Annotated in this window: 55 protein-coding genes and 1 pseudogene (1 of these 56 only partly in view); 29 read left to right on the top strand and 27 right to left on the bottom strand. The window is 72.5% G+C overall.

The features are described 5' to 3' along the window. The 3 genes in view from ABD067_RS26065 to petA are tightly spaced (at most 36 nt apart) and all read right to left on the bottom strand, a layout consistent with a single transcriptional unit that may run on beyond the window. Window positions 1-577: the 5' portion of a cytochrome c1 gene (locus tag ABD067_RS26065; RefSeq protein ID WP_343898357.1), read on the bottom strand. 203 nt of this gene lie to the left of the window's left edge; only the first 577 of its 780 coding nucleotides appear in the window; the start codon lies at window positions 575-577; its stop codon lies beyond the left edge, outside the window. Continuing rightward, window positions 577-1854, bottom strand: a complete 1278-nt coding sequence (locus tag ABD067_RS26060) for a cytochrome b (protein WP_343898355.1) — start codon at window positions 1852-1854, stop codon at window positions 577-579. The genes ABD067_RS26065 and ABD067_RS26060 overlap by 1 nt, the downstream gene beginning before the upstream one ends. A gap of 36 nt (window positions 1855-1890) precedes the next feature. Beyond that, a complete protein-coding gene (gene petA / locus ABD067_RS26055) occupies window positions 1891-2478 on the bottom strand; it encodes a ubiquinol-cytochrome c reductase iron-sulfur subunit (protein WP_343898354.1) in 588 nt (195 codons plus the stop codon). A gap of 214 nt (window positions 2479-2692) precedes the next feature. On the opposite strand from petA, the gene hemF reads away from it, so the two are divergent. The 3 genes from hemF (at window position 2693) to ABD067_RS26040 (ending at window position 6072) form a co-directional block, all read left to right on the top strand. Beyond that, window positions 2693-3592: an oxygen-dependent coproporphyrinogen oxidase gene (hemF, locus tag ABD067_RS26050; protein WP_343898389.1), complete on the top strand. Its 900-nt coding sequence runs from the start codon at window positions 2693-2695 to the stop codon at window positions 3590-3592. 16 nt (window positions 3593-3608) lie between these two features. Continuing rightward, the gene (locus ABD067_RS26045; protein WP_343898353.1) at window positions 3609-4589 is read left to right on the top strand and encodes an NADPH:quinone reductase; all 981 of its coding nucleotides are present in this window, start codon (window positions 3609-3611) and stop codon (window positions 4587-4589) included. Window positions 4590-4671: 82 nt separating this feature from the next. Next, window positions 4672-6072: a DUF4214 domain-containing protein gene (locus tag ABD067_RS26040; protein ID WP_343898352.1), complete on the top strand. Its 1401-nt coding sequence runs from the start codon at window positions 4672-4674 to the stop codon at window positions 6070-6072. An 82-nt stretch (window positions 6073-6154) separates the two neighbouring features. On the opposite strand, the gene ABD067_RS26035 is transcribed toward ABD067_RS26040, so the two are convergent. Continuing rightward, window positions 6155-6283, bottom strand: coding sequence for a hypothetical protein (locus ABD067_RS26035; protein ID WP_343898351.1), 129 nt, complete (start codon window positions 6281-6283; stop codon window positions 6155-6157). A gap of 334 nt (window positions 6284-6617) precedes the next feature. Between ABD067_RS26035 and ABD067_RS26030 the strand changes: the two genes are divergently transcribed. From ABD067_RS26030 to ABD067_RS26020, 3 genes are all read left to right on the top strand, one after another. Then, complete coding sequence (locus tag ABD067_RS26030; protein ID WP_343898350.1) at window positions 6618-7355, top strand: Crp/Fnr family transcriptional regulator; 738 nt, start codon at window positions 6618-6620, stop codon at window positions 7353-7355. Between the two features lie 314 nt (window positions 7356-7669). Next, window positions 7670-8140 carry a response regulator gene (locus tag ABD067_RS26025; RefSeq protein ID WP_343898349.1) on the top strand — a complete coding sequence of 157 codons (471 nt, stop codon included), beginning with the start codon at window positions 7670-7672 and terminating at the stop codon, window positions 8138-8140. A 154-nt stretch (window positions 8141-8294) separates the two neighbouring features. Further along, window positions 8295-9287, top strand: a complete 993-nt coding sequence (locus tag ABD067_RS26020; RefSeq protein ID WP_343898348.1) for a Bug family tripartite tricarboxylate transporter substrate binding protein — start codon at window positions 8295-8297, stop codon at window positions 9285-9287. 231 nt (window positions 9288-9518) lie between these two features. Here ABD067_RS26020 and ABD067_RS26015 read toward each other — a convergent pair whose 3' ends face one another. The 4 genes from ABD067_RS26015 to ABD067_RS26000 form a co-directional block, all read right to left on the bottom strand. After that, window positions 9519-9938 (bottom strand): hypothetical protein, encoded by a 420-nt coding sequence (locus tag ABD067_RS26015; protein ID WP_343898347.1) that lies wholly within the window; start codon window positions 9936-9938, stop codon window positions 9519-9521. Window positions 9939-9990: 52 nt separating this feature from the next. Then, window positions 9991-10383 (bottom strand): PRC-barrel domain-containing protein, encoded by a 393-nt coding sequence (locus ABD067_RS26010; RefSeq protein WP_343898346.1) that lies wholly within the window; start codon window positions 10381-10383, stop codon window positions 9991-9993. Window positions 10384-10593: 210 nt separating this feature from the next. Continuing rightward, a complete protein-coding gene (locus ABD067_RS26005; RefSeq protein ID WP_343898345.1) occupies window positions 10594-10809 on the bottom strand; it encodes a hypothetical protein in 216 nt (71 codons plus the stop codon). 2 nt (window positions 10810-10811) lie between these two features. Then, entirely contained in the window at window positions 10812-11012 is a 201-nt protein-coding gene (locus tag ABD067_RS26000) for a hypothetical protein (protein WP_343898344.1), read from the bottom strand. A 95-nt stretch (window positions 11013-11107) separates the two neighbouring features. Between ABD067_RS26000 and ABD067_RS25995 the strand changes: the two genes are divergently transcribed. The 4 genes from ABD067_RS25995 to ABD067_RS25980 all read left to right on the top strand — a co-directional run bounded on the left by ABD067_RS25995 (window position 11108) and on the right by ABD067_RS25980 (window position 16639). Further along, window positions 11108-11794 carry a tyrosine-protein phosphatase gene (locus ABD067_RS25995; protein WP_343898388.1) on the top strand — a complete coding sequence of 229 codons (687 nt, stop codon included), beginning with the start codon at window positions 11108-11110 and terminating at the stop codon, window positions 11792-11794. Window positions 11795-11890: 96 nt separating this feature from the next. Next, window positions 11891-14248 (top strand): fused MFS/spermidine synthase, encoded by a 2358-nt coding sequence (locus ABD067_RS25990; RefSeq protein ID WP_343898343.1) that lies wholly within the window; start codon window positions 11891-11893, stop codon window positions 14246-14248. Window positions 14249-14856: 608 nt separating this feature from the next. Next, on the top strand, window positions 14857-15492 hold the full coding sequence (locus tag ABD067_RS25985) for a ribonuclease HII (protein WP_343898342.1): 636 nt from the start codon (window positions 14857-14859) through the stop codon (window positions 15490-15492). 118 nt (window positions 15493-15610) lie between these two features. Continuing rightward, window positions 15611-16639 carry a site-specific DNA-methyltransferase gene (locus ABD067_RS25980; protein ID WP_343898386.1) on the top strand — a complete coding sequence of 343 codons (1029 nt, stop codon included), beginning with the start codon at window positions 15611-15613 and terminating at the stop codon, window positions 16637-16639. An 89-nt stretch (window positions 16640-16728) separates the two neighbouring features. Here ABD067_RS25980 and ABD067_RS25975 read toward each other — a convergent pair whose 3' ends face one another. Together ABD067_RS25975 and ABD067_RS25970 are read right to left on the bottom strand one after the other, a co-directional pair. Beyond that, window positions 16729-17001: a hypothetical protein gene (locus tag ABD067_RS25975; RefSeq protein ID WP_343898341.1), complete on the bottom strand. Its 273-nt coding sequence runs from the start codon at window positions 16999-17001 to the stop codon at window positions 16729-16731. Window positions 17002-17247: 246 nt separating this feature from the next. Beyond that, entirely contained in the window at window positions 17248-17892 is a 645-nt protein-coding gene (locus tag ABD067_RS25970; protein ID WP_343898340.1) for an FMN-binding negative transcriptional regulator, read from the bottom strand. A gap of 107 nt (window positions 17893-17999) precedes the next feature. Here ABD067_RS25970 and ABD067_RS25965 point away from each other — a divergent pair, with 107 nt between their 5' ends. After that, complete coding sequence (locus tag ABD067_RS25965) at window positions 18000-18806, top strand: hypothetical protein (protein WP_343898339.1); 807 nt, start codon at window positions 18000-18002, stop codon at window positions 18804-18806. Between the two features lie 94 nt (window positions 18807-18900). On the opposite strand, the gene ABD067_RS25960 is transcribed toward ABD067_RS25965, so the two are convergent. Next, complete coding sequence (locus ABD067_RS25960) at window positions 18901-20364, bottom strand: ATP-binding protein (RefSeq protein WP_343898338.1); 1464 nt, start codon at window positions 20362-20364, stop codon at window positions 18901-18903. Between the two features lie 176 nt (window positions 20365-20540). Continuing rightward, window positions 20541-21878, bottom strand: coding sequence for a tetratricopeptide repeat protein (locus tag ABD067_RS25955; protein WP_343898337.1), 1338 nt, complete (start codon window positions 21876-21878; stop codon window positions 20541-20543). Between the two features lie 197 nt (window positions 21879-22075). On the opposite strand from ABD067_RS25955, the gene ABD067_RS25950 reads away from it, so the two are divergent. Continuing rightward, complete coding sequence (locus ABD067_RS25950) at window positions 22076-22705, top strand: TetR/AcrR family transcriptional regulator (RefSeq protein ID WP_343898336.1); 630 nt, start codon at window positions 22076-22078, stop codon at window positions 22703-22705. Between the two features lie 50 nt (window positions 22706-22755). Here the strand turns inward: ABD067_RS25950 and ABD067_RS25945 are convergent, their stop codons facing one another. Together ABD067_RS25945 and acnA are read right to left on the bottom strand one after the other, a co-directional pair. After that, entirely contained in the window at window positions 22756-23019 is a 264-nt protein-coding gene (locus tag ABD067_RS25945; protein WP_343898335.1) for a hypothetical protein, read from the bottom strand. Between the two features lie 150 nt (window positions 23020-23169). Next, window positions 23170-25866: an aconitate hydratase AcnA gene (gene acnA, locus ABD067_RS25940; RefSeq protein WP_343898334.1), complete on the bottom strand. Its 2697-nt coding sequence runs from the start codon at window positions 25864-25866 to the stop codon at window positions 23170-23172. A 113-nt stretch (window positions 25867-25979) separates the two neighbouring features. Here acnA and ccmA point away from each other — a divergent pair, with 113 nt between their 5' ends. The 3 genes from ccmA to ABD067_RS25925 are packed head-to-tail and all read left to right on the top strand — an operon-like array spanning window position 25980 to window position 27932. Further along, window positions 25980-26576 carry a heme ABC exporter ATP-binding protein CcmA gene (ccmA, locus tag ABD067_RS25935; RefSeq protein ID WP_343898333.1) on the top strand — a complete coding sequence of 199 codons (597 nt, stop codon included), beginning with the start codon at window positions 25980-25982 and terminating at the stop codon, window positions 26574-26576. Continuing rightward, on the top strand, window positions 26573-27241 hold the full coding sequence (gene ccmB, locus ABD067_RS25930) for a heme exporter protein CcmB (protein WP_343898332.1): 669 nt from the start codon (window positions 26573-26575) through the stop codon (window positions 27239-27241). Before ccmA ends, ccmB begins: the two co-directional genes overlap by 4 nt. A 34-nt stretch (window positions 27242-27275) precedes the next feature. Further along, entirely contained in the window at window positions 27276-27932 is a 657-nt protein-coding gene (locus ABD067_RS25925; protein ID WP_343898330.1) for a Uma2 family endonuclease, read from the top strand. Here the strand turns inward: ABD067_RS25925 and ABD067_RS25920 are convergent. The 4 genes from ABD067_RS25920 to ABD067_RS25905 form a co-directional block, all read right to left on the bottom strand. Then, the gene (locus ABD067_RS25920) at window positions 27929-28969 is read right to left on the bottom strand and encodes an alpha/beta fold hydrolase (RefSeq protein WP_343898329.1); all 1041 of its coding nucleotides are present in this window, start codon (window positions 28967-28969) and stop codon (window positions 27929-27931) included. The two genes, ABD067_RS25925 and ABD067_RS25920, sit on opposite strands and share 4 nt — an antisense overlap. A gap of 314 nt (window positions 28970-29283) precedes the next feature. After that, entirely contained in the window at window positions 29284-29859 is a 576-nt protein-coding gene (locus tag ABD067_RS25915; RefSeq protein WP_343898328.1) for a precorrin-2 dehydrogenase/sirohydrochlorin ferrochelatase family protein, read from the bottom strand. A 51-nt stretch (window positions 29860-29910) separates the two neighbouring features. Further along, on the bottom strand, window positions 29911-30897 hold the full coding sequence (locus ABD067_RS25910; protein ID WP_343898327.1) for a Bug family tripartite tricarboxylate transporter substrate binding protein: 987 nt from the start codon (window positions 30895-30897) through the stop codon (window positions 29911-29913). Between the two features lie 18 nt (window positions 30898-30915). Further along, window positions 30916-32637, bottom strand: coding sequence for an NADPH-dependent assimilatory sulfite reductase hemoprotein subunit (locus ABD067_RS25905; protein WP_343898326.1), 1722 nt, complete (start codon window positions 32635-32637; stop codon window positions 30916-30918). A gap of 96 nt (window positions 32638-32733) precedes the next feature. On the opposite strand from ABD067_RS25905, the gene cobA reads away from it, so the two are divergent. Together cobA and ABD067_RS25895 are read left to right on the top strand one after the other, a co-directional pair. Continuing rightward, entirely contained in the window at window positions 32734-33567 is an 834-nt protein-coding gene (gene cobA / locus ABD067_RS25900) for a uroporphyrinogen-III C-methyltransferase (RefSeq protein WP_343898325.1), read from the top strand. A gap of 100 nt (window positions 33568-33667) precedes the next feature. Continuing rightward, window positions 33668-34324 carry a peroxiredoxin gene (locus ABD067_RS25895; RefSeq protein WP_343898324.1) on the top strand — a complete coding sequence of 219 codons (657 nt, stop codon included), beginning with the start codon at window positions 33668-33670 and terminating at the stop codon, window positions 34322-34324. Between the two features lie 331 nt (window positions 34325-34655). Here ABD067_RS25895 and ABD067_RS25890 read toward each other — a convergent pair whose 3' ends face one another. After that, window positions 34656-36314: a DUF4214 domain-containing protein gene (locus ABD067_RS25890; protein ID WP_343898323.1), complete on the bottom strand. Its 1659-nt coding sequence runs from the start codon at window positions 36312-36314 to the stop codon at window positions 34656-34658. 157 nt (window positions 36315-36471) lie between these two features. Next, the gene (locus tag ABD067_RS25885; RefSeq protein WP_343898322.1) at window positions 36472-36942 is read right to left on the bottom strand and encodes an RrF2 family transcriptional regulator; all 471 of its coding nucleotides are present in this window, start codon (window positions 36940-36942) and stop codon (window positions 36472-36474) included. A gap of 68 nt (window positions 36943-37010) precedes the next feature. Between ABD067_RS25885 and cysK the strand changes: the two genes are divergently transcribed. Further along, window positions 37011-37976, top strand: a complete 966-nt coding sequence (cysK, locus tag ABD067_RS25880; protein ID WP_343898321.1) for a cysteine synthase A — start codon at window positions 37011-37013, stop codon at window positions 37974-37976. A 5-nt stretch (window positions 37977-37981) separates the two neighbouring features. Here cysK and ABD067_RS25875 read toward each other — a convergent pair whose 3' ends face one another. Together ABD067_RS25875 and ABD067_RS25870 are read right to left on the bottom strand one after the other, a co-directional pair. Continuing rightward, the gene (locus ABD067_RS25875) at window positions 37982-38986 is read right to left on the bottom strand and encodes a threonine ammonia-lyase (protein ID WP_343898320.1); all 1005 of its coding nucleotides are present in this window, start codon (window positions 38984-38986) and stop codon (window positions 37982-37984) included. Further along, window positions 38983-40098, bottom strand: a complete 1116-nt coding sequence (locus ABD067_RS25870; protein WP_343898319.1) for an NAD(P)/FAD-dependent oxidoreductase — start codon at window positions 40096-40098, stop codon at window positions 38983-38985. The genes ABD067_RS25875 and ABD067_RS25870 overlap by 4 nt, the downstream gene beginning before the upstream one ends. A gap of 477 nt (window positions 40099-40575) precedes the next feature. On the opposite strand from ABD067_RS25870, the gene ABD067_RS25865 reads away from it, so the two are divergent. The 7 genes from ABD067_RS25865 to ABD067_RS25835 all read left to right on the top strand — a co-directional run bounded on the left by ABD067_RS25865 (window position 40576) and on the right by ABD067_RS25835 (window position 47179). Next, window positions 40576-41940 carry an ABC transporter substrate-binding protein gene (locus ABD067_RS25865; RefSeq protein WP_343898318.1) on the top strand — a complete coding sequence of 455 codons (1365 nt, stop codon included), beginning with the start codon at window positions 40576-40578 and terminating at the stop codon, window positions 41938-41940. A gap of 82 nt (window positions 41941-42022) precedes the next feature. Further along, window positions 42023-42973 carry a carbohydrate ABC transporter permease gene (locus tag ABD067_RS25860; protein WP_343898317.1) on the top strand — a complete coding sequence of 317 codons (951 nt, stop codon included), beginning with the start codon at window positions 42023-42025 and terminating at the stop codon, window positions 42971-42973. Further along, the gene (locus ABD067_RS25855) at window positions 42970-43881 is read left to right on the top strand and encodes a carbohydrate ABC transporter permease (RefSeq protein ID WP_343898316.1); all 912 of its coding nucleotides are present in this window, start codon (window positions 42970-42972) and stop codon (window positions 43879-43881) included. Before ABD067_RS25860 ends, ABD067_RS25855 begins: the two co-directional genes overlap by 4 nt. 5 nt (window positions 43882-43886) lie before the next feature. After that, a complete protein-coding gene (locus ABD067_RS25850) occupies window positions 43887-44987 on the top strand; it encodes an ABC transporter ATP-binding protein (RefSeq protein WP_343898315.1) in 1101 nt (366 codons plus the stop codon). Between the two features lie 7 nt (window positions 44988-44994). Continuing rightward, entirely contained in the window at window positions 44995-46104 is a 1110-nt protein-coding gene (locus tag ABD067_RS25845) for a malate/lactate/ureidoglycolate dehydrogenase (RefSeq protein WP_343898314.1), read from the top strand. Next, complete coding sequence (locus ABD067_RS25840; protein ID WP_343898313.1) at window positions 46101-46838, top strand: hypothetical protein; 738 nt, start codon at window positions 46101-46103, stop codon at window positions 46836-46838. Before ABD067_RS25845 ends, ABD067_RS25840 begins: the two co-directional genes overlap by 4 nt. A gap of 173 nt (window positions 46839-47011) precedes the next feature. Then, window positions 47012-47179: a hypothetical protein gene (locus tag ABD067_RS25835; RefSeq protein ID WP_343898312.1), complete on the top strand. Its 168-nt coding sequence runs from the start codon at window positions 47012-47014 to the stop codon at window positions 47177-47179. Window positions 47180-47264: 85 nt separating this feature from the next. Here the strand turns inward: ABD067_RS25835 and ABD067_RS25830 are convergent, their stop codons facing one another. Both ABD067_RS25830 and ABD067_RS25825 read right to left on the bottom strand, forming a co-directional pair. Continuing rightward, window positions 47265-47663, bottom strand: a complete 399-nt coding sequence (locus ABD067_RS25830) for a DUF4112 domain-containing protein (protein WP_343898311.1) — start codon at window positions 47661-47663, stop codon at window positions 47265-47267. 72 nt (window positions 47664-47735) lie between these two features. Continuing rightward, entirely contained in the window at window positions 47736-48326 is a 591-nt protein-coding gene (locus tag ABD067_RS25825) for a TlpA family protein disulfide reductase (protein ID WP_343898310.1), read from the bottom strand. Between the two features lies 1 nt (window position 48327). On the opposite strand from ABD067_RS25825, the gene argH reads away from it, so the two are divergent. The 4 genes from argH (at window position 48328) to ABD067_RS25805 (ending at window position 51808) form a co-directional block, all read left to right on the top strand. Further along, the gene (argH, locus tag ABD067_RS25820; protein WP_343898309.1) at window positions 48328-49713 is read left to right on the top strand and encodes an argininosuccinate lyase; all 1386 of its coding nucleotides are present in this window, start codon (window positions 48328-48330) and stop codon (window positions 49711-49713) included. Then, a complete protein-coding gene (locus ABD067_RS25815) occupies window positions 49713-49943 on the top strand; it encodes a hypothetical protein (RefSeq protein ID WP_343898308.1) in 231 nt (76 codons plus the stop codon). The genes argH and ABD067_RS25815 overlap by 1 nt, the downstream gene beginning before the upstream one ends. A 76-nt stretch (window positions 49944-50019) precedes the next feature. Next, the gene (locus ABD067_RS25810) at window positions 50020-50451 is read left to right on the top strand and encodes a hypothetical protein (RefSeq protein ID WP_343898307.1); all 432 of its coding nucleotides are present in this window, start codon (window positions 50020-50022) and stop codon (window positions 50449-50451) included. Window positions 50452-50560: 109 nt separating this feature from the next. Then, window positions 50561-51808, top strand: coding sequence for a glycosyltransferase family 87 protein (locus ABD067_RS25805; RefSeq protein WP_343898306.1), 1248 nt, complete (start codon window positions 50561-50563; stop codon window positions 51806-51808). Between the two features lie 28 nt (window positions 51809-51836). On the opposite strand, the gene ABD067_RS25800 is transcribed toward ABD067_RS25805, so the two are convergent. From ABD067_RS25800 to ABD067_RS25790, 3 genes and pseudogenes are all read right to left on the bottom strand, one after another. Continuing rightward, window positions 51837-52259 carry a type II toxin-antitoxin system VapC family toxin gene (locus ABD067_RS25800; protein ID WP_343898305.1) on the bottom strand — a complete coding sequence of 141 codons (423 nt, stop codon included), beginning with the start codon at window positions 52257-52259 and terminating at the stop codon, window positions 51837-51839. Continuing rightward, on the bottom strand, window positions 52256-52555 hold the full coding sequence (locus ABD067_RS25795) for a FitA-like ribbon-helix-helix domain-containing protein (protein ID WP_343898304.1): 300 nt from the start codon (window positions 52553-52555) through the stop codon (window positions 52256-52258). Before ABD067_RS25795 ends, ABD067_RS25800 begins: the two co-directional genes overlap by 4 nt. An 81-nt stretch (window positions 52556-52636) precedes the next feature. Then, window positions 52637-53538 (bottom strand): annotated as a pseudogene (locus tag ABD067_RS25790) (chromosome segregation protein SMC); the annotation flags it as partial.

Here is a 53538-nt window from a genome sequence, read left to right as displayed (position 1 = left end):
CCGCGATCGGCGGTGCCATGGCGATCTGCCGGCCGGCGAAGTACTTGTTGTAGTTCATCCCCTCCATGAGGTGGAAGTCTTCGGGAGGGTCCGAGTAGCCGGTGAGCAACGCGTGGATGTAGTCCGCCCCGTGCTCCCGCGCCTTGGTGATGACGGACAGGTCCGGCGGGTAAGCCCCGTTGTTCGCCGCTCGCGCCGCGTTCTCGTTGGTGAAGGGGCTGCGGAAGCGGTCGGAGGGCCGCCCCGGACGCTCGAACATCTGCCCTTCGTCGTTGGGTCCGTCGTTCACCTGCACCGTCGCGGCGATGGCCCGCACCTCGGCGTCCGACAGGCCCAGTTCCCGCAGGTTGCGGTAGTAGAGCAGCCGCATCGAATGGCAGTTGGAGCAGACCTCCTTGTAGACCTGGAAGCCGCGCTGCGCCGAGGCGCGGTCGAAGGTGCCGAACAGCCCGTCGAAGGAGAAGTTGGTGTCGGGCGGGGGCAGGGCCTCCCCGGCCGCCAAGGCCGGGCCGGCGCCGCCGGCGAGCGCGAGCCCGCCGGCCAGCAGGGCCGCCCGCAAGCGAGAGCGCAGAGCCATCACGCCTTCTCCATCGGCTTGGCGGTCGCGCCCGCCGGCAACGGTCCGCCGCCGGCCCCCCGCAGCACCGGCATGGATATGCTGGTCGGCAGCGGCAGGCCGCGCTCCTTGGCGCCCAGGAAGGGCAGGATCACCAGGAAGTAGGCGAAGTAGTAAAGCGTGGCGAGCCGGGCGATCGTGACGTAGGGCTCCTCCGGCGGCTTCGCGCCGCAGTACATCAGCACGAAGAAGGACACGAGCCACAGCAGCAGGCAGATCCGCGCCACGGGGCGGAAACGCATGGACCGCACCGGGCTGGTGTCGAGCCAGGGCAGGATGAACAGGATCATGATCGATCCGCCCATCAGCGCCACGCCGCCGAGCTTGTCCGGCACCGCGCGCAAGATCGCGTAGAAGGGCAGGAAGTACCATTCCGGCACGATGTGCGGCGGCGTCACCAGCGGGTTGGCCGGGATGTAGTTGTCCGGGTGCCCGAGCAGGTTCGGCGCGAAGAACACCAGCGCCGCGAAGACGATGAAGTAGACGACGAGGCCGACGCTGTCCTTGGCCGTGTAGTACGGGTGGAAGGGCAGCGTGTCCTGCGGCCCCTTCGGGTCGATGCCGAGCGGGTTGTTCGAGCCCGTGATGTGCAGCGCCGCGATGTGCAGGAACACCACGCCGAAGGTCACGAAGGGCAGCAGGTAGTGCAGGCTGTAGAAGCGGTTGAGCGTCGGGTTGTCCACGCTGAACCCGCCCCAGAGCCACGTCACTATGCTCTCGCCGACCAGCGGTATGGCGCTGAACAGGTTGGTGATGACGGTGGCGCCCCAGAAGGACATCTGGCCCCAAGGCAGCACGTAGCCGAGGAAGGCGGTGGCCATCATCAGCAGGAAGATCACCACGCCCAGCATGAACAGCAGCTCGCGCGGCGCCTTGTAGGAGCCGTAGTAGAGCGCCCGCCAGATGTGGATGTAGACCACGATGAAGAACATGCTGGCGCCGTTGGAGTGGATGTAGCGCAGCAGCCAGCCGTAATTCACGTCGCGCATGATGCGCTCGACCGAGTCGAACGCGTAGGTCACGTGCGCCGTGTAGTTCATCGCCAGGAAAATGCCCGTGGCGATCATGATGGTCAGGTTGACCAGCGCCAACCCGCCGAAGTTCCAGAAGTAGTTGAAGTTGCGGGGCGTCGGGAACGTCCCGTACTCCTTCTGCATCATGGTGAAGATGGGCAGGCGAGCGTCCACCCAGCGAATGACCGGGTTCTTGAACTCGCTTTCGTGCAGGCCGATGGCCATGGAGGCGCTCCTGAAACGTCCGGCGGGCCCGAGGCCTCAGCCGATGCGGATCTGCGTGTCTGAGGTGAAGACGTACTCCGGAACCTCAAGGTTGGCCGGCGCCGGCCCCTGCCGGATGCGGCCGGAGGTGTCGTAATGGCTGCCGTGGCAGGGGCAGAACCAGCCGCCGAAGTTGCCCTTGCTGTCGCTGGGCTTCTGCCCCAGCGGCACGCAACCGAGGTGCGTGCAGACGCCGAGCAGCACCAGCCACTCGTCCTTGATGACGCGCGCCTGGTCCGGCGCCGGGTCGGGCAGTTGCGAGATCGGGACGGAGCGGGCCGCCTGGATCTCCTCCGCCGTGCGGTGCCGCACGAAGACCGGCTTGCCGCGCCACATGATCGTGACGGCCGAGCCGACGGCGATGGGCGACAGGTCCACCTCCGTGCTCGCCAGCGCCAGCACGTCGCGCGACGGGTTCATGGACGCGATGAAGGGCACCGCCGCCGCGCCCAGGCCGACGACGGTGAAGGCGGCCGTGGTCAGCGTCAGGAAGTCCCGCCGCGTCCCGCCGCCGCCGTCCGGGTCCGTGGCGGGGCCGTGTTCGGGGACCTGGGGTGCCCCGTGCTGCGCCAAGGTGTCGGCCATGCGTTCTGTCGTCCCTGCTCCCCGGCGGCGCCCGGCCCATTTGGCAAGGACGGGCCCGCGCCGATGCGAAAACCGCGGCGGCGGGGAAGGTCCCTGCCGCGCCGCACCGCATATAAGGTGCGGGAACGGAGGGTGGCAATCCGGCGGAACCGCCGATAACCCGCGTCACTCCAGCCCGCAGGAGAACGCCGTGACCGGACCCGCCGCGCACCCGATGGACCATCCCTTGGCCGCCCCGGCCCGCGCTTGGTTCGAAACGCTGCGCGACCGGATCTGCGCCGCCTTCGAAGCGATCGAGGACGAGGCGGACGCCGGCCCCCACGCCGGGCTGCCGGCCGGGCGCTTCGAGCGCACGCCCTGGACGCGGCCGGCCGAAGCCGGCCAAGGCGGCGGTGTAAGCGGCGGGGGCGGCGTGATGGGCCTCATGCGCGGCGGCCGCGTGTTCGAGAAGGTGGGCGTCAACGTCTCCACCGTGCACGGCGAGTTCTCGCCCGAGTTCCGCGCCCAGATCCCCGGCGCCGAAGCCGACCCGCGCTTCTTCGCCACCGGCATCTCCCTCGTCGCCCACATGCGCAGCCCGCGCGTGCCGGCCGTGCACATGAACACCCGCTTCATCTCCACCACCCGCGCCTGGTTCGGCGGCGGCGGCGACATCACCCCGATGTTCCCCGACTCGCCCGAGGCCCGCGCCGACGCGGAGCGCTTCCACGCCGCTTTCCGCGCCGCCTGCGACCGCCACGACCCGACGTACTACGAGCGCTTCAAGCGGTGGTGCGACGAGTACTTCTTCCTGCCGCACCGGGTAGAGCCGCGCGGCCTCGGCGGCATCTTCTACGACTGGCTCGGCGACCGCACGCCGGGGCACGGCGCGGAGGCCGATTTCGCCTTCACGCGCGACGTCGGCCTCGCCTTCCTCGAAGCCTACCCCGCCATCGTCCGCGGCCGGATGCGCGAGCCCTGGACGGACGACGAGCGCCGGCGCCAACTGGTCCGCCGCGGCCGCTACGTGGAATTCAACCTGCTCTACGACCGCGGCACGCTGTTCGGCCTCAAGACCGGCGGCAACGTCGAGGCGATTCTGATGAGCCTGCCGCCCGAAGCGGCCTGGCCCTGATCCGGAGGGGAAAGCGATGAAGGCAGTCTGGTACGATCGCACCGGCGGCCCCGAGGTGCTGACCTTCGGCGAGCTGCCGACACCCAAGCCGGGGCCGGGCGAGGTGCTGGTGCGCCTCGCCACCTCCGGCGTGAACCCCTCCGACTGGAAGAGCCGCAGCGGCACCACCGGCCGCCCGATGGGCTTCCCCCGCATCGTGCCGCACAGCGACGGCGCCGGCATCGTGGAGGCGGTGGGCGAGGGCGTGGACAAGGCCCGCGTCGGCGAGCGCGTGTGGATCTGGAACGGCCAATGGAAGCGCGCCTTCGGCACCGCCGCCGAGTACATCGCGTTGCCCTCCGCCCAGGCCGTGCGCCTGCCGGACAACACCGGCTTCGACGAGGGCGCCTGCCTCGGCATCCCCGCGCTCACGGCGCTCCACGCGGTGCTGACCGACGGCGGCGTGTCCGGCCGGCGCGTGCTGGTCGCGGGCGGCGCCGGCTCCGTCGGCCACTACGCCGTGCAGTTCGCGCGCCTGCTCGGCGCCGCGCAGGTGCTCGCCACCGTCAGCTCGGAGGAGAAGGCGGCGCACGCCCTGTCGGCCGGCGCCGACGCCACGATAGACTACAAGCGGCAGGACGTGGCGGAGCGCGTGGGGGCGCTCACCGGCGGCCGCGGCGTGGACCGCGTGGTGGAGGTGGACATCGCCGGCAACGACGCCGTCCTGCCGGCGCTGCTCGCGCCCGGCGGCCTCGTCGCGGTCTACGGCTCCAACGCCGCCGTCGCGCAGATCGCCTTCGGCCCCGCCATCCTGAAGGGCATCGCCTTCCGCTTCTTCATCGTCTACGAGCTGGACGCGGCGCAGCGCGCCACCGCCCTCGGCGCGCTCAACGGCTGGCTGGAGCGCGGCCTGGTGCGGCACGCCGTGGCCGCGCGGGCGCCGCTGGCCGAATGCGCGCGGGCGCAGCAGGCGGTGCAGGAAGGCAAGCACATCGGCAACGTCGTGCTGGACTGCTGACGGCCGAGCGCCGGGACGCGTTTTAGTTGCGATATCGCAAAATATTGTGCTACCTCGGCGCCTGTTAGGAACCGAGGCCCGCATGCCGCCTGCCCCGTTGTACGTGCCCGAACCCGGCTCCCTGCGGCGCCTGACGCTGACGAGCTACCCGGAGGGCGCCCCGGTCGGTTGGGACAACGCCGCTTACTTCGCCACCGCGGACCTCTTCGCCACCAGCCGTGACACCTTCGTGGCGAAGCTCACCGGCGGCGCGACCTACTACTTCTTCTCGATGAGCGACCGCGACCCGGGCACGCTCGCCCTGCACGACTTGGACGGACAGGCCCTCGCCTGGGACACCAACATCCTCGGCATCGACCCCGGCACGGACGCGATCCTCGAGTATCGCGCCACGTACACGGGCGACCACTACATCGACGCGTCCTGGACGCACCCGATATACAATCCCTACGCGTCCATCGAGGTCTACGAGGACGTGGACACCGTGGATGCGGACTCGACCGTCTACGGCACCGCCGGGAACGACGTCCTGCGCGACGGCGCGCCCAGCCAGCGTTTCGAGGGCGGGCCCGGCCGCGACGCGTTCGAAGCGCCGAGCATCGGGCGCCGGAGCGCTGTCGTCGAACCGCAAGCCGACGGCGAGATCCTCGTGCGCCACCGCTGGCACACCGAAACCCTCGCCGGGATCGAGGAGGTGCGCTTCGCCGACGGCCGGCTGGTGTTCGACCCGTCGCACGCGGCCGCGCAGGTGGTGCGGCTCTACCAAGCGGCGCTCGGGCGCGCGCCGGACCAGGGCGGGCTGAACGCTTGGATCGACGCGCTGGAAACCGGCGCGCCGCTCCGCGACTTGGCCCAGGGATTCCTCGGCAGCGCCGAGTTCGCGTCCCGCATGGGACCGGACCTGTCGGACGGCGCCGTCGTGACCCGCCTCTACCAAAACGTGCTCGGCCGGGCCCCGGACCAGGGCGGGTACGACTACTGGATCGGCGCCCTCCGGGGAGGCATGGAGCGCGCGCAGGCGCTGGCCGGCTTTTCCGAAAGCCCCGAAAACAAGGCGAACACCGCTTCCACCGTGGCCAACGGCATCTGGGACGTGTCGGAAACGGCGGCACAGGTCGCCCGGCTCTATGACGCCGTGCTCGGCCGTCTGCCCGACATCGGCGGGCTGGCGAACTGGCGCGAGGCCATCGAAGCCGGCGGTTCGAGCCTCCGGGCGGTCGCCGGCAGCTTCGCGGCGAGTGCCGAATTCCAGTCCCGCTACGGCGCCCTCGACGACGCGGGTTTCGTCTCGGCGCTCTACCGGAACACCTTGCACAGGGAACCCGAGACCGGGGGCCTGTCCGCTTGGACCGGCGCCCTAGGCGGGGGCGCGACGCGCGCGGACGTGGTGCTCGGCTTCTCCGAGAGCGCGGAGCACAAGGCGAACACCGCGCCGAACATCATGAACGAGGACCCGGCCTCCTTCGGCATCCTTTTCGCCTGACGCGGGGCGGCCTTCGGCCGCGCGGCGGGGAGCGGTCTGGGGCGGCGATGATCGCGGCGCGAACGGGCGCCTTATGGCTTCTCTACGTCGCCCCGCCCCACCGCTGGCGCGGAGCGGCGGCGAGTTCCAGCAGGTCCATCTCCTTCTCGACGAGGTGGAACGCGGCGTCGCCGATCTCGCCGAGCGACAGCAGAAGGCGGTCGAACGCCATGTCTTGCGCCCGCCGCGCCTCCGCGCTGCGCCCGTCGATCCATTGAAGGGGGTCCCTGTGGTTTGCGCCACGGCCGCGATGCCGCGCCTGCCCAGCGCATGGGGCAAGTGCCGGTGCGTTCGAAATCGGACGCAGCCCGCGTAGAACGCGCGGCGCGGTCCGTTTCGGCGGCCGCCGGGCGCATCGGGCACGCCGCGCGCCGGCGTCCACGTCCTTCAGGCTTGGAAACGCCGCGCTGCGGCCCAATTTCAGATCCATCGTCCGCACGGATCCCGGCCGCGGGCGGCTGAGAGAGGCCAGCGCTCCCGCCACATCCCGTGCGAGTAGCCGCCCAGTGGCCTCTTTGGACCAGCACCAGCACCGAGCCTCCGTCCGCAACGGCCTGCTCGCGGCGCTGCCGCCCGGGGACTTGGCGCGGTTGCGCCCCATGTTGCGGCCGGTCGAACTCCCCTTCGACGGGACCCTCACCCCAGCGGGCAGCGAGGTGGACGCCGTGCTGTTCCCCGAAACCGGAATGGTGTCCCTGCTGGCCGCCCTGGAAGACGGCGAGCAGGTCGAGGTCGGCATCGTCGGCCGGGAGGGGCTGGTCGGCCTGCCGCTGGTGTTCGGCGACGACCGTTCGCTCACCGAGGCCAGGGTGCAGCAGGAGGGCACCGCGCTCCGGATGGACGCGGCGGCGCTCCGCGACGGGATGGGGGGGAGCGCGGCGCTGCGGGCGCTGCTGCTGCGCTACGCCCTGGCCTTCAACACTCAGGTGAGCCTGACCGCAGCGTGCAACGCCTTCCATGTTGTCGAGCAGCGCCTCGCCCGCTGGTTGCTCACCGCCCACGACCGCGCGGACGGCGACGAGTTCCCCATGACGCACGACTTCCTGTCCCTGATGCTGGGCGTGCGCCGCCCCGGCCTTTCGGTGGCGGCCGGGGCGCTGCAAAAGGCCGGCCTCATCCAGTACGCCCGCGGCCGGATGGCCATCACCGACCGGCACGGCCTCGAAGCGGCCAGTTGCGAGTGCTACCACGCCGTGCGGCGCGAGTTCGCCCGCCTGCTCGGCGGCGAGTCGCCGCCCGGATAGGCGCTGTTTTTTTCTGCCAGCTGTTCGGAACCGAACAGTCGGGCGCCGGCGAACCGGCTACGCCCCGGACGAAGCCCGGACGGGAGGGCGCGTCCTGTGGAGTTGCATCCGGACATGCTTGAGGACCGACGCGGCCGTGTCGCGGCCGCGGCCGACATCGTGGCTTCCGCTCTGGAGCGGGGCCTGCCGCACTTGGCCCTGGGCGCGGCCCGGGAAGCGGCGCGCTCGGCGCTGCTGGCGCTGGCCACCGGGCCGCACCGGCTCGCCGGCCGCCCGCCGAGCGGGCGGCCACCATCCGGGCGATGCTGTCCGCCGTGGACCGCCTGTTCCCGCCGTCTCCGGCCATGGCGTACCTGGGGGACGGCCTTCCCGACTGCCGGGACAAACTCGCCAGCAAGCGCGTCCTCGTGGTCGAGGACGAGGCGCTGGTGTCCATGCTGATGGAGGACGAGCTGCGCGACGCCCGCGCCGAGATCCTTGGTCCCGTCCCGTCGGTCGAGAACGCGCTGCAACTGGTTGAGGCGGCGGTCTCGGACGGCGGGATCAGCGCCGCGGTGCTCGACATCAACCTCGGCGGGCAGCACGTGGCGCCGCTGGCCGATCGATTGGCCGCGCTCGGCGTGCCGTTCCTGTTCGCCACCGGCTACGGCGTGAACCACGACACGGGCGGATACGGGCGCGCGCCGGTGCTGGAAAAGCCCTTCGACGCGGGGCGGCTGGTCGCAACCGTCGCCGAGCTCACCTTCACCGGGGCGGACGCCGCGGCGCCGCTGCCCGGGCGATAGGCGCGGCAGGCTCGGCACCGGCGGGCCGCTTCCGCGCGCGCCGCGCCCCCCGGCCGCGCCGCCGATCGGCGGCCTGCGTTGCCGTGCACGGCCGCGCGCACCATGCTGCCGCGCACGAGAGCCGGCGGGGAGCCGGCCGGAGGAAACGCCGCCCATGCTCCGCCGCCGCGTCCTGTCCAACGTCGCCGCCTTCGCCTCCGCCGCGGCGGCGTTTGTCCGCCCCGCCTTCGCCCAATCCGTCGCCTCCTGGCCCGACCGCCCGGTCCGCGTCCTGGTCCCCTGGCCGCCCGGCGGCTCGACCGATGTGTTGACCCGCTTGATGTGCGAGCAGCTCTCCCAGCGGCTCGGCCAGCCCTTCGTGGTGGAGAACCGCCCCGGCGCCTCCGGCAACATCGGCATGGACGCGCTCGCGAAGTCGGCGCCCGACGGCTACACCCTCGGCCCGGCCACCATCGCCAACCTCTGCATCAACCAGTTCGCCTACAAGAGCATGGGCCACGACCCGGAGCGCGACCTCATCCCCGTCGCCCTCACTTGGGAGATGCCCAACGTCGCCGTGGTGGCGCCCCAGTTCGTGCCCGTGGAGGACCTGAAGGGCTTCATCGCCTGGGCCAAGGCGAAGCGCGGCGGCATCACCTACGGCTCGCCGGGCGTCACCACCACCGCGCACCTCTCGGGCGCCCTCCTCTCGCAGCGCGCCGGCTTCGAGGCCTCGCACGTGCCCTACCGCGGCGCCGCGCAGGTGATCCCGACGCTGCTCTCGGGCGACCTGAACTTCGCCCTCGACAACCTCGCCTCCTACCTGCCCGTGATCCAGGAAGGCCGCCTGCGCGGCCTCGCCGTCACCAGCGCCGAGCGTTGGCCGACGCTGCCGAACGTGCCGACCATGGCGGAAGCCGGGATGCCGGACTTCGTCGTCACCTCCTGGTGCACCCTGGCCTTCCCGGCCGGCGTGCCGCGCCCGGTCGTGGACCGCCTCAACGCCGCCATCAAGCAGGTCGCGGCGGAGCCGTCCGTGCAGCAACGCTTCCAGCAGGTCGGCGCCAAGGTGCTCTGGTCCACGCCGGAGGACGCCGCCGCCCACGCGGCCAAGGAGCGCCCGCGCTGGCGCGACCTGGTGCAGCTCACCGGCGCGCGGATCGAGTAGGGGAGGGCGGGCCGCGGCGGGGACGCCGCCACCCTCGACAGGCCCGTTGGCGGGTGTCCGCGTTCGAGCGACGCGGGCGTTGAGCGGTCCGGTACGGCCCGACGCCGCGGCATCCCGGCACCGCGCAACCTGGACCCGTTTCAGCCTGACCGTGGTCAGGCCGACCCGTGTCCAGGGTTTGCTGGACCGGCGATCCGCGCCCTGGGTGTTTCCACTCAGGGCGACCGCGGTCTAGCGGCGGTCGCGCGCGCCGGCCCAGAAGTCGCCCTCCTCGCCCGCCAGCGGCGGGGCGCCGGGAACGGGCCCTCCGCCGCCCTGCCCGGCGGCCGCCCGGTCGCGCGCGGCGGCGGACGGACGCGGGACCGGTTTGCGCGGCGCGTACCACCCGTCCAGGTCCGCCCAGACGTTCCCGGGTTCGGTTCGGAGCCGCGGCCCGTGGCCGCCGCCGCCCGTCTGCCCCTCGGCGGCGTCGGGGGCCTCCCGTGCCCCGTCCGGCCGTGGCCGGGAGGCGCCCTGGTCGGCGCCGGTGGGCGTGGGCACCGGAGCGGGCGCGGCGCGCGCCTCCCCCCGGGCCGGGCGCGCGGACGGGGAGGCGCAGGACGGCAGCGCGAGCGCGGCGACGCCGACGAGCAGGAGGGCGCGGACCGCCATGGCGGCGCGTTATCGGGCGCCGCGGACGGGCGCAAGCCCGCCGCCCGGGCTTTCAGATCCCGGCGTAAGGGTAGGTCATCCCGTAGTAGTCGTAGATGCTGCGCCCGTAGCCCGGGTTGTCCCAAGGCGCTTCGTCGCTGGCGTAGGAGGGCGCGTGCTCCAACCGCTCGCGCGTCACCTCCGCCACGTAGCCGCCCACGCGCGGGTCGTAGTCCAGCGCCTTCCAGGGCAGCGGGTAGTAGCGCTCGCGGATGCCGAGGAAGCCGCCGAAGCCCACCACTGCATACTCCACTTGGCCGGAGCGCTTGTCGATCATGAGGGTGTAGACGGAGCCGATCGCTTCGCCCGCGCGGTTGTAGACCGCCGTGCCCTCCACCTTGTCGGAGGCGATGAGCCGCTCCGTCTCGTTCATGGCGACGCCTTTGTCCTCGGTTGCGTCAGGCATGGCGGCCTCCCCGTGTGCCGGGGACACAACGACGGCCGGACGCGTCCGTTGCGCGCCACCATGCTCGCTTCGGGGGGGCCAAAAAATGCCGCGATGCGCCCGCCGACGTCCGGACCGCGCCTTTTGTCCGAAGGCGGCGGGCGAGACCGCAAGGAAGCAGGGCGGCAAAGAAACGGCGGGGCGCCGCAGCGCCCCGCGCCCTTCGCGGACCTAGCCCTTTTTGTCCGGATCGCGCGTGTGGTGCCGGTCCCGCTCCCCGCCCCCGCCCGAAACGCGCGACCGGGTGGTGTTGGTCGGCTCGTTCGGGTTCGGCCCCTGGTCGTCGCGCGGGCTGTGGGCGTGGCCGTGCGAACCGCCCTGGTGGCTGCTCCCCGGCCCGCCGCCGTCGTTGTCGTTGTTCTTCTCGGTCGAGCGCTGCTTCGACATGCTCAGCGGTCCTGCTGGTGGCCCTGGTGGGTGGTGTTCTGCGCCGAGTTGCCCGCGCGGCCCTGCTCGGCGGTGTTGCCGTCCTTGCCGCCGCCGCGGGCTTCCGCGTTCTGCGCCGCCGCCGGGTCCACCCGGTCGTCGCCGCCCGGCCCCTTGTCGCTGCGGTTGGCCGGTGGCACCGGCGGCATGTGCGCCTTCGACATGGCTGATTCCCCTTCCCGTGACCGATCCCGAACGCGCCGCCGCCGAGGGCCGTTCCCGCTGGCGCGCGCGCGTGCCGCACCCCATAACGCCGCGCATGCCTTCGCCCGCCGCGCCGCCCGGGGCCGCCGCCGGCCCGCGGCCGTCGCGCCGCCGGCACTGGGTCAACAGCCTCTTCGTGGACCACGCCGCCCTGCGCCTCGGCTGGCGCAACTGGGCGGCCGTGGAGGAGGGGCGCCTTTACCGCTCCAACCACCCGCTGCCCTGGCAACTGCGCCACGCGGCACGGCGCTTCGGCTTGCGCACCGTCATCAACCTGCGCGGCGAGCGCGCCGACTGCGGCTCCGACCGCCTCGGCCGGGCGGAGGCGGCGGCGCTCGGCCTCGCCCACGTGGACGCGCCCTTCGAGAGCCGCGGCGCGCCGCACCGCGACCGCGTACTCCGCTTGGCCGAGATCTACCGCACGATGGAGGAGCCGGCGCTGATCCACTGCAAGTCCGGCGCCGACCGCACCGGCCTCGCCGCCGGCATCTGGCTGCTGCTCCAAGGCCGCCCGCCGGAGGAGGCGATGGCGCAGCTCTCCTTTCGGTACGGCCACGTGCGGCAAGGGCGCACCGGTGTCCTGGACGCGTTCTTCCGCCTCTATGCCGAGGCGCACCGGCGCGACGGGACGCCCTTCTTGGATTGGGTGCGCGACGACTACGACGAGGCCGCGTTGCGGGCGTCCTTCCGGTCCAAGCCCTGGGCCAACCTTTTGGTGGACAAGATCCTGCGGCGGGAGTGACGCTTTTCGCGAGACTCCGCGAGCAATTTGCGCCTTTCCTCGAGCCGAACCTTCGTGCAAAACCTGCTGGTTGGGTTGCACGAAGGGTCTTCGCGCATGCCGCGTTTGGGGTTGGCGTTCTTCTGCTCGGGCTTCGCGGCCTTGCTTTGCCAGATCGTCTGGCAGCGCATGCTCGGCATCTTCGCCGGGTCCGACACGATCAGCGCCGCCCTGGTGGTGGGCGCCTTCCTCGCCGGCCTGGGCCTCGGCTCCATCCTCGGCGCCCGGGCGGCGGACCGCTTGGCGCCGGCCCGGGCGCTGGTGGGCTTCGCCTTGTGCGAGGCCGGCGTCGCCCTCTGCGCCGTGGTGTCCAAGCCCTTCCTCTACGACTGGCTGGCCCTGTCCATGGCCGGGCGGGTGGACGCGCCGCTGGCGGTGTTCGCGCTCTGCTTCGCCGGCTTGGCGGTGCCGACCACGCTCATGGGCGCGTCCTTGCCGCTGCTCTCGCGCGCCGTCGCCACCTCGCTCGACACGGTGGCCGAGCGCATCGGCCGGCTCTACGGGCTGAACACCCTGGGCGCCGGCCTCGGCGCGCTGCTCGGGGGGTGGTTGGTGCTCGGCAACATCGGCTTCGAGGCCGCGCTGGCGCTCGCCGCGGCGCTTGAACTCGCGGCGGCGGCGCTGGCCCTGACTCTGCTGCCCGGACTCCAGGGCGCGGCGTCCGCCGCCGCCGCCACTGGGCACGCCAAGGCCGCCGCGGCCGGAGCCTCGGCGCCGGCGCCCTTCGGCGGCCTGCCGCTGTGGTGCGGGCTGGTGTTCCTGTCCGGCTACGTGATCGTGGCGCTGGAGATCGTGTGGGTGCGGCTGATGGGGCAGGTCGGGCAATTCCACGCCTACCTGTTCCCCACGGTGCTCGGCGTGTTCCTGCTCGCCGACGGCGCCGGCATGGCATGGGGTGCCCGCATGGTCCGCCGGATGGACGACCCGCGGCCGGCCTTCTTCGCCGCCCAGGGCGGGGGCTTCGTGCTGGCGGCGGCGCTGGTGGGCGCCCTGTGGCTGGCGCTGCCGCACCCGCCGCTGGCATCCCTGATGGGCGTAGACAACAGCCGCTTCTCCGCGGAGGCGATGGGCACGACCGTGGCCTTGGCCGTGCTGGTGGTCGGCCCGCCGGCCTTCCTGATCGGCATGACCTTCGCCTTCGCGCAAAAGGCGGTGCAGCGGGACCTGGCGAGCGTGGGCGCGCGGGTGGGCTGGGTGCAGCTCGCCAACATCGCCGGCAACGCGGCGGGCTCGCTCGGCACCGGCCTCGTCACGTTGCACCTGCTGGGCACCATGGGCACGCTGAAGCTGCTGGCCGCGCTGACCCTGGCGCTGCTGCTCGGCGCGTGGTGGTGGCGGGCGGATGGCGGCGGCGACCGGGCCCGGCCGCGGCGCCGCCGGCCGGCGCCGATGCCCGCCGCGCTCGCGCTCGGTTGCCTGCTCTCGACCGTCGCGCTGCCCGGCAACGCCGCCTTTTGGCGCCGGATGCACGCCGAGCCGCCGGAAGGGGGCTTCGTGGCCGGCGCCGAGGACCGGTCCGGCGTCGCCTTCTACCGCGAAGCGCCGCAGCCCGGCGGGCAGCGCCCCGGCTCCTTCTTCATCATGGGCTTCCGGCAAGGCTCGGTGCCCTTCATGGAGGGCCACGTCCTGCTTGGCGTGCTCGGCCCGCTGCTGCACCCGGCGCCGGAACGGGTGCTGGCGATCGGCGTGGGCAGCGGCGGCACGCCGTGGGGTGCGCTGGTGTCGCCGCAAACGCGCGAGCTGCGCGCGGTGGAGCTGGTCGGCCCGGTGCTGGACACGCTCGAACAGATCGCCGAGGCGCGGCCCGACGGGGCGGTCGCGGCCCTGCTCGCCGACCCGCGCGTGCGCGTGGAGCACGGCGACGGCCGCCGGGCGCTCGCCCGCGGCGACGAGGCGTGGGACGTGATCGAGGCCGACGCCATCCTGCCGGAGTCGTCGCACAGCGGCCTGCTCTACAGCGCCGAGTTCCTGCGGACGGTGCGGGGCCGGCTGAAGCCCGGCGGGCTCTACGTGCAATGGGCGCCCACCGCGCGCGTGGTGGACACCTTCGCCGCGGTGTTCCCGCACACGCTCCTGCTCTGGCCCTTCCAGATCCTCGTGGGCAGCGACCGGCCCATCGCCTTCGACCACGGCGAGTTGCTGGACCGCTTGGATTCGCCCGAGGTGCTGGCCCACGCGCGCCGCGGCAACGCGGAGATCCGCTCCCTCGCGCGGCTGGTGGACGGCGCGCCGCAGATCTGGACGCCGGACACGCCGCGCGCCCCGGCGGCGCTGACCGACATGTTCCCGCGCGACGAGTTCTTCGCCAACCAGCCGCTGCTGCCCGCGCGGCGGCGCACGCAGCGCGAAACCGCATTGGGCATGGGGCTCGACGGGCTCGGGGAGGTGAGGGTGGCGAAGCGGAAGGCGCAATGATGCGGGCGCCGTCCCGGGACCGGTGGCCCGAGGGCCGGGGCTCCCGGACACCATGCCTGCCGGCCTCGCTCCTCTTCGGCTCCGGCGGCGGCGTGCCCGCCCGCGGTCGGGCGGCGAGGAGGAAAGGCCGTGGGCGTCGCCGGACCGTTTTCATCCACACCGCCGTTCCCGCGCCGCAGCGCAACCGCTAAGCTGCCCGCCATGGCACGCACAGCGACGCAATCCGCCACGGCCTTGGCCGTGCTCGCCGCGCTTCCGGCGCTGGCGGCCTGCGCCACATCCGGCTCCTCCCCCGGTGTCAGCGCCTCTGACGGGCTGCCGACCTTCATGTGGCCGCAGCCGCGCATGCGGCCGCCCTCGAGCGAGCGCCCGACCTGGCTGGCGCCGCAGCCCGCGGAACCGCAACGCTTGCCCGCGCCGACATTCGGCTTCCGGGCGTAGAGCGGAGGCGCGGCCGGGAGCCGCCGCCCTCGGCCGAATCGCTCGCGCCGCATCGGCGGAGCAGCTACATTCCGCTCGCCGACACCCGGGCTTGGTCTTCCGTCCGGAAGCTTTCAGCGCCGCCGGGTAAGGTGGCGAGGCAGCAAGGCGCCGCGACGCACGCCCGGATGACACCGCACTTCGAGTTCGAGACCGGCTTCGGAAAGGGCGACCGGGTCGCCGGCGTGGACGAGGCCGGCCGTGGGCCGCTGGCCGGGCCGGTGCTGGCCGCAGCCGTGGTCTTTCCCGACGGCGTGCCGCCCGCGCTCGCCGCGCTGCTCGACGACAGCAAACGCTTGACCGCGCCGGCGCGGGAGGCGGCCGCGCTCGCGCTGCGCGAAGCGGCTTCGGCAGGGGGCGCCGAGATCGGCGTCGGCGCCGCTTCGGCGGCCGAGATCGGGCGGCTGAACATCCTGCGCGCCACCCACCTCGCCATGGCCCGGGCGGTGGCGCGGCTGCCGCGCCCGCCGGCCCTGGCGCTGGTGGACGGCAACCGGCCGCCGCCGCTCGCCTGCCCGGTGCGGTGCGTGGTCGGCGGCGACGGGCTGTCCCTCTCGATCGCCGCCGCCTCGATTCTGGCCAAGGTCGTCCGGGACCGCGCCATGGCGCGGCTCGGGGCGCGCTGGCCGGCCTACGGCTTCGCGGACCACGCCGGTTACCCCACGCTGCGGCACCGGCGGGCGCTGGCGCTGCACGGCGCCTGCCCGCACCACCGCCGCGGTTTCCGGCCGGTGGACCGGGCGATCGCCGCATCCTGTGGTTGACCAGGCCGTTGCGGGCCGCGATGATTCATCCGGGGGCATCAGCGGGGAGTGGTATTCTTTGGGGACCGGGCTCGCTCTGCCCCTCGACCAGGTTCTGGTCGGGGACTGCATCGACTTGATGCGCGGCCTGCCGCCCGCCTCCGTGCATGCGGTGTTCGCCGACCCGCCCTACAACCTCCAGCTCAAGAACGGCTTGCGCCGGCCGGACCACAGCTTGGTGGACGGCGTGGACGACGCCTGGGACAGCTTTCCGGATCTCGCCGCCTACGACGCCTTCACCCGCGCCTGGCTCGGCGAGGCGCGCCGCGTGCTGCGCAAGGACGGCACGGTCTGGGTCATGGGCAGCTACCACAACGTCTTTCGCTTGGGCGCGGCGCTGCAAGACCTCGGATTCTGGGTGCTGAACGACATTGTCTGGCGCAAGTCGAACCCGATGCCGAACTTCCGCGGCCGGCGTTTCACCAACGCGCACGAGACGCTGATCTGGGCCGCGCGGGGGCCGGAGAGCCGCTACCGCTTCAACTACGCCGCCATGAAGGCGCTGAACGAGGACCTGCAGATGCGGAGCGACTGGCTGCTGCCGCTCTGCACCGGCCCGGAGCGGCTGCGCGACTCCAAGGGCGCCAAGCTGCACCCGACGCAGAAGCCCGAGGCGCTGCTGCACCGGGTGCTGCTCGCCTGCACCGGGCCGGGCGACGTGGTGCTGGACCCCTTCCTCGGCACCGGCACCACGGCGGCGGTGGCCAAGCGCCTCGGCCGCCGCTTCATCGGGATCGAGCGGGAGGAGGCCTACGCGGACGCCGCCGCCGGGCGGATCGCCGCGGTGGAGCCGCTGCCGGAGGCCGCAGCCGCGATCACGCCGGCCAAGCGGGAGCAGCCGCGCATCCCCTTCGGCACCCTGGTCGAGCGTGGCTTGGTCCCGCCCGGCTCCGTGCTCGTGGACCGCGCCCGCCGCTGGAGCGCGCAGGTGGCGGCTGACGGCTCGGTCCGCTGCGGCCGGGCGCAGGGCTCCATCCACCGCGTCGGCGCGCTGGTGCAGGACGCGCCGAGTTGCAACGGCTGGACCTTCTGGCACGTGGAGGCGCGCGACGGCCGCTTGCGCGCGCTGGACGAGTTCCGGGCGGAGATCGCCGGCGGCGCGGGCTGACGCCGGTGCGGATCACGGCCATCCCGCTCCCCGGTCGGACGCCGGATCGAGCGGCCTCTGGCCGTCCGCGCGGCGTGACGCCGCCGTTTTCAGTCGGCGGCGCGGACGGTGGCGGCCGACGTGTTTCGGCGCGCGCGCCTGAACACGTCTGCGGTGAAGAAGATGCCGACCAGCAGGATGCTGTGGACCGCGGCGCTGAACCCGAAGACCAAAGCGCTGCCGATCCACGCCGAGAAAACGATGCACCACATGTAGGCCAAGACCTGCATCATCTGGAACCGTTGCATCTTGGGAATCCGCATGAGCGGGCTCACCTCGGGATCCATCACGAGGCGCCACATCCCTGCCAAGCTTCGGGTCATCGGTTTTTCATCCTGTGGCGCTGGCATGATTGCCGAGCGTGGACGCGGGCCGCGGCGGTGGACGTCGCCGGCAAGTATTCGGCTCGGGTCGAAAAATCAGCGCGGCGAGGAGACGCTTTCTCGGCGGGCGTCAGGGCACATGGCCCGGACTCACCGACTTACATCGGGAGGCAGCGCTATTTCGCGCATTGCCTTGACAACGCGTATCGACATGGATGGGCGGCGTTTCGGCATCGCCGTCCGGTGTCAGTCGCCCTCAGCCACCGCCCGCATGGCCGACGCCGCGTCCTGGTCCCGCGCGTCCGCGCTCGCGCCGAGGCCGGCGATGGCGCCGTCCCGGTCGGCCGGGGTGCGGTTCTGGCTCAGCTTGCGCTTGCCGGCCAGCCGCTCCACCCGCAGCGAGACGCCGACGATGCCGCGGAGCTGGCCCGCCACGAAGGGTGCCGGCGCGTCCCCCACCGACCAGGGCCGCGGCTGCGCCGCCTCGTGCGCTTCCGTCAGGCGGGACACGAAATCATGCAGCCGCTCCGCGTCCTCCACGATCTCGACGGGGCCTTCGGCGTGAACCGCCTCGTAGTTCCAGGTGGGCACGACCTTCCCGTGCTCCGCCTTGGAGGCGTACCAATTGGGCGAGACGTAGGCCTCGACGCCGGGGAACACCGCGACGGCGCACCCTGCCTCCGCGAGCCGGCGCCAGTGCGGGTTGCCGCGCGCGAAGTGCCCGATGATGAAGGCGCCCGCGCCGTCCTCGACCAGGAGCAAGGGCAGGTGCGTGACATCGGGCACGCCGTCGGGGCCGTTGGAGACCAGCATCGCAAGGCGCGCGGACCGGATCAGGCCGCGCAAGACCTCCGGGCGCTCCTCGCGGAAGGCGGGCGGTTGGTAGAGCATGGCGTCGGCAGCGTGCCAGCGCCCCGCCCGCCGCGCAATCGCGCCGCCGGCGGCCGGGAACCGGCCGGCATCCCCGGCGACCGCCGCGCTCAGCTTCGGACCAGGACATGAACGAACCCACGCAGAATCCAACCGGCCTGCGCCGGCCGACATCGCCGGGCCCGCTGCGCGCCGCCGCGCGCCGCCTCGCCCTGCTGGCGGCGGTCCTGCTCGCCCCCTGGCCCGCCGCCGCCGGCGTGTTCGACGAGTTCCAGATCTTCGACGGGCGGATCGCGGAGCCGGGCGGCTTCGACGTCAACCAGCACCTCGTCTTCGGCCGCCGCGGCCGGAACGGCGAGGGCGCGCCGCGCAACGGCCTGTTGACGACCTCCGAAATCGGCTACGCCACCGCGACTTGGCACGAGATCGCGCTGTACCTGCCGGTCGCGCGCGAGTTCTCGGGCGACCTCTACGGCGGCGGCTTCAAGGTGCGGAACACCTTCGTGGTGCCGAACGCGGGCGAGCGCCCGATCGCCGGCGGCCTCGACATCGAGATCCGCCACCAGTCCACGCGCTTCTCCGGCGCGAATTGGGCGATCAGCCTGCGGCCGATCCTCGACCTCCGCACCGGGCCTTGGCAGCTCATCCTGAACCCGACCGTCGAAATACCCCTCGGCCGCGAAGGCCCGGTCTTCGCGCCGGCGGTGCGCGGGGTGCGCCAAGTGGCGGAGCGCGTCTGGCTCGGCGTGGAGCACTTCATGGATTTCGGCCGGATCAGCCGTTTCGAAAGGACGGAGCGGCAGGCGCACCAGCTCTTCGTCACCACCGACGTACGCCTGGGCAAGAGCCTGGCGCTCCACGTCGGCCTGGGGCACGGCCTCACCCACAACAGCGACCGCTGGGCGGGCAAGGCGATCCTCAGCTTCGATTTCTGAGGACCGGCCTGGCGTCGGGGCCGACCCGTCCGGCGCCCGGCACGAAGGCCCGCGGCCGGTAGACCTGCGGCAGGCCTCGCCGCCGCGCCGCCTCTCAGCCCTTGCGCGGGGCCATGCCGTAGCCGTCGGGGTCTTCCTTGGGGTGGAGGTTGCCGATGGCGAAGGCGAGCACGTCGCGGTGGCACGCGGGAGGGGCGCCGCGGTATTTGCACGCCGCGAGCACCTGGCCGACGATGAACCCGGGCTGGTAGGCGGCGAGCGCGACGCCTTGGCGCTCGGCGAGTTCGGAGATGACGAAGGCGATCGCCTCGTCCGTGGCAACCACGCCGCGCGCGCGCGCGACCGCGCGGAAAATCTGCCCGAACTCCGCCGGGCTCGGGCCCGTGACCTCGATCTTGTAGGGGATGCGGCGCAGGAAGGCGGGGTCCATCAGCTGGCCCGGCGGCATGTTGGTGGAGAAGATCACCAGCTCGTCGAAGGGCAGCGAGAAGCTCTTGCCGGTGTGCAGCTTCATGAAGTCCTTGCGGCTCTCCAGCGGCACGATCCACCGGTTGAGGAGCGCCTCCGGGCTGACCAGTTGGCGGCCGAAGTCGTCGATCAGGAACGTGCCGTTCAGCGCCTTCACGTGCAGCGGCGCCTCGTAGAACTTGGCCAGCGGGTTGAAGCTGAGGTCCAGCATCTCGAGCGTCAGCTCGCCGCCGGTGACGACGAACGGGCGCCGGCAGGGCACCCAGCGGCGGTCGAAGCCGGCGGCCCGGATGCTGCTGCTTTGGCTCGGGTCGGCGGCGGCGGACGAGGCGACCTCCCGGTGGATGTCGGGGTCGAAGACCTTCACGATCTGGCCGCTGACCTCGAAGCAGTGCGGGACGTAGATCATGGAGCTGAAAACCGAGCCGATGCGCTCGGCCACCGAGGTCTTGCCGTTGCCGGGCGGACCGTAGAGCAGGATCGGCCGGCCCGAGTTGACCGCCGGGCCGACCTGGGACACCAGGTCGTCGGACGTCACGAGCCCGGCCAGCGCCTTGGCCACCGCCTCCGGGGGCACCCGCTCGTCGCCGATGGCTTGGCGCTTGATGCGCGCGATGTAGTCCGCCAGCGGGACCGGGGCGGGGCCCACATAGGCGTTCTGCTCGAAGGCCTGCTGCGCCCATTCCCGCCCGGCCGCGGTGAGCGCGACGCGGGGCCGGCCCGTGAGGGTCGCAGCGGCGAGGATCTCGATGAGCTTCCGCGCCTTGGCCTCGTCCACCAGATTCTGCACGAGGCGCGATGGCAGCCTCAGCACGTCGGCGGCCTTGGCCACCGTGTCCACGGAGCCGGATTGCAGGATTTTGGTGAGCAGGTTCAGCAGGTCCGGCAGGCTGAGCCCGGTGTCCTCGAGCGAGGACGGCGCCGCGGGCACGGCGGCGACCGCTTCGGCCAGGGCTTCGCGGGAAAGCCGTCCCGCGGCCACGAGGATTTCGCCCAGCAGACCGCCCCGCTGCCTCTGCTCCTCGAGCGCCGACGCGACGTCGTCCGGCGTCACCAGCCCGTTGATGGTGAAAAGCTCGCCGAGCAGCATCCGGTGCCTCCGTCGCATGGCGGGCGGCCGGGAGCGGGCCCGACCGGCCGCTTATTGCGGCGGTTGTGCAATAACATAAGGACCTATCAACTTACAGTGGAAGTCCGGGCCATCCAGACCGAATTCCTGCGAAGTGTCGGCGGGCGCCACCGGCCGCGCCCGCCGGTGTCCCTCGGTCAAGCCGCCCGCTTCGCCTCCAGCGCGGCGCCGCGGCGCGCCCAGGCGAGGTTGAGTGGGCTGTCGGGCTTGGCCGCCAAGCGCTCCGTCGCCATGGCCTCGGCCAGCGGCTTGTCGCCCAGGCGGAGCGCCGCCTCCGTCAGCGTCCAGGAGAAGACGTCCCGCTGCGCGTGGCTGCCGCCGAAGCGGTTGGCCTTGCCCCTGATCGGCAGCAACTGGGCGACCGCCTCTGCGTAGTCGCCCTGGCCGAAGGCGGCGAAGCCGAGGCAGGCGGGCAGCCCGACCTCCCGCGCCATCATGGCGTTGGTGCCGGCGCCCTCGGCCGACCGCCGGACGTTGGCGATCAGCTCGCGCTGCGCCGCTGCGTCGCCGAGGCCGACGAAGGCCATCATCGCGTGCAGGTCGTTGAAGGCGTAGGCGCCGTCCGCGATCCGCGCCTTCCAGCCGTCCGCGAGCCGGTGCCAGCGGTCGCCCACCGGGTGCCCCAGAGCGTGCAACCGCCAGAGCAGGGCCGAGCCGTCCACCAGTTCCAGGGCTTGGCCGAAGTTCCCGCCGGCAATGTCCTCGTCGAACAGCCGCAGCGCCTCCGCCGCGTCGCCGCGGTCGAGGTGGAACAGCGCGAGGTGCCACCAATTGTGGTAAGCGAACATGCTGCCCGGCGCCCAATCCGGCGCGGTGGCCCGGATGAAGGCTACGCCCTCGGCCGCGCGGCCCGTCATCTCCATGACGTGGGCGACGGCGTGCGCGGCCCAACCGTCTTGCCGGTCCAGCGTCAGCGCCTTGCGCCCTACCTCCTCGGCCGCCGCGTAGTCGCCGCTCTCCTCCAGGCCGAAGGCGTGCATCCCGAGCATGAAGCCCTGGCCCGGCGCGCCGCGCCAGTACGGCAGCACGCGGGCGATCCGGTCGCGCAGCATGTGCGAATAGCCTAGCGCGAAGTCGCCGATGTGCGCGAACTGGACGGCGAGGCCGTCGCGCGGGTGGGCGATGGCGGTGCGGCCCCACGCCTCGGTCGCGCCGGAGTAGTCGCCGTCCGCCCAGAGCCGCAGGGCCGCGATGTGCCCGCGCTCCCGGTCGTTGGCGCGGGGCGCCAGCGCTTCGGCGGCTTCGAGGCTGCGGAGCATCTCCCCCTCGAACGCCTTGTCCAGCGCGGTGGCGAGGACGCCGGCGCGGAAGGCGTGCGGCATGGGGCAGTCAGGTTGTTCCGCGATCACCGCGTCGATGTCGGCGACAGGGTCGGCTTGGTAGGCGTGCAGCTTCAAGGTGGCGGCCTCCAGGCCGCGCACGGTCGCTGGGCTCGCGCCGGACACGGCGTTGCCCCACAGGTCGGTGGCGTTCATGGCGTTGGCGTTCCTCTTCCTCTTTCGCGTTTCACGCGGCTGGAGGAATGCGCAATCGCGGCCGGCGCCGATAGCCGACGCGTGGTCCAGGGGCGGGCGCCAGACCTAATGCAACGGAATCAAAGCTTTGCGGCCGCTTCGTTCCGTGATGCACCGCACAGCGGACGGAGGAACTGCACCCGTAGTACAGTCGGACCATGCTCGAAAAGGTCGCCACGAGGAAGGTCTCGGCGCGCGAGCGCCTGCTGGACGAAGCAGAGGCCTCGGTCCTCCGCAAGGGCTTCGCCGCGACCTCGATAGACGAGCTGATCGCGGCGACCGGCATCTCCAAGAGCGGGTTCTTTTACCACTTCAGCGACAAGAACGACCTCGCCAAGGCCCTGCTCGTCCGCTTCATCGAAACCGACAAACGCATCTTGGACGAATTGTTCGAGCGCGCGGACGCGTTGAACGAGGACCCGCTGCACGGCTTCCTCGTGTTCCTGAAATTCTTCGCGGAGATGCTGGCGGAGTTGCCGGGCGGCGCGCACCCGGGCTGCCTCGTGGCTTCCTACTGCTACCAGGAGCAGCTCTTCAGCCGCGACATACGGGAGCTAAACCGCTCGGCGGTGCTGGCGTGGCGCGAGCGGTTCCACGCGCGCTTCCTGCGCATCGCCGAGCGTTACCCGCCACGGATGGACCTCGACCTGCGCGATCTGGCCGACATGGCGTCCGCCCTGGTGGATGGCAGCATCACGCTATCCAAAACCCTGCGCGATCCGGCGCTGATGCCAAAGCAGGTGATGCTTTACCGAGCCTTCATCCGCGCCGCGTTCGCCCCGGGCTGACCAGCTGACCAGCGGCACGGCCCTCATGGAGCCGCGCCGCGTCGAACGCCTCAGCGACCGGAGCCGGTCGTGCCGCCCAGGCCAGGCTGAAGACCGCCGCCCACACCACCTGAACCGCCACGTGCGGGCGGGACGGGAACGCCGCCGCCGGTTGCGGGAGAAGGCGAAGAGCCGGTCGGATTGGCCGCGGTCGGCCGGCCTGGTTCACCCGTCGGACCCGTGCCGGGCGAGGTGTAGCGCCCTTGGGGCCGTTGCTCGCACGCCGCGAAGGCGAGCAGGGCGACGACGGCGATGGCCGGCTTCATGATGGTCATTCTCGAATGCCTCCGTTCATACAGCGCCTATGCAACAACACGGGCGCTTGGCAGTTCCATCGGAACCCCTTTCGCCAGCGATCCGCAGGCGAGGGGAAAAGGCGGCGCCCCGCGGCGGCGGCGCCGTGCAGGCCCGAACGCGGCGAGCGCCTACGCCGCCTTGGCCATCCCGCGCAGCACGTAGTGCAGGATGCCGCCGTTTTTGTAGTACTCGACCTCGTCCGCCGTATCGACGCGGCAGAGGAGTTCCGCGCGGTCCTCGCGGCCGTCAGGTCGGTGGATCACCATCTCCACGGTCATCCGCGCCCGCAGCTCCTCCAAGCCGAGGATGTCGATCAGCTCCTCGCCGGTGATGCCGAGCGTCTTGCGGTCCTGGCCTTCGCGGAAGGTGAGCGGCAGCACGCCCATGCCGACCAGGTTGGAGCGGTGGATGCGCTCGAAGCTCTCGGTGATGACCGCCTTCACGCCGAGCAGGAAAGTGCCCTTCGCGGCCCAGTCGCGCGACGAGCCGGTGCCGTACTCCTTGCCGCCGAAGATCACCAGCGGCACGCCTTCGCGCTTGTAGCGCATGGCGGCGTCGTAGATCGGCATCTGCTCGCCCGAGGGCTGGTGCTTGGTGTACCCGCCCTCGACGCCCGGCACCATCTCGTTCCTGATGCGGATGTTGGCGAAGGTGCCCCGCATCATGACCTCGTGGTTGCCGCGGCGGGCGCCGTAGCTGTTGAAGTCGTTCTGCCGGACCTGGTGCTCCAGCAGGTACTCGCCGGCCGGCGAGTTCTTGCGGATGGAGCCCGCGGGCGAGATGTGGTCGGTGGTGATCGAGTCGCCCAGCACCGCCAGCACCCGCGCGCCGCGGATGGAAGTGACCGGCTCCACATCCGGGCTCATGCCCTCGAAGTAGGGCGGGTTCTGCACGTAGGTGGAACCGGAGTTCCATCGGTAGGTGTCGCTGTCCGCCTCGACGCGGATGCCCTGCCACTGCTCCGGACCCTTGAAGACGTCGCCGTAGCGCTCCTGGAACATCTCCCGCGTGACCACTTGGTGGACGATGTCCGACACCTCCTTCTGGGTCGGCCAGATGTCCCTGAGGTACACCGGCTGCCCGTCCTTGCCGGCGCCGATCGGGTCCTTGGTCAGGTCCTTGGTGATGGTGCCGGCCAGCGCGTAGGCCACCACCAGCGGCGGCGAGGCGAGGTAGTTGGCGCGGACGTTGGCGTGGACGCGGCCCTCGAAATTGCGGTTGCCCGAGAGCACCGAGACGGCGACCAGCTTGTTGTTCTCGATCGCGTCCGCAATCGGGTCTGCAAGCGGGCCGGAGTTGCCGATGCAGGTGGTGCAGCCGTAGCCGACCGTCTGGAAGCCGAGCGCGTCCAGGTCCTGCGACAGGCCGGACTTCTCCAGGTACTCCGTCACCACTTGGCTGCCCGGGGCGAGCGAGGTCTTCACCCAGGGCTTGGCGGTGAGGCCCTTCTGCACCGCCTTCCGCGCCACCAACCCCGCGGCCACCAGCACGTAGGGGTTGGAGGTATTGGTGCAGGAGGTGATGGCGGCGATCACCACGTCGCCGTGGCCCAGGTCGTAATTCGAGCCCGCGACGGGCACGCGCTTGGACGCCTCGTCGCCCGGAACGCCCATGGCGCCGGCGGCGAGGTCGCGGGCGAAGGCGGAGGCGGCGTTGGACAGCGCCACGCGGTCCTGCGGCCGCTTCGGCCCGGCCAAGGAGGGCTCGACGGTGGAGAGGTCGAGCTCCAGCGTGTCGGTGAACACCGGGTCCGGCATGCCGCTCTCGCGCCATAGCCCCTGGGCCTTGGCGTACTCCTCCGCGAGCTTGATGCGGTGCTCGTCGCGGCCGGACAGGCGGAGGTACTGGATGGTGACGGCGTCCACCGGGAAGAAGCCGCAGGTGGCGCCGTACTCGGGCGCCATGTTGCCGATGGTGGCGCGGTCGGCGAGCGGCAGCTCGTTCAGGCCCTCGCCGAAGAATTCGACGAACTTGCCCACCACGCCCTTCTTGCGGAGCATCTGGGTGACGGTGAGCACGAGGTCGGTGGCGGTGACGCCTTCGCGCAGCTTGCCCATCAGCCGGAAGCCGATCACGTCGGGGATGAGCATGGCGATGGGCTGGCCGAGCATGGCCGCCTCCGCCTCGATTCCGCCCACGCCCCAGCCCAGTACGCCGAGGCCGTTGACCATGGTGGTGTGGCTGTCGGTGCCGTAGCAGCTATCCGGGTAGGCGTAGGTGTCGGCGCCGTCCTGCGCGGTCCAGACCACCTGCGCGAGGTATTCCAGGTTGACTTGGTGGCAGATGCCGGTGCCGGGCGGCACCACGCGGAAGCTGTCGAAGGAGGACTGGCCCCAGCGCAGGAACTCGTAGCGCTCGCCGTTGCGCTGGAATTCGATGTCCACGTTCTGCTTGAGGGCCGTCGGCGTGCCGGACACGTCCACCATCACCGAGTGGTCGATCACGAGGTCCACCGGCACCAGCGGGTTCACCCGGCGCGGCTCGCCGCCGAGCTTGACGATGCCGTCGCGCATGGCGGCGAGGTCCACCACGGCGGGGACGCCGGTGAAGTCCTGCATCAGGATGCGGGCGGGGCGGAAGGGCACCTCCTTCTCGGAATGCCCGGAGGGCAGCCAGCCTGCGATGGCCTTGGCGTCCTCCACCCGGTAGGTGCGGCCGTCCTCGTAGCGGAGCACGTTCTCCAACAGCACCTTCAGGCTGAAGGGGAGGCGGGAAACGTCGCCGACGCTCTTGGCCGCCTCGGGCAGGCTGAAGTAGTTGTAGGTCTTGCCGTCCACCGTCAGGGTGCGGCGGGTCTTCAGGCTGTCCTGCCCGATCATCCGCATGGTCCGGGAGTCCCTTTGTCCGAAATCGTGTCGATCGCCGGTTGCGATATGGGCGGGTGTTAAGCATGGCGCCAGGGGGCTGGTCCACCGCGCGCGGCGCCGGGTAGGGGCCGGTGCTGGAAGCGCGGGAACTCGCCTGCCTGCGGGGCGAGCGGGCGGTCTTCGCCGGCGTCTCGTTTCGGGTTCCTCCGGGCGCGGCGCTGCTGCTCACGGGCGCGAACGGCGCGGGCAAGTCCAGCCTGCTGCGGCTGCTGGCCGGGCTGCTGCGCCCGGCGGCGGGCGCGCTGCTGTGGGAGGGCGAGGACGCGCTGGGCGACCGCGTGGAGCACGCGCGCCGGTTGCGCTACCTCTCGCCCCAGGACGCGCTCAAGCCTGCCCTGACCGCGCGGGAAACCTTGGCCTTCGCGGCGCGGCTGCACGGCGCCGCCGGGGACGCGGGCGCGGCGCTGGCGGCGCTCGGCCTGCTGCCGCTGGCGGAACTGCCGGTGCGCCTCTTCTCCACGGGGCAGCGGCGGCGCTTGGCGCTGGCCCGGCTGGCGCTGGCGCCCGCGCCGCTCTGGCTGCTGGACGAGCCCACCCTGGGCCTGGACACCGCCGCCGTGTCGCGCCTCGGCGGACTGCTGGCGCGGCACCGCGAGGGCGGCGGCGCGGTGGTGGCCGCGACGCACCTGCCCCTGCCGTTGCCGGGCGCGGCCGAGTTCCGGCTGTGACACCGCCGCGCCCGTGGTCCGCGCTGCTGGCGCAGGAACTCCGCTTGGCCGCGCGGCACCCGGGGGACACCCTGGCGGCGGTGCTGTTCTTCGTGCTGGTGGCGGCGCTGTTCCCCTTCGGCTCCGGCCCGGCGCCGGAGGCGCTGGCGCGGTTGGCGCCGGGGGCGCTGGTGGCGTCGGCGCTGCTGGCGGCGCTGCTGCCGCTGGACCGGCTGTTCGGCGCGGACGCGGAGGACGGGACGCTGGACCAACTGCTGCTATCGGGCCTCTCGCCTGCGGCGTTGGCGGGCGCGAAAGCGGCGGCGCACTTCCTGACGACGGGCGTGCCGCTGCTGCTGGCGACGCCGGTGGCGGCGGCGATGCTGCAACTGCCCGTGGACGCTTGGCCCGCGGCGCTGGCGGCGCTCGGCCTCTGCTCCGCGTTCCTGTCGCTGCTCGGCACCGCGGGCGCGGCGCTGACCTTGGGGGCGCGGCGCGGCGGGGCGCTGCTGCCGCTGCTGGTGCTGCCGCTGGCGATCCCGGCGGTGATCTTCGGCGCGGCAGCGATCGAAGCGGCGGCGTCCGGGCTGCCCGTGCGGCCCATGCTGCTGCTGCTCGGCGCGTTGGTCGCCGCGGCGCTGCCGCTGGCGCCGCTGGCGGCGGGGGCGGCGCTTAGGGAGGGGTGAGCCGCGCCGGCGCCCGTGCTAGAACGACGAAGCCGTGTCGCTCGCCCACCGCCCGCTGCCGACGACGCTCGCCGAGTTCCTCGCCTGGGAGGAGCGGCAGGAGCTTCGCTACGAGTTCGACGGCTTCGCCACGGTCGCCACGACCGGCGGCATCCGGGCGCACGAAACCATTTCGGTGAACCTCTTGGTCGCCCTCGGGAGCCGCCTGCGGGGCGGTCCGTGCCGCGCGTACGGGAGCAACCTCAAGATCGAAGTGCCCGGGCGCATCCGCTACCCGGACGCCTCCGTCACCTGCGGCGAACCCGGCGCGGCGCGCGACGCCGTCGAGCGTTCCCCAGTGGCGGTGTTCGAAGTGCTGAGCGAGGGCACGCAGACGGTGGACCGGATGGACAAGGCGCGCGAGTACCGCGAGACGCCCTCCGTGCGGCGCTACGTCACGATCGAGCAGGCGCGCGCCGCGGCGACCGCCTACGCGCGCGCCGGCGATGCACTGGACCGTCGCCCTCCTGTTCCGGGGCGACAGGCTGGCCATGCCCGAGATCAGCGTCGAGATCCCGCTCGACGAACTCTGCGCCGGCCTCGACCTGGACGAGCCGCCGACGGCCACGGCTTAGGAGCGTGGCCGTCGGCGCCCTGCCGACGCGGCCAGTCCTCGCGGCGGCATGGGGCGAGGTGGGGCTTTCCTTCCTAGGCCGCCAGGGCGGACCCTTCCCGGACCGCCCGCTGTGGCGATCTCCGCAGCTCATTCGGCGTCCCGGCGAAGGCCGCCGCGGCGACCGATCGGATCGCCTCGACGACCTCCGCCGGCGCGAAATGGTGGACCATGTGCCCCGCCCCTTCGACGATCCGGAGCGTGCTGCCCGGTATCTCGGCGTGCAGCCGCTCGGCCGCGCGCTTGAAGACGATCTTGTCGCCGCGTCCCGCCACGATGGCGACCGGCATGGCGCCGAGGTCGCCGTAGCGGTGGCGCAGGCGCACCGCGCCGGGGATCATCAGCGCGCCGTCGCTCGAGGTGGCACGGATCTGGGAAGGCCGCAGGGCCATCGCGTCCGAGTACTCCGCCCGGAACCGCTTCGCCACCGGAGCTGGCGAGAACATGGCCCGCTTCAGAAGCGGCATCAGCAGCCGGCCCAGCAGCGGCGAGAGCGTGTGGCGCAGGACGTCGCCCAGCACGGGCACCGCCGCCGGCACCACCAGCAGCACGTCAGGGCGCGCGGTCCAGAAGTAGTAGCCGGACAGCACGACGAGCCCCGCCGTGTCGGCCTTGTGCCGCGCGGCCAGGGACAGGGCGACGATCGCGCCCCAGGAATGGCCCACGACCACCGGGCGCTCGACCCCGAGGCGCTTCAACGCCTTGTGGAGCAGCTCGGCCTGCGCCGCGGCTGTCCAGGACCGCCCGTGCGGGCGCTCGCTGTGGCCGAAGCCGGGGCGGTCGAAGACGATGACCCGGTGGGTATCGATCAACCGCTCGGCGATGCCGCTAGTGTCGTAGTCGTCGCCCGTCACGGCGTTGCCGTGGATCAGGACGATCGGCTGCCCGGCGCCCCTGTCGGTGTAATGCAGTCGGACGCCGTCGACCTCGACGAACCTGCCCCGGGGCGGGTGCTCGCGCTCAGCCCGGCGCGCGGCGGCGTGGTTCGCCAGGGCGAGCCCGGCGAGGGCCGCCGCCGCGCCGGCGAGGAGCGCCGGGCCAGAAGCGAGCTTCTTGGCTGCTGCGAAAAGATTCAACGCTAACTCTTCCTTGGTGTGCCGCGGCCGTCCACCCTCGCCCGGGATGCGCAAGCGGGCGGGTGGTGTGGTCCGCGAGCGAGGAGGGTGGTTCGCCGCTGTCTGATGCCCGACCTGGCAGCGCTGCAACGCAGCATGCGGCTAACCACCCCCAAAGTCGGAGGTTCCCGACGCGGTTACGCCGGCTTCATTACGATTTGGCGAAACGGGCCGGCCCTGCAATGGCCCAGCTGCGCGTCGCGGTGCCGGCTAGCGGGGCGGCGTTCCGGCGCGGCAAGGCGGAGCGGCCGAGACGGGGCGCTCGCCCTCCACGATTAACGGGCGAGGTCGCAGGGGCAGGCCAACCACTGTTCCATGAGGCCGGCCGTCGCGGCGACGATCTCGGCGCCCGTCGCGCCATCGGCGCGCAAGCCCTCGCGCAAGGCCACGGCTTCCGCGAAGCGCCCTTCCCACTCCGGGCCGAAGCGCCGCTCCAGCCATTGCCGCAGCAGGCGCGCGACGGCGGGGCTGCGGCCTTCGGTGGAGACGCCGATCACCAAGCTGCCGCGGCGCACCATGGCGAGGGCGTAGGCGTCGCAGAAGGGCGGCACGTCCTCGGCGTTCACCAGCACGCGGTGCGCGCGGGCGAGGGTGGCGAGGCGCGCGGTGGTCGCCTCGTCGAGCCCGGCGGTGAACAGGAGGCGGGCCTCCACCACCTCGGCGTCGGAGGGCAAGCGTCCGACCAGCCGGGCGCCGGCGCGCTCGCGCATCTCGGGCGAGGGCGCTTCGGCGAAGACCGTCAGGCGGCGGGCGCCGGCCGCGTCCAGCATGCCGAGGCGCGCCAGGGCGGCGCGGCCGTCGCCCACCAGCAGCACCGGCCAGTCGGACAAATCGAGGGCGAGGGGCAGCATTGGCCGGCTCCGTGCGTGCCCGTCCAGGCTAGCCGTTCGGCGCCCGGGGCGTCAGTCCGGCTGGATGCGGGCGCGGCGGACCACCGCGGCCCAGCGCTCGGCGTCGGCGCGGATCAGAGCGCCGAGCGCCTCCGGCGGTTCTTCCACCGGCTCCATGCCGAGCGCCGCCACGCGCTCCGCCACGTCGGGCCGGGCGAGCACGCGCGCCGTCTCGGCGTTGACGCGCGAGACGATGGCGGGGTCGGTGCCGGCGGGGGCGACGAGCCCATGCCAGCCCACCGCCTCGGCGTCGCGGATGCCCGCTTCGGCCAGGGTCGGCACCTGCGGCAGCGCCAGCGTGCGCCGGCCGGAGGAAACGAAGAGTCCGCGCAGCCGCCCGGCGCGGACGTGCTCCGTCACCGCGCCGATGTTGATGAGCACGCCCTGCAAGGAGCCGCCGAGCAGGTCGTTCACCGCCAGCGCTCCGCCGCGGTACGGCGCGTGGGTCCAGCGCGCCTCGGCCGCCTCCTGCACCACTTCGCCGAGCAGGTGCGCGAGGCTGCCGTTGCCCGGCGTCCCGACGGCGACCGGGCCGCCGCGCGCGAGGCGCAGGAAGTCTTCCAGGGAGCGCGCGGGGTGGTCGGCGCGCACCACGAGGATCTGCGGCACCCGCACGGCGCGCGCCACCGGCGCGAAGTCGGCCACCGGGTCGAACCTCAGGCGTGGGAACAGCGCCTTGTTGATGGACAGGCTGTCGGAGCCGGCGAGCAGCGTGTAGCCGTCCGGCTTCGACCGCGCGGCGTGCTCGTAGCCGATGTTGCTGCCGGCGCCGGGCTGGTTCTCCACCACGACGTTCTGGCCGAGCGCGTCGGTCAGGTGCCGGGCGAGCAGGCGCGCCACGATGTCCTGGCTGCCGCCGGTGGCGACGGGGACGATGATCCGCACGGGATTTTCCGGCCAAGCGGCGGGCTTGGACTGGGCGCGGGCCGTCCAGGCGGCGGCCGGGCGGGCGGCGAGCGCCGCCGCGGGCAGCAGGGCGAGGAGGGAACGTCGGTGCATGTCGTGTCTTCTCGAAGGTCAGGCCGCGGCTGCGGGGGCGCCCCGCCCGGCGAGGGCGAGCGCGGCGTCGGGGCCGAGGCGGTGCGCGAAGTCGCCGAAGCCTTCGCCGGGTCGGCGTTGCGCGGCGAAGGCGGCGAACAAGGGTTCGAGCGTGGCGCCGATGTCGTCCTCCGGCACGCGCTCCAGGAACTTGTAGGACAGGCGCGTGCCCTCGAAGTCGCCGCCGAGGAATATGGCGTACTTGCCCGGCACGCGCCCGACGAGGCCTATGTCGCCGGAGTAAGGCCGCGCGCAGCCGTTCGGACAGCCGGTGATGCGGAGCGAGACGCGCTCGCCCCCCAGGCCGTGCCGCGCCATGGCCGCCTCGATCTGCGCCACGAGGGGCGCGCGCACGCGCTCGGCCTCCGTCAGCGCGAGGCCGCAGGTGGGCAGCGCGGGGCAGGCGAGCGCCCAGCGGGCGAGGGGCGTCAGGTCCTCGGCCATGGTGACGCCATGGGCCCGCAACACGGCGTCGACCTGCGGGCGGGCCTCCTCCGGCAGGTTGGTCAGCAACACGTCCTGCTGCGGCGTGAAGACCGGGTCGGCGCCGAAGCGCTGCACGATCTCGCGGAGCGCGCTGCGGAGCGCCGTGTCGGGCGTGTCCTGGATGCGGCCGGAGGGCACCGGCACGCCGAGCCACCAGCGGCCGTCGCCCTGCGGCTGCCAGCCGAGCAGCTCCGGCATCCGGAGGCGCGGCAGATCGCGCGGCGCCGGCAACGGGCCGCCCCAGTAGACCGCCAGCTCCTCGCGCACCGTGTCCACGCCGCGGTCGTCCACCACGTATTTGAGGCGGGCGCGGCGGCGGTCGGAGCGGTCGCCGTGGTCGCGCTGGTAGCGGACCACCGCCTCGGCGGCGCGGAGCAGGTCATCCGGACCGACGAAGGCGATCGGCGTGGCGAGGCGCGGGTAGGTGTCGGCGCGGTTGTGCGTCATGCCCTGGCCGCCGCCGATGCAGACCTGGTAGCCCTGGAGGGCGCCCTTCTCGAACACGGCGATGAAGCCGAGGTCGTTGCTCAGCACGTCCACGCTGTTGTCGCCGCCCCGCTCGTCCAGGTGGGCGATGGCGATCTTGAACTTCCGCGGCAGGTAGGTGGCGCCGTAGAGCGGCTCCTCCTCCTCGCCCGACCCGGCCACCCGCTCCTCGTCGAGGAAGATCTCGTGGTAGGCGCGCGTCTTCGGCATCAGCGCGGCGGCGAGCATCCGGGCGTCGGCCAGCACGCGGGCGTGGGCGGCGTCGCGGACCGGCGCGGGGCTCGCCATCACCTGCCGCACCACGTCGCCGCAGGCGGCCATGGTGGTCAGCAAGGCGTGGTTCACCTCGGCGACCGTGGCCTTCACATTTTCCCGCAAGACGCCGTGGAATTGCATGGAGGCGCGGGTGGTGATGCGCAGCGTGCCGTTGGAATAGCGGTCCGCCAGCGCGTCCAGGACCAAGTATTGTTCCGCGGTCATCGTGCCGCCGGTGGGGCGGACGCGGATCATGAATTGCCACTCCTTGTCCTCGCCGCGCTGCTTGCGGACGGTGGCGGTGTCCCGGTCGTACTGCTCGTAAAACCCGTGAAATTTGACCAGGGTATGCGCGGTTTCGCTGATGCCGCCGCGCGCTTCGGGGGCCGACAGGGCTTCGGCGACGTCGCCGCGGAGGCGGTGGCTCGCTTCCTTCTGCCCTTCCACGCCGGAGGGCTTCTTCGCATTGGCCATGGTCGTCCGGTCCCGCCGCTTTGAGAAAAACGCTTGCTTGACGTAGATAGGCAGAACTACCTTCTGTCAAACGTATTTTTTCGGGATGGGACGCGGATGGGCGTCGTGGAATATTGCTCCGCCTTGGCCTCGGGCGACGGGCCCCGGCCGGGCGAGGTGTGGTTGGTCGGCGCCGGGCCGGGCGACCCCGGCCTGCTCACCCTGCGCGCCGCGGATGCGCTGCGGCGGGCCGACCTCGTGCTGCACGACGCCCTGCCCGGCCGGGCCGTGCTGCGGCTGGTGCGCGCCGGCGCGAAGATCGTCCCGGTCGGCAAGCGCAAGGGCGCGGCGCCCTTGTCCCAGGCCGCGATCAACGCCCGGCTGGTGGCCGGCGCCCGCGCGGGGCTCAGGGTGGTGCGGCTGAAGGGCGGCGACCCCTTCGTGTTCGGCCGCGGCGGCGAGGAAGCGGCGGCGCTGGCCGCGGCCGGCATCCCTTGGCGTGTGGTGCCCGGCGTGTCGGCTGGGCTCGCGGCGCCGGCGGCGGCCGGCATCCCGCTCACCCACCGCGGGGTGTCCAGCGCCGTGACCTTCGTGACCGGCCACGACGAGACGGGCGGGATGCCCGGTGGCGTGGATTGGGGCGCGTTGGCGCGGTCGGGCGGCACGATCGCCGCGTTCATGGCGCTCACCCGGCTGGACGAGATCGCGCTGCGCCTGCTGGCCGAAGGGCGTCCGCCCGAGACGCCCGTGGCGGTGGTGTCGGAGGCGAGCCTGCCCGGCCAAGCTGTGCTGCGCACCACACTGGGCGCCTGCACGCTGGACGCGCGGCGCGCGGCCCTGGCGACGCCGGCGTTGGTGGTGATCGGGGAAGCGGCGGGCTTGGCGGCGGCGCTGCTGCCGCCCGTCCACGCCGAAGACGCGCGGCGCCGCGCCGCGGTCGCCGCCGGGTGACGGTCCGGCGGCTCGGGGTGGTACCGTTCGGCCCGCGCGCCTAGATGCCGATCACCCGAGCGCCACGGCGTTCCTGACGCGAAGGAGGAGAACCAGAGTCATGAACATTCAGATCGGCCAGGTCGCGCCGGATTTCGAGGCGGAGACCACGCAGGGCCGCATCCGCTTCCACGAGTGGCTCGGCGATTCGTGGGGCGTGCTGTTCAGCCACCCGAAGGACTTCACCCCGGTCTGCACGACCGAACTCGGCACCATGGCGCACCTCGCGCCAGAATTCGTCAAGCGGAACGTCAAGGTCATCGGCCTCAGCGTCGACCCGGTCAACCGCCACGAGGGCTGGTCGAAGGACATCGCGGAGGTGATGGGCGCCGCCCCGAACTTCCCGATGATCGGCGACCCGGACCTCAAGGTTTCCAAGCTCTACGGCATGCTTCCCGCCGGCGCGGGCGACACCTCGGAGGGGCGCACGGCGGCGGACAACGCGACGGTGCGCACCGTGTTCGTCATCGGGCCGGACAAGCAGGTCAAGCTGGCCCTCGCCTACCCGATGAGCACGGGCCGAAACTTCGACGAGATCCTACGGGTGATCGACTCGCTGCAACTCACCGCGGAGCGCAAGCTGGCCACCCCGGCGAACTGGAAGCCCGGCGAGCGCGCCATCATCGCCGGCTCCGTGTCCGACGAGGACGCGAAGAAGCTCTTCCCGAAGGGTTGGGAAGCGAAGAAGCCCTACCTGCGCTACGTGGACGCGGAGTAGCGGCGCGCCGCGGGCCCGGTGCGCGGCCGACTCGGACCGCATCCGCCGCCGTCGCGCGGGTGGCGCCGGGGGCTGGCGGACGGTGCCGAAGCGCCGCCGCCGGCACCAAGCGGCCGTGCCTGACGCCCCGGCCGATGTGGCCGGCCGGCCGGGTGTCGCCCGGCGGCGCCCCTCGCTCGCGCGGCACCGAGCACCGCCGCGCGCCTCCGGGCCCGCGCTGGGCGCCCGTTGCCGAGTCCCGACGCGGAGGAGTTCCGGTGCGGGGGGGGCGTCCTTCGCCGCGCCGCTCACCGATCGGTTGGCGGCGTCGGCCGGGCCCGCGCCTCGCGGCTCAGGGCAGGAAGTCCACCGCCGTGACCTTGGCGACGTGCTCGGCGCTTTCGGAGAAGGCCACCACGACCTCGCCACGGCGCGCGGCGCCGGTGTCCAGATGCGCGGTCCAGAAGGCCACTCCTTCCGCTTCGCCCGCGCGATCGAGCACGTTCCTGTAGAGCGTTTCCACGAAGGCCAGGCTGTCCGGCACCCCGTAGCGCGCCTGCCACTCCGGCGACTGCATGAAACCGTCCGCCACGGCCCGCAACGGCGTGCCGTCCTGTAGGGCGCGCGTCCAGAAATCCAGGCCGCCGGCTTCGGGCTTGCGGTCGAACATCGTGTCGTAGAACCGCGCGGCCACCGCTTGCGCGAAGCTGGCGAAGGCTGGCGCGGCCGGCGTCGGGGGCGTGCCCCCGCCCCCCGGACCCGGCCGCGGCACGTCGACGTAGGCGACGTCGCCGTCATTCAAGGCGCCGACGCCGGGGAGGAAGACGCTGTCGCCTGCCGCGCCGTAGGTGAGCAGCGTGCCCGCCTTCCCGCCTTGGATGGCCGCGGCGACGGACGTCGCAGCGGGATCGACGCCGCTGATCTGGATGCGGCTGGCGCCGGAAACGAAGCCCGACACGGTGTCGTCCCCGTCGCCCTGGCCCAGGAGGACCGTTACGGCCGCCTCGCCTTGGATTGTGATGGCATCCTCGCCTTGACCCGGACGGACCACGGCGCTGGAGAAGGCCCCTTCGTAGGTGGAGCCGCCCCTCGGAACAGATCCCGGGTAGATGGCGTAAGGCAGGACCGAACCCGGCGCCAACCGGTCGTCCAGGCCATCGAGGCCGACCGCGGTGACGAGGATGGAGTCGTTCCCGGCGCCGGTGTCGATGGCGGCGGTGTTGCCGTCGCCCGCCCCTTCGCTGGCGAAAGACCACGCCACCGCCTGGCCCCCGGCGCCGGTGTCGAGCGCGCCGCCCTTGCCGCCCACCACCAACGCTTGGCGCACGCCGGCGCCGGCGCCGGACAGGTCCGCCCGCACCTGCTGGAAGGTGGCGAACAGGTAGTCGGGCCCGTAGCTCGCGGCCTGCTCGGCCGAGGGGGCGAAAGACAGGTCGCCGCCCGTGCTCCAGGACCCGAGATTGGCGATCCGGGCGAAATGCTCGCCGTCGAGGAGGACCGGCGTGGTGGCGAGGTACTGGTCCCTGCCGGCGTCCTCCAGGCTCGCCGAAAAGGCGTCGAACGGGATGGCCCCGGCGCCGCCGAGGTCCCCGACCGCGCTCATGGAGACGCGCGCCGTCTGGTCCGGGAGGGGCGTCCGTGTCCCGTCTGCGGCCACATCCACCGGATGCAGGACGATGGTCTGGGTGTGGTCGCCGGGGAAAGCGGTGTCCACGGTGATCACGGTTTCGCCGCGCCCGGTGCCCGGCCCGATGTCGTCGTAGATCGGGGCGCCGAAGACCCGGAACGCCGCATCCCCGAACTGCTCGGAGGTCACGGACAGGGAGTGCGCGTCTGGCGCGCGGGCGGCGTTCTGCACGCCGAAGCGGACCGAGCTGAGGATTTGGCCGGCCTGCACGTCCCCGAAATCGAGAGTCCAGTCGTCGCCGTTCCGCACGAGCGCAGGTCCGGTCGTGCCGAAGAGCGCCGGAACCGCCAGTGGGTCGGTGGATGTGGCGACCTGTTCAGCCATGATGGCGTGTCCCCCGCCGGCGATTGTGCCGATGCTTTATAGAAGAAGGAATGAAGTCCGGTTGTGAAGCTACGCCGCGCCTGCGCCACGCGAGTTGATCGAGCGCAAAGGGGCTCACGGGCCGTCCTGGGAAATCCGCGGCGGTGCCCGGGCGGACTCAGATGGCGAAATTCAACGGCTCGGCGGCCGGGCGCTTCAGCCCCGCCGCTTGGGCGCGGCGCAGCAGATCGTCCAGGGTGAGGGCGGCGAGGCGTTCGCGCAGACCGGTCTCCAATTCGTCCCAGAGCGGCCCGACCACCGCCGCTTGCAGGGCGCCCGACAGGCCGTCATCCGCCGGCTCGCTCCCCTCGGCGACGGCGGCCAGCACCTCGGCCAGCGAAACGTCCCGCGGCCGGCGGGCGAGCCGGTAGCCGCCACGCGGGCCGCGCACGCTTTCCAGCAGGCCGGCGCGGGACAGGGCTTGCAGCACCGGTTCGAGGCCGCGCCTGGCGACGCCCAGCCGGTCCGCCACCTCTGCCGCGCCGGCCAGGGCGCCGCCGCCTGCGCCGCCGCTCCCGCGCCCGGCGTGGAAGGCGACGTCGAGCGCCACGGCGATGGCGGTGAGGGCACGGTCGCGACGCAGGAGCACGGCGGCGGGCATCTCCGGGTGTTCGCCCCTAAAATACGCGGCCGCCACGTATTAATCTATTGGGCACGATGGACGCCCTTCCTCTCGCGAACAGCCGCGGCCGGGTCTACGGCAGCGTTTTGGAGATCGTCGGCAACACGCCGCTGGTCCGCTTGCCGCGCCTGGAAGCGGCTGAGGACTTGGCCGCGCGCCTCGCCCTCAAGCTGGAGTTCCAGAATCCGCTCGGTTCGGTGAAGGACCGCATCGGCCTAGCCATGGTGGAGGCGGCGGAGCGCGAAGGGCTGATCGCGCCCGGCCGCTCGACCTTGGTGGAGCCGACCTCGGGCAACACCGGCATCGCCCTGGCCTTCGTGGCGGCGGCCAAGGGATACAAGCTCATCGTGGTGATGCCGGACGGCGCCAGCGTCGAGCGGCAGAAGATGCTGCGGTTGATGGGCGCCGGCTTGGAGCTGACGCCGGCCCGGCAGGGCATGGGCGGCGCCATCGCCCGAGCGGAGGCGATCGTGGCCGCCACGCCCGGCGCCTGGATGCCGCGCCAGTTCGACAACCCGGCCAACCCCGCGATCCACGCCGCCACCACGGCGGAGGAGATTTGGGCCGACACGGGGGGCGAGGTGGACGTCGTGGTGGGCGGTATCGGCACCGGCGGCACGTTGACCGGCATCGCCCGCGCGCTGAAGCCGCGCCGCCCGGGAATGCGCGTGGTCGGTGTGGAGCCGGCGGAATCGGCGGTGCTCTCGGGCGACGAGCCGGGGCCACACGACATCCAGGGCATCGGCGCCGGTTTCTGCCCTTCGGTGCTGGACCTGGCGGCGCTCGACGGCGTGGAGCGCGTGTCGGAGCGCGACGCGCTGGCCGCCGCGCGCCGCTGCGCCGCCGTGGAAGGGCTGCCGGTCGGCATCTCCTCCGGCGCGGTGCTGCACGCGGCGCTGGCGCTGGCACGCGACCCGGCGCTGCGCGGCGGGCTGGTGATCGGCATCGCTGCGAGCTTCGCGGAACGCTACCTTTCCACCGAGCTGTTCGCGGGATTGTAGGACGCCTACGCCACTGCCGCGAGCGCCCGCGCGAACACGGCCGGGTCCACGTTGCCGCCGCTCAGCACCACGCCCACCGTCCGGCCGCGCGCCTCGACCTTCCCCGCCAGCACCGCCGCCAACGCGACCGCGCCGCCCGGTTCCACCACCAGCTTCAGGTGCTCGAAGGCGAAGCGCATGGCACGCAGCACCTCGGCCTCCGTGACCACGGCGGCGCCGGCCAACAAGCGGCGGTTGATGGGGAAGGTGATGGCACCTGGGCGGCGCGAGAGCAGGGCGTCGCAAAGGCCGGACCCTGTGCCGTCGTTCTCCAGGCGCTCGCCGGCCTCCAGGCTGCGCTTGGTGTCGTCCCAGCCTTCCGGCTCCACCGCCCAGACCTCGGCGCCGGGCGCCATCGCTTCCATCGCCAGGGCGCAGCCGGCCACCAGCCCGCCGCCGCCGGTGCAGACCGCCAGCGTGTCGAGCGGCGGGAAGCTGGCGGCGAGCGCGTCCTCCACCAGCTCCAGCGCCACCGTGCCCTGGCCGGCGATGACGTGCGGGTGGTCGAAGGGCGGGATCAGCGCGGCGCCGCGCTCGGCGGCCAAGCGCCCGGCCAGGGCTTCGCGGTCGGTGCCGTGCCGGTCGAAGGTGAGGATCGTCGCGCCCCAACGCCGCGTGGCGTCGCGCTTGATGGCGGGCGCGTCGTCGGGCATGGCGACAAGCGCCGGCATCCCGAGCATGCGCGCCGCCGCGGCGACCGCTTGGCCGTGGTTGCCGCTGGAATGCGTCACCACCCCCGCCCGGCGCGCGCCCTCGTCCAGCAACAGCGCCGCGTTGGTGGCGCCCCGGAGCTTGAAGCTGCCGGTGCGCTGCAACGGCTCCGGCTTCACCAGGACCGTGCCGCCCGTCGCCGCGTCCAGCGCGGGGTGGTGCAGGACCGGCGTGCGGACCACGCGGCCGTGGAGCCGCGCCGCGGCGGCCTCCACGTCGGCGAAGGAAACGGCGGGGCCGGCCGGGGGCGCGCCGTTCACGCGAAGCGCCCCGGGTCGGCGAGCGGCGCGGCGGCGGCGATGTCCGCGTGCGGCGCCCGGCCCTCGACCAGCGCGGCGAGGAGCCGCCCCGCCGCCGGCGCGGTCTGGATGCCGTAGCCGCCCTGACCGACCATCCAGAAGAAGCCCGGCTCCGAGCCGGGGCCGATGGCGAGGCCGCGGTCCGGCGTGAAGGTGCGCAAGCCGGCCCAGCGGTGTTCGATCCGCGAAACGGGGATGTCGAGCGCCCGTTGCATCCGGTCCACCGCGACCGCCACGTCCAGCTCGTCCGCCTGCGCGTCGCCGGGGGCGTCGTCGGTCTCGTCGGCGGGCGAGACCATCAGCTTGCGCCGCGCTTCCGGCCGCACGTACCAGGTGTGCGCGGCGTCCCCGAGCAGCGGCCAGCCGGCGCAATCGTGCGGGCCGGGGTCGATGATGCAAGCGGTGCGGCGCTTCGGTTGAAGGCCGATGGGGGCGAGGCCGGCCAAGCGCGCCACCTCGTCGCCCCATGCGCCGGCGGCGTTCACGAGGACGGGCGCGGCGAAGACCGCGCCGCCGGTGCCCTCGGCGCGCCAGCGCCCGCCCTCGCGCCAGACGCGCCCGGCGCGGTGGCGGAGCGCCAGCCTGCCGCCGTTCGCGGCGGCCTGCCGGAGGAAGCCGGCGTGGAGGGCCGCCACGTCCATGTCGAAGCAGTCCTCCTCCACCGCGGCCAAGGCGGCGTAGCCGCGGCGCAGAGGCGGGACCGCGGCGTGGACGGAATCGAGGTCGATCGGCCGCATGTCAGGCGCCTCGCGCATCATCGCTTCGAGGCGCGCCGCCTGTTCGGGCGGGGCGAGGTGGACCACGGCGCGCGGCCGCGCGAGGGGGGCGTCGGAGAAGCCCGGCGGCGGCGCCAGAAAGAAATCGCGCGAGGCGGCGGTGAGGATGCGGGCGTCCGGGCTGCCGTAGTTGCGCACCCAAATGGCGGCCGAGCGCCCGGTGGTGTGGTAGCCGGCGCTCTCCTCCGCCTCGAGCAGGATCGTGCGGCGACCGGCCGCCGCCAGGTGCGCCGCGGCGGTGGCGCCCCCGATGCCGGCCCCGATGACGAGGGCGTCGGCCGAGTGGGTGTCGGTCATGCCAAGCATCGTCGCCGCCACGGCAGTAACCGGCAAGCGTACTCGGTTTAGGAAATCATTCGCGGGAAAGTCGCGTTGACCGGAGTGCGACACCGGTGACATATTCGCGTCGGCCGCGACTCCTCCCATGCAGGCCAAAAAAAGGGCGGCACCTTGCGGTGCCGCCGAGTTTAGGGAGGAAACGTCCAAGTAAACAGCAAACGGTCATACCACCGCGTTGCTGCGATGCACAAACTAGGGTCGGAGCCGCCAGCGTGCAAGGGCAAATTTAGCCCTCGCGCGTGGCACCCGCATGTGCGCTTCATCACACTTTCCGTGAGCCCCGTGGTGCCGGGCAGAGCTGGCGCCGGGGCACGTGTTCCGGTCGCCCCTTCCCCCGTCCCCCGAACCGGGCAAAGCTCCGGTGGCGGGATTCGACCGCTCGCACAACAAACAGCCCGCCGCGGGGCGCCGCGGGAACCGGGCAGGAGGGACGGGATGGCAGCTTCTGGAATCGGCCGGCGCGCCGCGTTGCGCGCGGGTGCGGGCGTGTTCGCCGGCGGCGCCTTGGCGGCGCCCATGGTCCACGCGCAGGGCACGGGCGGGCGGTTGGCGCTCGGCTTCTGGGACCACTGGGTCGGGGCGGCGGCCAACGATGCGATCCGCGCCGTCGTGAACGATTGGGCGCAGAAGAACCGCGTCGAGGTGGTCCTCGACTTCATCACCTCCGTCGGCAACAAGAACCTCATCACCATCGCGGCCGAGGCGCAGGCGCGGCAAGGGCACGACATCCTGTCCTTCCCGACCTGGGAGATCCACAACCACCACCGCCAGCTCGAGCCCGTGGACGACGTGATGGGTCGCCTGGGCCAGAAGTACGGCGCGGTGAACGAAGCCTCCGAGTACCTGGCGAAGATCGGCGGCAAGTGGATGGCCGTGCCGCAGACCGTGGGCAGCCAGTTCAAGGGCTCGGCCGCGCGCATCGACCTGATGAAGCAGCACGCCGGCATCGACGTGCAGGCCATGTACCCGGCCGAGAACCGCCTCGGCCCCGGCGCCGACCAATGGAACTGGGAGACCTTCCTGACGGCGGCGCAGAAGTGCAAGGACGCCGGCTTTCCCTTCGCCCTGCCGGCCGGCACCTTCACCGACGCCACCGATTGGATCGGCGCGATGTTCCGCTCCTACGGCGCGGACCTTGTGGACGCGAAGGGCAACATCACCATCCGCAACAACGACAAGGTGCGGCAGGTGATGGATTACGCGAAGCGCCTGTTCCAGCACATCCCGAACGAGATGTTCGCGGCGGACGACGCCACCAACAACCGCGCGCTGATCTCCGGCCGCTCGGCGCTGATCTTCAACCCGCCCTCCGCCTGGGCGGTGGCCAAGCGCGACGCCCCCGACGTGGCGCGCAACGTGTGGCACTTCCCGAGCCCGATGGGCCCGGCCGGCCACCCGGTGCCGCACCTGCCCTACTTCTACGGCATCTGGAGCTTCAGCCGGAACAAGCCGACGGCGAAGGTCCTGCTGGAGCACCTGTCGCAGACCGAGCAGGTGCAGAAGCTGGTGGAGGCCTCCAGCGGCTACGACATCCCGCCCTTCGCCAGCATGACGGAGGAGATCCGCGTCTGGCGCGACGTCGAGCCGCCGCGGGGCACCGTGTACAACTACCCGGTCCGCCCGCACCACAAGGCGACCCCGAACGTCGCCTTCGCCCCGGCCCCGGCGGAGATCGCGGTGCAGATGTACAACCAGGGCATCCAGGCGAAGATGATCGCGCGGATGGTGCAGAACAACGAGCCGATCGACCGCGTGCTCGGCTGGGCCACGCAGGAGGTCGAGGGCTTCAAGCGCGGCTGACGGCGAGCAGGCCCCGCCCGCCAGCGGGCGGGGCCGTTCCGCCGGGTGGCGGCGACAAGTAATGACGGCCAGGGAGGCAAGCATGGCCGACGGAAACGTCATAACGGCGCCCGGCGTCCCCGCCGCGGTCGCCCCGCCCCGCAAGGCGAGCACGCTGCAACGGGTCGCCCGCCGGCGGTCCACGCTCGCCTTCCTCATGGCGCTGCCGCTGCTCGCCGTGATCGGCGGGCTCGTGGCCTATCCCTTCTTCTACGCGATCTACCTGTCGATGCTGAACAAGCGCATGACGAGCTTCGTGGGCATCGACAACTTCAGCTTCCTGCTGACCCGCGAAACCTTCCAGGAGGTGATCTGGCAGAGCGTCCTCTTCGCGGTGGGCGCCGTGGTGGCAAAGGCGCTGATCGGCTTCATCCTCGCGCACGTGCTGCACGCGCTGCCCGCCAAGGGCCAGCGCAAGTGGCGCGGGATGCTGCTGGTGCCCTGGGTGATTCCGCCCGCCATCTCCACCCTCGCCTGGTGGTGGCTATTCGACCCGTCCTACTCGGCGGTCAACTGGCTGGTCTCGGCGGTGGGCGTGCCCCCGGTTGCCTGGCTCGGCGAGCCGAGCTGGGCGCGCTTCTCCGTGATCCTGGTCAACGTATGGTACGGCGCGCCCTTCTTCATGATCATGTACCTCGCCGCGCTGAAGTCGGTGCCGGACCAGCTCTACGAGGCGGCGGCGATCGACGGCGCGACGGGCTGGCAGAAGCTGCGCCACGTGACCGTGCCGATGATGGCCAACATCATCGCCATCACCGTGTTGTTCAGCCTGATCGTGACCTTCGCCAACTTCGACATCGTCCGCATCCTCACGAACGGCGGGCCGCAGGACAAGACGCACATCTTCGGCACCTATGCCTTCCAGGTGGGCATCCAGTCCGGCGACATCCCGCTCGGCTCGGCGGTGTCGCTGTTCATGTTCCCGATCCTGGCCGTGTTCGCGGTGTTCGTGCTGCGGGGCGTCACCCGCCGTTCCAAGGAGATGGCCGGATGAGCGGCGCTTCCCTCCCCGCGGGGGCGACGGCCACCGCCGCCCCTTCCGCCCAGCGCAAGATCGGCAGCATCAAGCGCGAGCGCCGCTGGGCGCTGATCGGCGCCTACGTGGCGCTGGCGGTGTTCGTGCTGTTCTTCCTGGTCCCGCCCTTCCACATGCTGATGACCAGCCTGAAGAGCAGCGCGGAGATCGCGGACCTCTCGGGCAACCCGTGGATCGTCAGCGCGCCGACCCTGGAGAACTACCGGGAGCTGCTGACCCAGGGCAACTACGTGCTCCACTTCCGCAACTCGGTGATCGTGACGCTGGCCGTGGTGGCGATCACGATGGTCATCAGCACGCTCGCGGCCTTCTCCCTCGCCCGGATGCGCTTCTGGGGCAGCGCCACGCTCGCCACCGGCGTGTTCCTCACCTACCTCGTGCCGGAAACGCTGCTGTTCATCCCCCTGTTCCAGATCATCGGCGGCCTCGGCCTCTACAACAACCTGCTCGCCATGATCCTGATCTACCCGACGCTGACGGTGCCCTTCTGCACCTGGATCATGATCGGGTACTTCTCCTCCATCCCGAAGGAGCTGGACGAGGCGGCGCTGATCGACGGCGCGAACCACTTCCAGATGCTCTGGAAGATCTTCATCCCCGTCGCGCTGCCCGGCATCCTGGCGGCGACGATCTTCGCCTTCACGGTGTCCTGGGCGCAGTTCCTTTACCCGATGGCCTTCCTGGTCAGCTCCGACCAGATGGTGCTGACGGTCGGCATCGTCTCCGACCTGATCCGGGGCGACACCTTCGCCTGGGGCAAGATCATGGCCGGGGCGCTGATGGCGGCGGCGCCGCCGCTGCTGGTCTACGCCTTCCTCATGGACTACTACATCGCCGGGCTGACCGCCGGCGCGACGAAAGGCTGAGCACCATGGCGCAGGTATCGCTCCGCAAGATCGTCAAGGAGTACGAGGGCGGCGTGCAGGCGGTGAAGGGCATCGACCTGGACATCGCCGACAAGGAGTTCGTCGTCCTCGTCGGCCCCTCGGGCTGCGGCAAGTCCACCACGCTCCGCATGATCGCCGGGCTGGAGGAGATATCGGGCGGCGAGATCTCGATCGGCGGCGCGGTGGTGAACGACATACCCCCGCGCGACCGCGACATCGCCATGGTGTTCCAGAACTACGCGCTCTACCCGCACATGTCGGTCTACGACAACATGGCGTTCGGGCTGATGCTGCGGAAGTTCGACAAGGCCGAGATACGCCGCCGCGTGGAGAACGCGGCGCGCATCCTCGACATCGGCGAGCTGCTGGACCGCAAGCCCAAGGCGCTCTCGGGCGGGCAGCGGCAGCGGGTCGCCATGGGCCGCGCCATCGTCCGCGACCCCAAGGTGTTCCTGTTCGACGAGCCGCTCTCCAACCTCGACGCCAAGCTGCGGGTGCAGATGCGGACCGAGATCAAGAAGGTCCACCAGACCGTCCGCACCACCACCGTCTACGTCACCCACGACCAGGTGGAGGCGATGACGCTCGCCGACCGCGTGGTGGTGATGAACGGCGGGATCATCGAGCAGGTGGGGCCGCCGCAGGAGCTGTACCACCGCCCGGCCACGCGCTTCGTCGCCGGCTTCATCGGCAGCCCGGCGATGAACTTCATCCCGGCGCGGCTGGAGAACGGCGCCGGCGCGCTCCGCCTCAACCTGCCGGACGGCGTCACGCTGCCGGTGCCGGCCGAGCGCACCGGGCGCTACGCGGCGCACGCGGGCAAGGAGGTGCTGTTCGGCATCCGGCCGGAGCACCTGACGGAGGCGCGCGGCGACGGCCGCCAGAACGTCGCGGCGTTCGAGGCGACGCCCGAGGTGATCGAGCCGATGGGGGCGGAGACGCTGGTGATCTTCCCGATGGGGGGCCAGGAGGTCACGGCGCGGCTCGACCCGTCCGTCCCCGCCGAGCCGGGCCGGCGCATGCCCCTCGCGGCCGACCTCAACCAGATGCACCTGATCGAGCCCGCCTCGGGCCGCGTCCTCTAGGAGTCCGATGCCTGACGCCAAAGCACCGGTGCTGATCGGCGCCGAACAGCTCGAATCCTTCGTCGCCGCCATCTTCCGCGCCAACGGGTGCGACGGGGCCGAAGCCGGGCGGATCGCCCGCCACCTGCTCGGCGCCAACCTCGCCGGGCACGACAGCCACGGCGTCGCGCGCGTGCCGCGCTATGTCGAGTGGCAGCGGGCGGGCCACGTGGTCGCCGGCAAGCGGGCCGAGGTCGTCACCGACGGCGGCGGCTTCGTGCTGCTCGACGGCGGTTTCGGCTTCGGCCAGACGGTGGCGCCGCAGGCGACGGCGCTCGGCATAGAACGGGCGCAGCGGCACGGAACCGCCGTGGTCGCGCTCCGCAACTCGGGCCACATCGGCCGCGCCGGCGCCTACGCCGAGCAGGCGATCGAAGCGGGACTCATCTCCGTCCACTTCGTCAACGTCGCCGGCAGCGTTATGGTGGCGCCCTTCGGCGGCGTGGAGCGGCGCTTCTCCACCGCGCCCTTCTCCGTCGGCGTGCCGACCTCGCCGCCGGTGGTGCTGGATTTCGCGACCTCCCGCGTCGCCGAAGGCAAGGTGCTGGTGGCCTCCAACGGCGGCAAGCCGTTGCCGCCGGACGCGCTGATCGAGCCCGACGGGCGCCCCTCCGGCGACCCGCGCACGCTCTACGGCGACTACGAGCGGACGGGACTTCGCAGCTCCGAAGGCGGCTTGGGCGCCATCCGCGCCTTCGGCGAGCACAAGGGCAGCGGCCTCGCCTTCGCGTGCGAGCTGCTGGCCGGGGCGCTGACCGGCGGCGGCTGCGCCGGCCCGGTGGAGAAGCGCGGGCGCATCGCCAACGGGATGCTCTCCGTCTTCATCTCGCCGAAGCACTTCGGCACGGAGGCGGAGTTCCTCCGCACCGCCCAGGAGTACGTCGCCTGGGTGAAGTCCTCCCGCCCCACCGAGCCGGGCGGCGAGGTGCTGGCGCCGGGCGAGCCGGAAGCGCGGCTGCGAGCCGAGCGCCTGCGCGCCGGCGTGCCGCTCCAGCCCGACACTTGGTCTTCCATCGTGCGTTGCGCCCAGGGCCTCGGCGTCCCCGTGCCGAACACGGCCTCGACCGCGGCCGCGTGAGAGGGACCGGCGGTCCCGTCCACCGCTACGCCGAAGCGCGGGGACGCATCCTCACCCTGGCCGCGCGCCGCGTGCCGCTGGCGAGCATAGCGCAGCAGGCGCGCGCCCTTTCGCTGTGGGACGGCAAGCGGGTGACGCCGGGTGACGAACTGCAACTCGCCCTCGTGCTCGACCTCGGCGTGCTCGACCCGCTCGGCGGCCACGGGCGCGGCATAGACCGGCAGGCCAAGGCGGACCCGCCGCCGCCGGGCAGCGACGAGGCGCTGATGCTGGCGGCGTTGCTGGACGCGGCGTTCGGCCTCTACCGTCTGCGCGGCGCGCACCCGGAAGGCGGCGCGGCGGCGGAAGGCTTCCCGGGCGGCGGGCCGGTCCACATCCGCGACAGCCACCTAGGCCGGCAGCCGCCGGGCCGGCTGTTCGGCGCCCGCTTGGCTTGGCCGGAGGACGGGTTGGCCATGACCTGCGGCGCCGTGGTGCCGGTCGACTCGCGCGTGCTGGAACGGCTGCTGCTCGGCCTGCCGCCGACGCGAGGGCCGGTGACGCCGCGCCTGCCCGCGCCCGTGGAGGACGAAGCCGCCGTGGCGGCGATCCTGGAGGAGCCGGCCGCGCGGGCGCGCCTCGCCGCCTTGCCGCGCACGCCGGGTTTCGCGGCGCTCTGCTACCGCGCGGCGATCGACCTCGGCCTCCTCGGGCCCGTGCCGGGGCGCGAACCGCCGCCGCCTCCGGGCGCCTGATCGCCGGCGCGCCTCCCGCCGCCGGCGCGGAGGGCTTTGGCGCGCCGTGGGGGATGCCGTCCGCCCGCGCTGCACGGGCGCGGAACGAGGCGGCCGCGGGCCGGTCCGCCGCATCCCTTTCGCGCTTGGCGCGTTCTTGCCCCGACGTTCAGCAGCAGGAACCAGGTGGCGAAATGGCGGAAGTGGTGATCGATCTGCCCGAAGGGCTGGCCGAGGTTATCGCGCAACGCGCCACGGCGCTGGGCACCACGACGGACCAATGGCTGTCCTTGGTGATTGCCGACGTGGTGGCCGACGTGCCGGAAGAGGGCGACGGACCTGACGCCTGGATCTGCCGCTAGGCCGCGCTTCCCCTCCAGAATGCCCGGCGCGCGAAGCGTCGGCTGGTGGGGCCCAGCCCTTCGCCGTCCCCGACGCGGCGGACGATCACCGTGGCGGGTGGCCCTGCCGGTCGAGGTGTTCGCGCAGGAGCGCCATGTTGCGTAGGTTGGCGCGGTAGAACACATCCCCGACCCAGCCGGCCACCGGGACCGCGCTGATGAGCGCGTCCACTCCGACATTGCCGATCATGCGCAGGAGCGTCCCGGTCGGCACGCCGAGGCGGCGGGCTTCCCAAATCAGGTAGGCGGACACGCCTTTCGCCGCGACCAAGCCGAAACCCGGAAGCAGGTTCAGCGCGGCGTCCGCCCCGAACCGGATGCCGGTGCCGGGGATGCGCCACCTACTGTCGAAAAGGCGCGCGATCCTTTCCAGCCGCGCCCGCGCGCCGTCCTCGCAGCCGGCGCGTGCGGTCTGGGCGGCGATCGACGCCGTGCGGCCACTCAAGATGCGTCCTCCTTCGGTTGGCCCGGTTCGGAGGGAGAACGCGCCGGGTGGCCGCCGGTGCCGCCGCGCGGGTCAGGTCTGCTTCATTTGCGCCGGCGGCGGGCCCACCAAGCGCCGGATCGCCGTTAACATCTCCGGCTTGTCCCACTCGGCCGGGCCCACGAGGCGCGCCCGCTCCCAGCCCTTGCGGTCGATGACGACGGTGGTGGGCAGGCCGCGCGCGCCGAGCGCCCGGGTCGCCGCGCCGCGCGGGTCGAGCCACAGGCCGAGGTGGCGGATGCCGCGGTCGCGGTAGAAGGGCTCCACCTTGGCGCGGCCCTCGCGGTCGGAGGACAGCGCCAGCACCTTCACGCCCTCCTCCGCCAGCGCTGCCTGCGCGCGGTCGAGCGCCGGCATCTCGGCGACGCAGGGCGGGCACCACGTCGCCCACAGGTTCACCACCAGCCCTTGCCCGAGGAAGTCCGTCGCGCCGTGCTCGTTGCCGTCGGCGTCGGTGAAGGTGAAAGCCGGCGCCTGCACCGGCGGCTCCGCCTCCACCAGCTTGCCGCCGGTCCCTTGGGCGCGCGCGGCTTGCCGCCCCGGAAGCGCCGCGGCTAGGGTCGCGCCCGCCGACAGGGCCAAGGCCCGGCGTCGCGTGGGCCGCAACGGAGAAAGCGCAGCCATCGTGTCCAGCAACTCCCAATGGGGCGGCCGATTCGCCGAAGGCCCCTCGTCCATCATGCGCGCCATCAACGCCTCCATCGGCTTCGACCGCGCGCTGTGGCGGCAAGACATCCGCGGCAGCCTCGCCCACGCCGCCATGCTGACGCATGTGGGGATCATAACGCGGGAGGACGAGGCCGCCATCCGCCGCGGCCTGGACGCCATCGCCGCCCGCATCGAGGCCGGGGAGTTCCCCTGGGACGAGGGCCTCGAAGACATCCACATGAACATTGAGGCGCGGCTGACGGAGGCGGTCGGCGAGGCCGGCAAGCGCCTGCACACCGCGCGCAGCCGCAACGACCAGGTGGCGCTGGACCTGCGCCTCTGGGTGCGCGACGCCATCGACGGCCTTTCGGAGCAGGTTCGGGACGCGATGCGCGCGCTGGCCGCGCGCGCGGAGGAGCACGCCGGGACGGTGATGCCGGGCTTCACCCACCTCCAGCCGGCGCAGCCCGTGACGCTGGGCCACCACCTGCTGGCCTACGTGGAGATGCTGGGGCGCGACCTCGGCCGCTTGCGGGACTGCCGCGCGCGACTGGACGAGAACCCGCTCGGCGCCGCGGCCCTGGCCGGCACGGGCTTCCCCATCGACCGCCACATGACGGCGCGCGCCCTCGGCTTCGAGGGCGGCCCGATGCGCAACAGCCTGGACGCCGTCGCCAGCCGCGACTTCGCCGCCGAGTTCCTGTTCTGCTGCGCGATGTGCGCCACCCATCTGTCGCGCTTCGCGGAGGAGGTGGTGGTCTGGACCAACCCGTATTTCGGCTTCGTCCGCCTGTCCGACGCCTTCACCACCGGCTCCTCCATCATGCCGCAAAAGCGCAACCCGGACGCGGCGGAACTGGTGCGCGGCAAGACCGGGCGCGTCACCGGCGCGCTGGTCGGCCTCCTGACTGTGCTGAAGGGCCTGCCGCTCGCCTACTTCAAGGACATGCAGGAGGACAAGGAAGGTGTGTTCGACGCCGCCGCGAGCCTTGCCCTGTCGCTGGCGGCGGTGGCCGGCATGGCGCGCGACATGCGCCCGGACGCGGCGCGCCTCGAAGCCGCGGCCGGCGCCGGCTTCGCCACCGCGACCGACCTTGCGGACTGGCTGGTGCGCGAACTGCGCGTGCCCTTCCGCGACGCGCACCACGTCACCGGCCGGCTGGTCGCGCGGGCGGAGGCGAAGGGCGTGGATCTGGCCGGCCTCGCCCTGAACGAAATGCGCGCGGAGGAGCCGCGCATCACCGAAGCGGTGTTCGGCGTGCTGACGGTCGCGGCGTCCGTCGCTTCCCGCACGTCGTTCGGCGGCACGGCGCCGGAGAACGTGCGGCGCATGGCGGCCGAATGGCGGGAGAAGCTGGCGTGATGCGCGGCGCGGCGTCCGCGCTGCTGCTCCTCGCGGCGTCGCTGCCGCCGCTGCTCGCCGGGTGCGGCCGCGCCGGGCCGCCGCGCCCGCCGGGGCCGGCGGGGGCGATCACCTATCCGCGGATCTACCCGGCCCCGGAGTCCGCGCCCGTCCCGCCCGCGCCGGCCGCCGCCGTGCCGCAGCCGGCGCCGCCCGCGGGGACGGCGCCGCCCATGCGGAGCCTGCGTTGAAGGTGTGGCGTCGCATCCGCCAGCGGCCCGTGCCGGTGTCCGGCCAGACGCCTTGCCGATTGGGGAGGCCACAAGGATGAGCGAATCCCGGGAAGCGGCGGGAAGCGCGGCCGCGGTGGAGGAAGACCCGAACGCGGCTGTCGTCTGCAGCTCGCCGCCCTGCTTCATGCACGAACTGGACCCGTCCTACCTTGGCTATCTCCCGCGGGAGGAGGTGCGCGCGCTGGTGGCCGCGTTGCTCGCGGCCGAGTGGCTCGGCGCGGGGTCGGACGGAGCGCGCCTCCACGCCGCGCTGCGCCGGCACCTCGAAGCGCTCCGTGGCCGCCCGGACAGCGAACCGGACGCCGCGATCGAGCCGCTACGCTGCGGACCGGACCGGCTCGTGCCTATGATCCAGGACGCGTTGCCGCGCATCCAGAGCGACGCGTTGCGGCGCGACCTTGGGGAGGCGCTGGATGCGCTGGGGCAGGGCGCCCCGCATCGAGGCGGCACCCGGCACGGGAGCTGACAGGGACGACGCGCCCGCGGTCTCTTCGGGTTCCGGCATTTGGTTGGGGCGGCAGAAGGTTCCTCTACTTTTAGTTGAATAAATGTTGAAATCCTAGTAGCAAACTATCATGCGCCCGCTCCTGTCTCCGCTGCGCGAGGCCGCTTGGCTCAACGCAGAACGCGCCACAATAGCGGGCTGGATGCTGCTGGCGGGGCTGGTCCTCATCGTGGCCGTGATGCTCGGCACGTCCCAGAACGGCATCAACATGCGCGGCGTGCCGCTCGGGGGCGATTTCACCTGCTACTTCAGCGCGTCCTGGCTGGCGCTCCGGGGCACGGCCGAACTCGCCTACGACGCCGTGGCGATACGGGCGGCGCAGATTGAAGTCCTGGGCGGCGATTACGGTTTCCTGCCCTTCTTCTACCCGCCGCTCTGGCTCCTGATGATCCTGCCCCTCGCGTTGCTGCCCTACGCGGCCGCGCACGCCGCGTTCGTCGGCGGAACCGCCTTCGCGTGCTGGCGCGGCCTCCGGGCGCTCCACCCCGACCGCTGGGCGGTGCTGCCGCTGCTCGCGTTCCCTTCCTTTTGGTCGAACGCCGTTTCCGGGCAGAACGGCTTCGTGTCGGCGGCGCTGCTCGCGGGCGCGACCCTCAACCTGGACAAGCGGCCGATCCTCGCCGGCGTCTTCTTCGGCCTGCTCGCCTACAAGCCGCAACTCGGCCTCGCCGTGCCGCTCGCGCTCGCCGTCACCGGGCGTTGGCGGACCTTCGCCGCCGCGACGGCAACGGTGCTCGGCCTCGCCCTGGCGGCGACGCTCGCCTTCGGTGCCGGCATCTGGGCGGCTTGGCTCGGCAGCGCCGCCATGGGGATGCCCGGCATGGCACGCGGCGCGGTGGATTTCGAGCGCTTCGTGTCCTGGTTCGGAGCCGTCCGCTTCGCCGGCGGCGGCGTCGGCTTGGCCTACGCCGTGCAGGCGGTTGTGACGGTGGGCGCCGCGTGCCTACTCGTCGTCTCGCTCCGCCGCCGCCCCGGCGCGCGGGCGGAGGCCGCGCTCATCGTCGCCTGCACGCCGCTCCTCGCGCACTACACGCTCGACTACGACCTGGCGATCCTCGCCCTGCCGATGGCGTGGCTGCTGAGCGAGGCCAGCCGCGACGGATTCCTGCCTTGGGAGCGCCTCGGCTTGGCGGTGGCGTTCATAATGCCGATGGTCAGCGGCGCCCTGGCTTCCGCGACGGGTCTCCACTTCGCGCCGGTTGCGACCACCGCGGTCTTTCTGCTGGCGGTGCAGCGGGCCGCGGTGGGGACCGCCGCCGCGCCGGTCACGGGGGAACGCTTCGGGGGCGGGAGCGGCGTAGGCTTGTCCTTCCGGTAGGGTGTCCGATGGGTTTGAACGGGAACCGTCAGGCTGCCCAGGGATCGATCAGGAGCAAGCCACAACCCTCGAAACCGTCGAGGTCGCGCGTGACGATCGCTTCCACCCTGTGCGCAACGGCCGTGGCGACGATCATCGCGGCCTGAACCGACACCGGGCGGCCGGCTTGCTGCCGCGCCGCTCGGAAGACGGCGCAATGCCGCGCGCTCGTCAGGTCGAAGGGCAGGATACGCCTGCCAAGCACGTCCCTGAGCACGCGGTCAACCGCGTGCGAAGTGCGCCTGCGGCGCTGTCCAGCGGGGAGGAGTTCCACCCCGAACCGCAGTTCCGCCGCGACGGTCGCGGCGGTGCAGAAGGCGTGGTGCGGCAGCCGGTCGGCCCAACGCTGCACGCGCGGATCGGGCGTTGGTCGCATGAGCTCCGAAAGCACGCCCGTGTCGAGCAGCCTCAAGCCGCGCCCGCCCCGCCGCAGTCCGGCGGCGCGCGGCCCGCTTCCCGCGGCGGGAGGTCGAGTTCCACGCCGGCGTCCTTGCCGAACAGCGTCGTCATCGCCGCGCCTAGGCTCACCGGCAGAACCGCTTGCTCCTCGACGAATTCAGCGACAGCGCCAGCCAGGATCCGCCTCACCTCAACCTCCATCGATACGCCCGAGGTGGCAGCGCGCCGACCGAGAGCTCGCTTCACGCCGACGTCTAGGTTGCGGATGAGCAGGCTCGTCTGGCGATCGTGAGCATCGGCGGCGGACATGGCTCGGTTTCCGGCAGTGGGCCCAAGCACATTAGCAACGATCGCGTCGGCATCAAGCCGAACGCTTGAACGGATTGCTCGCTACTCAGCCGCCCGCGGCGCTTCCGCCATCTCCACCGCGCGGCCGAGGTCCACGCTCAGCAACCGGCTTACCCCGCGCTCCTGCATCGTCACCCCGTACAACCGGTGCATCCGCGCCATGGTCAGCGGGTGGTGCGTCACGATCAGGAAGCGCGTGCCGCTCCGGCCCTCGCCGCCCTCCGCCGCCATGCCGTCCAAGAGGTCGCACAGCCGCTCCACGTTGGCGTCGTCGAGCGGCGCGTCCACCTCGTCCAGCACGCAGACCGGCGCCGGGTGGCAGCGGAACACCGCGAAGATGAGCGAGAGCGCGGTCAGCGCCTGCTCCCCGCCCGAGAGCAGGGACAGCGCCGAGAGCTTCTTGCCCGGCGGCTCGGCGTAGATCTCCAGCCCCGCCTCCAACGGGTCGTCGGAACCCACCAGCGCCAGGTGCGCCCGCCCGCCGCCGAACAGCCGCGCGAACAAGCCGCGGAACTCCCGGTCCACCTGGTCGAAGACCACGCGCAACCGTTCCCGCCCCTCGCGGTTGATGTGGCCGATCTGCCCGCGCAGCTTGGCGATGGCGGCGCCGATCTCGTCGCGCTCGCCGGTGATGCCGGCGATGCGCGCGTCCAACTCCGCCACCTCCACGTCGGCGCGGAGGTTCACCGGACCCATCTCGTCGCGCTCGCGCGAAAGGCGCTCCAGCTTGCGCCGGGCGCGCTCCTCCCCGGCGTCGGAGAGATCGTCGGGCGTGGGCAGTTCGGCGCCGCCGCCGAGGCGCTCGGCCACGCGCTCCTCCACCAGCCGCGCGCCGCCTTCGGCCGTCTCGGCTGTGCCGGCGGCGCGGAGCTGCGCTTCGCGCGCGGCGGCGTGGGCGGCGTCGGCGGCGGGGCGCGGGGCCACCGAGCAGTCAGCGGTGGCGG

The sequence above is a fragment of the Craurococcus roseus genome, assembly GCF_039523795.1.
Classification (GTDB): Bacteria; Pseudomonadota; Alphaproteobacteria; order Acetobacterales; family Acetobacteraceae; genus Craurococcus; species Craurococcus roseus.
The sequence above is the reverse complement of the archived record's forward strand: the minus strand, read 5'-3'. Positions and strand labels throughout refer to the sequence as shown.

What these genes read in the sequence shown, in the direction of transcription:
- ABD067_RS26060 (WP_343898355.1), bottom strand. Translation starts at nt 1,854, where the DNA reads ATGGCCATCGGCCTGCACGAAAGCGAGTTCAAGAACCCGGTCATTCGC.
- petA (WP_343898354.1), bottom strand. Translation starts at nt 2,478, where the DNA reads ATGGCCGACACCTTGGCGCAGCACGGGGCACCCCAGGTCCCCGAACAC.
- hemF (WP_343898389.1), top strand. Translation starts at nt 2,693, where the DNA reads ATGGACCATCCCTTGGCCGCCCCGGCCCGCGCTTGGTTCGAAACGCTG.
- ABD067_RS26045 (WP_343898353.1), top strand. Translation starts at nt 3,609, where the DNA reads ATGAAGGCAGTCTGGTACGATCGCACCGGCGGCCCCGAGGTGCTGACC.
- ABD067_RS26040 (WP_343898352.1), top strand. Translation starts at nt 4,672, where the DNA reads ATGCCGCCTGCCCCGTTGTACGTGCCCGAACCCGGCTCCCTGCGGCGC.
- ABD067_RS26035 (WP_343898351.1), bottom strand. Translation starts at nt 6,283, where the DNA reads ATGGCGTTCGACCGCCTTCTGCTGTCGCTCGGCGAGATCGGCGACGCC.
- ABD067_RS26020 (WP_343898348.1), top strand. Translation starts at nt 8,295, where the DNA reads ATGCTCCGCCGCCGCGTCCTGTCCAACGTCGCCGCCTTCGCCTCCGCC.
- ABD067_RS26015 (WP_343898347.1), bottom strand. Translation starts at nt 9,938, where the DNA reads ATGGCGGTCCGCGCCCTCCTGCTCGTCGGCGTCGCCGCGCTCGCGCTG.
- ABD067_RS26010 (WP_343898346.1), bottom strand. Translation starts at nt 10,383, where the DNA reads ATGCCTGACGCAACCGAGGACAAAGGCGTCGCCATGAACGAGACGGAG.
- ABD067_RS26005 (WP_343898345.1), bottom strand. Translation starts at nt 10,809, where the DNA reads ATGTCGAAGCAGCGCTCGACCGAGAAGAACAACGACAACGACGGCGGC.
- ABD067_RS26000 (WP_343898344.1), bottom strand. Translation starts at nt 11,012, where the DNA reads ATGTCGAAGGCGCACATGCCGCCGGTGCCACCGGCCAACCGCAGCGAC.
- ABD067_RS25995 (WP_343898388.1), top strand. Translation starts at nt 11,108, where the DNA reads ATGCCTTCGCCCGCCGCGCCGCCCGGGGCCGCCGCCGGCCCGCGGCCG.
- ABD067_RS25990 (WP_343898343.1), top strand. Translation starts at nt 11,891, where the DNA reads ATGCCGCGTTTGGGGTTGGCGTTCTTCTGCTCGGGCTTCGCGGCCTTG.
- ABD067_RS25985 (WP_343898342.1), top strand. Translation starts at nt 14,857, where the DNA reads ATGACACCGCACTTCGAGTTCGAGACCGGCTTCGGAAAGGGCGACCGG.
- ABD067_RS25980 (WP_343898386.1), top strand. Translation starts at nt 15,611, where the DNA reads ATGCGCGGCCTGCCGCCCGCCTCCGTGCATGCGGTGTTCGCCGACCCG.
- ABD067_RS25975 (WP_343898341.1), bottom strand. Translation starts at nt 17,001, where the DNA reads ATGACCCGAAGCTTGGCAGGGATGTGGCGCCTCGTGATGGATCCCGAG.
- ABD067_RS25970 (WP_343898340.1), bottom strand. Translation starts at nt 17,892, where the DNA reads ATGCTCTACCAACCGCCCGCCTTCCGCGAGGAGCGCCCGGAGGTCTTG.
- ABD067_RS25965 (WP_343898339.1), top strand. Translation starts at nt 18,000, where the DNA reads ATGAACGAACCCACGCAGAATCCAACCGGCCTGCGCCGGCCGACATCG.
- ABD067_RS25960 (WP_343898338.1), bottom strand. Translation starts at nt 20,364, where the DNA reads ATGCTGCTCGGCGAGCTTTTCACCATCAACGGGCTGGTGACGCCGGAC.
- ABD067_RS25955 (WP_343898337.1), bottom strand. Translation starts at nt 21,878, where the DNA reads ATGAACGCCACCGACCTGTGGGGCAACGCCGTGTCCGGCGCGAGCCCA.
- ABD067_RS25950 (WP_343898336.1), top strand. Translation starts at nt 22,076, where the DNA reads ATGCTCGAAAAGGTCGCCACGAGGAAGGTCTCGGCGCGCGAGCGCCTG.
- ABD067_RS25945 (WP_343898335.1), bottom strand. Translation starts at nt 23,019, where the DNA reads ATGACCATCATGAAGCCGGCCATCGCCGTCGTCGCCCTGCTCGCCTTC.
- acnA (WP_343898334.1), bottom strand. Translation starts at nt 25,866, where the DNA reads ATGCGGATGATCGGGCAGGACAGCCTGAAGACCCGCCGCACCCTGACG.
- ABD067_RS25915 (WP_343898328.1), bottom strand. Translation starts at nt 29,859, where the DNA reads ATGCTGCCCCTCGCCCTCGATTTGTCCGACTGGCCGGTGCTGCTGGTG.
- ABD067_RS25910 (WP_343898327.1), bottom strand. Translation starts at nt 30,897, where the DNA reads ATGCACCGACGTTCCCTCCTCGCCCTGCTGCCCGCGGCGGCGCTCGCC.
- ABD067_RS25905 (WP_343898326.1), bottom strand. Translation starts at nt 32,637, where the DNA reads ATGGCCAATGCGAAGAAGCCCTCCGGCGTGGAAGGGCAGAAGGAAGCG.
- cobA (WP_343898325.1), top strand. Translation starts at nt 32,734, where the DNA reads ATGGGCGTCGTGGAATATTGCTCCGCCTTGGCCTCGGGCGACGGGCCC.
- ABD067_RS25895 (WP_343898324.1), top strand. Translation starts at nt 33,668, where the DNA reads ATGAACATTCAGATCGGCCAGGTCGCGCCGGATTTCGAGGCGGAGACC.
- ABD067_RS25890 (WP_343898323.1), bottom strand. Translation starts at nt 36,314, where the DNA reads ATGGCTGAACAGGTCGCCACATCCACCGACCCACTGGCGGTTCCGGCG.
- cysK (WP_343898321.1), top strand. Translation starts at nt 37,011, where the DNA reads ATGGACGCCCTTCCTCTCGCGAACAGCCGCGGCCGGGTCTACGGCAGC.
- ABD067_RS25870 (WP_343898319.1), bottom strand. Translation starts at nt 40,098, where the DNA reads ATGACCGACACCCACTCGGCCGACGCCCTCGTCATCGGGGCCGGCATC.
- ABD067_RS25865 (WP_343898318.1), top strand. Translation starts at nt 40,576, where the DNA reads ATGGCAGCTTCTGGAATCGGCCGGCGCGCCGCGTTGCGCGCGGGTGCG.
- ABD067_RS25860 (WP_343898317.1), top strand. Translation starts at nt 42,023, where the DNA reads ATGGCCGACGGAAACGTCATAACGGCGCCCGGCGTCCCCGCCGCGGTC.
- ABD067_RS25855 (WP_343898316.1), top strand. Translation starts at nt 42,970, where the DNA reads ATGAGCGGCGCTTCCCTCCCCGCGGGGGCGACGGCCACCGCCGCCCCT.
- ABD067_RS25850 (WP_343898315.1), top strand. Translation starts at nt 43,887, where the DNA reads ATGGCGCAGGTATCGCTCCGCAAGATCGTCAAGGAGTACGAGGGCGGC.
- ABD067_RS25845 (WP_343898314.1), top strand. Translation starts at nt 44,995, where the DNA reads ATGCCTGACGCCAAAGCACCGGTGCTGATCGGCGCCGAACAGCTCGAA.
- ABD067_RS25835 (WP_343898312.1), top strand. Translation starts at nt 47,012, where the DNA reads ATGGCGGAAGTGGTGATCGATCTGCCCGAAGGGCTGGCCGAGGTTATC.
- ABD067_RS25825 (WP_343898310.1), bottom strand. Translation starts at nt 48,326, where the DNA reads ATGGCTGCGCTTTCTCCGTTGCGGCCCACGCGACGCCGGGCCTTGGCC.
- ABD067_RS25815 (WP_343898308.1), top strand. Translation starts at nt 49,713, where the DNA reads ATGCGCGGCGCGGCGTCCGCGCTGCTGCTCCTCGCGGCGTCGCTGCCG.
- ABD067_RS25810 (WP_343898307.1), top strand. Translation starts at nt 50,020, where the DNA reads ATGAGCGAATCCCGGGAAGCGGCGGGAAGCGCGGCCGCGGTGGAGGAA.
- ABD067_RS25805 (WP_343898306.1), top strand. Translation starts at nt 50,561, where the DNA reads ATGCGCCCGCTCCTGTCTCCGCTGCGCGAGGCCGCTTGGCTCAACGCA.
- ABD067_RS25795 (WP_343898304.1), bottom strand. Translation starts at nt 52,555, where the DNA reads ATGTCCGCCGCCGATGCTCACGATCGCCAGACGAGCCTGCTCATCCGC.